The 57,671-nt window shown below is 50.3% G+C and carries 51 protein-coding genes and 1 tRNA gene (1 of these 52 running past the window's edge); 38 read left to right on the forward strand and 14 right to left on the reverse strand.

All coding sequences use genetic code 11. The features are described 5' to 3' along the window. Positions 1 to 42 precede the first annotated feature (42 nt). From JSQ97_RS06780 to flgF, 3 genes are all read right to left on the reverse strand, one after another. Positions 43 to 567, reverse strand: a complete 525-nt coding sequence (locus tag JSQ97_RS06780; protein WP_205075360.1) for a rod-binding protein — start codon at positions 565 to 567, stop codon at positions 43 to 45. 188 nt (positions 568 to 755) lie between these two features. Then, the gene (gene flgG / locus JSQ97_RS06785; RefSeq protein ID WP_205075361.1) at positions 756 to 1,550 is read right to left on the reverse strand and encodes a flagellar basal-body rod protein FlgG; all 795 of its coding nucleotides are present in this window, start codon (positions 1,548 to 1,550) and stop codon (positions 756 to 758) included. Between the two features lie 246 nt (positions 1,551 to 1,796). Next, the gene (gene flgF / locus JSQ97_RS06790) at positions 1,797 to 2,597 is read right to left on the reverse strand and encodes a flagellar basal-body rod protein FlgF (RefSeq protein WP_187383787.1); all 801 of its coding nucleotides are present in this window, start codon (positions 2,595 to 2,597) and stop codon (positions 1,797 to 1,799) included. A gap of 111 nt (positions 2,598 to 2,708) precedes the next feature. On the opposite strand from flgF, the gene JSQ97_RS06795 reads away from it, so the two are divergent. Both JSQ97_RS06795 and JSQ97_RS13135 read left to right on the forward strand, forming a co-directional pair. Continuing rightward, complete coding sequence (locus tag JSQ97_RS06795; RefSeq protein WP_205075362.1) at positions 2,709 to 3,998, forward strand: glucose-1-phosphate adenylyltransferase; 1,290 nt, start codon at positions 2,709 to 2,711, stop codon at positions 3,996 to 3,998. Positions 3,999 to 4,012: 14 nt separating this feature from the next. Continuing rightward, entirely contained in the window at positions 4,013 to 4,579 is a 567-nt protein-coding gene (locus JSQ97_RS13135; protein WP_205075363.1) for a DnaJ domain-containing protein, read from the forward strand. Positions 4,580 to 4,654: 75 nt separating this feature from the next. On the opposite strand, the gene JSQ97_RS06805 is transcribed toward JSQ97_RS13135, so the two are convergent. From JSQ97_RS06805 to JSQ97_RS06830, 6 genes are all read right to left on the reverse strand, one after another. Continuing rightward, positions 4,655 to 6,013, reverse strand: coding sequence for a sigma-54-dependent transcriptional regulator (locus JSQ97_RS06805; protein ID WP_205075364.1), 1,359 nt, complete (start codon positions 6,011 to 6,013; stop codon positions 4,655 to 4,657). After that, positions 6,010 to 7,296, reverse strand: a complete 1,287-nt coding sequence (locus JSQ97_RS06810) for a two-component system sensor histidine kinase NtrB (protein WP_205075365.1) — start codon at positions 7,294 to 7,296, stop codon at positions 6,010 to 6,012. Before JSQ97_RS06810 ends, JSQ97_RS06805 begins: the two co-directional genes overlap by 4 nt. Beyond that, positions 7,289 to 8,518, reverse strand: a complete 1,230-nt coding sequence (locus JSQ97_RS06815) for a DNA polymerase III (RefSeq protein ID WP_205075366.1) — start codon at positions 8,516 to 8,518, stop codon at positions 7,289 to 7,291. The genes JSQ97_RS06810 and JSQ97_RS06815 overlap by 8 nt, the downstream gene beginning before the upstream one ends. Continuing rightward, positions 8,518 to 9,006 carry a CvpA family protein gene (locus tag JSQ97_RS06820; RefSeq protein WP_205075367.1) on the reverse strand — a complete coding sequence of 163 codons (489 nt, stop codon included), beginning with the start codon at positions 9,004 to 9,006 and terminating at the stop codon, positions 8,518 to 8,520. The genes JSQ97_RS06815 and JSQ97_RS06820 overlap by 1 nt, the downstream gene beginning before the upstream one ends. Before the next feature lie 3 nt (positions 9,007 to 9,009). Then, a complete protein-coding gene (gene murG, locus JSQ97_RS06825) occupies positions 9,010 to 10,155 on the reverse strand; it encodes an undecaprenyldiphospho-muramoylpentapeptide beta-N-acetylglucosaminyltransferase (protein WP_205075368.1) in 1,146 nt (381 codons plus the stop codon). Positions 10,156 to 10,239: 84 nt separating this feature from the next. After that, a tRNA-Phe gene (locus JSQ97_RS06830) sits at positions 10,240 to 10,312 on the reverse strand. Positions 10,313 to 10,394: 82 nt separating this feature from the next. Between JSQ97_RS06830 and asnS the strand changes: the two genes are divergently transcribed. The 9 genes from asnS (at position 10,395) to JSQ97_RS06875 (ending at position 22,961) form a co-directional block, all read left to right on the forward strand. Continuing rightward, positions 10,395 to 11,846 (forward strand): asparagine--tRNA ligase, encoded by a 1,452-nt coding sequence (asnS, locus tag JSQ97_RS06835; protein ID WP_205075369.1) that lies wholly within the window; start codon positions 10,395 to 10,397, stop codon positions 11,844 to 11,846. Between the two features lie 26 nt (positions 11,847 to 11,872). Further along, a complete protein-coding gene (locus JSQ97_RS06840) occupies positions 11,873 to 13,168 on the forward strand; it encodes a YhjD/YihY/BrkB family envelope integrity protein (RefSeq protein WP_205075370.1) in 1,296 nt (431 codons plus the stop codon). Between the two features lie 8 nt (positions 13,169 to 13,176). Further along, positions 13,177 to 14,784, forward strand: a complete 1,608-nt coding sequence (pyrG, locus tag JSQ97_RS06845; protein WP_205075371.1) for a CTP synthase — start codon at positions 13,177 to 13,179, stop codon at positions 14,782 to 14,784. Between the two features lie 398 nt (positions 14,785 to 15,182). After that, positions 15,183 to 16,796, forward strand: a complete 1,614-nt coding sequence (locus JSQ97_RS06850) for a formylglycine-generating enzyme family protein (protein ID WP_205075372.1) — start codon at positions 15,183 to 15,185, stop codon at positions 16,794 to 16,796. Then, a complete protein-coding gene (locus JSQ97_RS06855) occupies positions 16,793 to 18,235 on the forward strand; it encodes a hypothetical protein (RefSeq protein WP_205075373.1) in 1,443 nt (480 codons plus the stop codon). Before JSQ97_RS06850 ends, JSQ97_RS06855 begins: the two co-directional genes overlap by 4 nt. After that, positions 18,235 to 19,827 (forward strand): ABC transporter substrate-binding protein, encoded by a 1,593-nt coding sequence (locus JSQ97_RS06860; RefSeq protein ID WP_205075374.1) that lies wholly within the window; start codon positions 18,235 to 18,237, stop codon positions 19,825 to 19,827. Before JSQ97_RS06855 ends, JSQ97_RS06860 begins: the two co-directional genes overlap by 1 nt. An 8-nt stretch (positions 19,828 to 19,835) precedes the next feature. Next, a complete protein-coding gene (locus JSQ97_RS06865; RefSeq protein ID WP_205075375.1) occupies positions 19,836 to 20,720 on the forward strand; it encodes an ABC transporter permease subunit in 885 nt (294 codons plus the stop codon). Next, complete coding sequence (locus JSQ97_RS06870; protein WP_205075376.1) at positions 20,704 to 21,510, forward strand: hypothetical protein; 807 nt, start codon at positions 20,704 to 20,706, stop codon at positions 21,508 to 21,510. The genes JSQ97_RS06865 and JSQ97_RS06870 overlap by 17 nt, the downstream gene beginning before the upstream one ends. Beyond that, positions 21,507 to 22,961 (forward strand): ATP-binding cassette domain-containing protein, encoded by a 1,455-nt coding sequence (locus tag JSQ97_RS06875; protein ID WP_205075377.1) that lies wholly within the window; start codon positions 21,507 to 21,509, stop codon positions 22,959 to 22,961. The genes JSQ97_RS06870 and JSQ97_RS06875 overlap by 4 nt, the downstream gene beginning before the upstream one ends. A 191-nt stretch (positions 22,962 to 23,152) precedes the next feature. Here JSQ97_RS06875 and JSQ97_RS06880 read toward each other — a convergent pair whose 3' ends face one another. Both JSQ97_RS06880 and JSQ97_RS06885 read right to left on the reverse strand, forming a co-directional pair. Continuing rightward, complete coding sequence (locus tag JSQ97_RS06880) at positions 23,153 to 23,416, reverse strand: type II toxin-antitoxin system RelE family toxin (RefSeq protein ID WP_205075378.1); 264 nt, start codon at positions 23,414 to 23,416, stop codon at positions 23,153 to 23,155. After that, positions 23,413 to 23,676 (reverse strand): hypothetical protein, encoded by a 264-nt coding sequence (locus tag JSQ97_RS06885; protein ID WP_205075379.1) that lies wholly within the window; start codon positions 23,674 to 23,676, stop codon positions 23,413 to 23,415. Before JSQ97_RS06885 ends, JSQ97_RS06880 begins: the two co-directional genes overlap by 4 nt. A gap of 446 nt (positions 23,677 to 24,122) precedes the next feature. Between JSQ97_RS06885 and guaA the strand changes: the two genes are divergently transcribed. The 3 genes from guaA (at position 24,123) to JSQ97_RS06900 (ending at position 28,593) form a co-directional block, all read left to right on the forward strand. Further along, complete coding sequence (gene guaA / locus JSQ97_RS06890; protein WP_205075380.1) at positions 24,123 to 25,979, forward strand: glutamine-hydrolyzing GMP synthase; 1,857 nt, start codon at positions 24,123 to 24,125, stop codon at positions 25,977 to 25,979. Between the two features lie 425 nt (positions 25,980 to 26,404). Next, positions 26,405 to 26,932, forward strand: coding sequence for a GNAT family N-acetyltransferase (locus JSQ97_RS06895; protein ID WP_205075381.1), 528 nt, complete (start codon positions 26,405 to 26,407; stop codon positions 26,930 to 26,932). A gap of 170 nt (positions 26,933 to 27,102) precedes the next feature. Continuing rightward, entirely contained in the window at positions 27,103 to 28,593 is a 1,491-nt protein-coding gene (locus JSQ97_RS06900; RefSeq protein ID WP_205075382.1) for a nicotinate phosphoribosyltransferase, read from the forward strand. A 135-nt stretch (positions 28,594 to 28,728) separates the two neighbouring features. Here the strand turns inward: JSQ97_RS06900 and JSQ97_RS06905 are convergent, their stop codons facing one another. Together JSQ97_RS06905 and JSQ97_RS06910 are read right to left on the reverse strand one after the other, a co-directional pair. After that, the gene (locus JSQ97_RS06905; RefSeq protein WP_205075383.1) at positions 28,729 to 29,997 is read right to left on the reverse strand and encodes a YeeE/YedE family protein; all 1,269 of its coding nucleotides are present in this window, start codon (positions 29,995 to 29,997) and stop codon (positions 28,729 to 28,731) included. A gap of 24 nt (positions 29,998 to 30,021) precedes the next feature. Continuing rightward, positions 30,022 to 31,719 carry an FAD-dependent oxidoreductase gene (locus JSQ97_RS06910; RefSeq protein ID WP_205075384.1) on the reverse strand — a complete coding sequence of 566 codons (1,698 nt, stop codon included), beginning with the start codon at positions 31,717 to 31,719 and terminating at the stop codon, positions 30,022 to 30,024. A gap of 250 nt (positions 31,720 to 31,969) precedes the next feature. Here JSQ97_RS06910 and JSQ97_RS06915 point away from each other — a divergent pair, with 250 nt between their 5' ends. From JSQ97_RS06915 to ulaA, 13 genes are all read left to right on the forward strand, one after another. After that, positions 31,970 to 33,517: a BglG family transcription antiterminator gene (locus tag JSQ97_RS06915; protein WP_205075385.1), complete on the forward strand. Its 1,548-nt coding sequence runs from the start codon at positions 31,970 to 31,972 to the stop codon at positions 33,515 to 33,517. Then, a complete protein-coding gene (locus JSQ97_RS06920; RefSeq protein ID WP_239447015.1) occupies positions 33,501 to 33,977 on the forward strand; it encodes a PTS sugar transporter subunit IIA in 477 nt (158 codons plus the stop codon). Before JSQ97_RS06915 ends, JSQ97_RS06920 begins: the two co-directional genes overlap by 17 nt. Before the next feature lie 227 nt (positions 33,978 to 34,204). After that, positions 34,205 to 34,465, forward strand: a complete 261-nt coding sequence (locus JSQ97_RS06925) for an HPr family phosphocarrier protein (protein WP_021329861.1) — start codon at positions 34,205 to 34,207, stop codon at positions 34,463 to 34,465. A 6-nt stretch (positions 34,466 to 34,471) separates the two neighbouring features. Continuing rightward, positions 34,472 to 36,115, forward strand: coding sequence for a phosphoenolpyruvate--protein phosphotransferase (gene ptsP / locus JSQ97_RS06930; RefSeq protein WP_205075386.1), 1,644 nt, complete (start codon positions 34,472 to 34,474; stop codon positions 36,113 to 36,115). Between the two features lie 4 nt (positions 36,116 to 36,119). Further along, complete coding sequence (locus tag JSQ97_RS06935; protein WP_205075387.1) at positions 36,120 to 36,479, forward strand: PRD domain-containing protein; 360 nt, start codon at positions 36,120 to 36,122, stop codon at positions 36,477 to 36,479. Between the two features lie 14 nt (positions 36,480 to 36,493). Next, positions 36,494 to 36,865, forward strand: a complete 372-nt coding sequence (locus tag JSQ97_RS06940) for a DUF2620 family protein (protein WP_205075388.1) — start codon at positions 36,494 to 36,496, stop codon at positions 36,863 to 36,865. A gap of 36 nt (positions 36,866 to 36,901) precedes the next feature. Beyond that, positions 36,902 to 38,224 (forward strand): YhfT family protein, encoded by a 1,323-nt coding sequence (locus JSQ97_RS06945; RefSeq protein WP_205075389.1) that lies wholly within the window; start codon positions 36,902 to 36,904, stop codon positions 38,222 to 38,224. A gap of 70 nt (positions 38,225 to 38,294) precedes the next feature. Next, positions 38,295 to 39,185, forward strand: coding sequence for a phosphotriesterase family protein (locus JSQ97_RS06950; protein WP_205075390.1), 891 nt, complete (start codon positions 38,295 to 38,297; stop codon positions 39,183 to 39,185). After that, positions 39,185 to 40,288: an aminotransferase class V-fold PLP-dependent enzyme gene (locus tag JSQ97_RS06955; protein WP_205075391.1), complete on the forward strand. Its 1,104-nt coding sequence runs from the start codon at positions 39,185 to 39,187 to the stop codon at positions 40,286 to 40,288. The genes JSQ97_RS06950 and JSQ97_RS06955 overlap by 1 nt, the downstream gene beginning before the upstream one ends. A gap of 16 nt (positions 40,289 to 40,304) precedes the next feature. After that, complete coding sequence (locus tag JSQ97_RS06960; RefSeq protein ID WP_205075392.1) at positions 40,305 to 41,471, forward strand: YhfX family PLP-dependent enzyme; 1,167 nt, start codon at positions 40,305 to 40,307, stop codon at positions 41,469 to 41,471. A gap of 2 nt (positions 41,472 to 41,473) precedes the next feature. Next, positions 41,474 to 42,682, forward strand: a complete 1,209-nt coding sequence (locus JSQ97_RS06965) for a phosphopentomutase (RefSeq protein WP_205075393.1) — start codon at positions 41,474 to 41,476, stop codon at positions 42,680 to 42,682. A gap of 127 nt (positions 42,683 to 42,809) precedes the next feature. Beyond that, on the forward strand, positions 42,810 to 43,094 hold the full coding sequence (locus tag JSQ97_RS06970; RefSeq protein ID WP_021495724.1) for a PTS sugar transporter subunit IIB: 285 nt from the start codon (positions 42,810 to 42,812) through the stop codon (positions 43,092 to 43,094). Positions 43,095 to 43,196: 102 nt separating this feature from the next. Continuing rightward, positions 43,197 to 44,465, forward strand: a complete 1,269-nt coding sequence (gene ulaA / locus JSQ97_RS06975) for a PTS ascorbate transporter subunit IIC (protein WP_205075394.1) — start codon at positions 43,197 to 43,199, stop codon at positions 44,463 to 44,465. A 207-nt stretch (positions 44,466 to 44,672) separates the two neighbouring features. On the opposite strand, the gene JSQ97_RS06980 is transcribed toward ulaA, so the two are convergent. After that, positions 44,673 to 46,028, reverse strand: coding sequence for an MATE family efflux transporter (locus tag JSQ97_RS06980; RefSeq protein WP_205075395.1), 1,356 nt, complete (start codon positions 46,026 to 46,028; stop codon positions 44,673 to 44,675). Positions 46,029 to 46,111: 83 nt separating this feature from the next. Between JSQ97_RS06980 and JSQ97_RS06985 the strand changes: the two genes are divergently transcribed. The 11 genes in view from JSQ97_RS06985 to JSQ97_RS07035 are tightly spaced (at most 60 nt apart) and all read left to right on the forward strand, a layout consistent with a single transcriptional unit that may run on beyond the window. Then, entirely contained in the window at positions 46,112 to 47,095 is a 984-nt protein-coding gene (locus tag JSQ97_RS06985; protein ID WP_205075396.1) for an extracellular solute-binding protein, read from the forward strand. Then, the gene (locus tag JSQ97_RS06990) at positions 47,083 to 47,859 is read left to right on the forward strand and encodes an ABC transporter ATP-binding protein (protein ID WP_205075397.1); all 777 of its coding nucleotides are present in this window, start codon (positions 47,083 to 47,085) and stop codon (positions 47,857 to 47,859) included. The genes JSQ97_RS06985 and JSQ97_RS06990 overlap by 13 nt, the downstream gene beginning before the upstream one ends. A gap of 1 nt (position 47,860) precedes the next feature. Then, positions 47,861 to 49,444, forward strand: coding sequence for an ABC transporter permease subunit (locus JSQ97_RS06995; protein ID WP_205075398.1), 1,584 nt, complete (start codon positions 47,861 to 47,863; stop codon positions 49,442 to 49,444). Further along, positions 49,441 to 50,331: a phosphocholine cytidylyltransferase family protein gene (locus JSQ97_RS07000; RefSeq protein WP_205075399.1), complete on the forward strand. Its 891-nt coding sequence runs from the start codon at positions 49,441 to 49,443 to the stop codon at positions 50,329 to 50,331. Before JSQ97_RS06995 ends, JSQ97_RS07000 begins: the two co-directional genes overlap by 4 nt. 28 nt (positions 50,332 to 50,359) lie before the next feature. Continuing rightward, complete coding sequence (gene aepX, locus JSQ97_RS07005; RefSeq protein WP_187383888.1) at positions 50,360 to 51,661, forward strand: phosphoenolpyruvate mutase; 1,302 nt, start codon at positions 50,360 to 50,362, stop codon at positions 51,659 to 51,661. A 15-nt stretch (positions 51,662 to 51,676) separates the two neighbouring features. Then, complete coding sequence (aepY, locus tag JSQ97_RS07010; protein ID WP_205075400.1) at positions 51,677 to 52,810, forward strand: phosphonopyruvate decarboxylase; 1,134 nt, start codon at positions 51,677 to 51,679, stop codon at positions 52,808 to 52,810. Then, positions 52,807 to 54,642, forward strand: coding sequence for a 2-aminoethylphosphonate aminotransferase (locus tag JSQ97_RS07015; RefSeq protein WP_205075401.1), 1,836 nt, complete (start codon positions 52,807 to 52,809; stop codon positions 54,640 to 54,642). The genes aepY and JSQ97_RS07015 overlap by 4 nt, the downstream gene beginning before the upstream one ends. A gap of 3 nt (positions 54,643 to 54,645) precedes the next feature. After that, positions 54,646 to 55,704 carry a glycosyltransferase family 4 protein gene (locus JSQ97_RS07020; protein WP_205075402.1) on the forward strand — a complete coding sequence of 353 codons (1,059 nt, stop codon included), beginning with the start codon at positions 54,646 to 54,648 and terminating at the stop codon, positions 55,702 to 55,704. 60 nt (positions 55,705 to 55,764) lie between these two features. Further along, on the forward strand, positions 55,765 to 56,400 hold the full coding sequence (locus tag JSQ97_RS07025) for a D-sedoheptulose-7-phosphate isomerase (RefSeq protein WP_205075403.1): 636 nt from the start codon (positions 55,765 to 55,767) through the stop codon (positions 56,398 to 56,400). A gap of 25 nt (positions 56,401 to 56,425) precedes the next feature. Then, positions 56,426 to 57,052 (forward strand): DUF2147 domain-containing protein, encoded by a 627-nt coding sequence (locus tag JSQ97_RS07030; RefSeq protein ID WP_205075404.1) that lies wholly within the window; start codon positions 56,426 to 56,428, stop codon positions 57,050 to 57,052. Between the two features lie 11 nt (positions 57,053 to 57,063). Further along, on the forward strand, positions 57,064 to 57,671 hold the 5' portion of the coding sequence (locus JSQ97_RS07035) for a glycosyltransferase (RefSeq protein WP_205075405.1). 520 nt of this gene lie beyond the right edge of the window; only the first 608 of its 1,128 coding nucleotides appear in the window; its start codon is at positions 57,064 to 57,066; its stop codon lies off the right edge, out of view.

Below are 57,671 nucleotides of genomic sequence, written 5' to 3' on the forward strand. Positions count from 1 at the left end.
CAACAGTATCTTATAATTAACTGTATGACAATTTAATTGCGCTTACGCCTGTACGTTGAGCTGTAAGTACACTTGATCCGCTAAACCGAAACCGGCGTTTTTTGTAAGCTGTGTCGCGTATTCGTCGTACATCATGTCTTCGTACATTTGCGAAGCGAAGCTGTCGCCGCCGAAAAGAGAAGTCTTCGTAACGGTGCTGCGCATCGACGACACCATGATTTTGACGATGTAGGATTCGAGTTCGAGCGATTTTTCGTAGAGTTTGCTCGTCCTGTCGATCGTCTCGCTTTTTGCGTGAACACCCGCGCCGTTTGCGGCAGCTCCTACGGGAAGCGCTTTTTTATCGCTTTCGTTCGTAAACGTATTTGCAAAACCTGAAGCGAAGTCTCCGTTCAACCGCCCGTCTTCGACAACTTTCTCGGATGCAACGGATGCGCTTTGAAAAGAAGCGGAGGAGCGTATGCGTTTTACCAAATCGGAAAAAGAAGCGCCCTCGCCCGCTTCCCGCGCTTTTTGCATCGTTTCCGTTCCGTTCAATAACGACGAGTTGACGCTGCTTATCTTCATCTTCCCTCCAAAAAACTTTTGCAGAAAACTTCAGTTTTCGAAAAAGTTTTTTGACGTGCGCATAAGCGCACACGTCGAATACTCGAGTTTGCCTTGCAAACTCGAGATAAAAAGCGGCGGCGATATTTTAGACACCGCTTTTTATCGTTCCTCCAAAAAACTTTTGCAGAAAACTTCAAGTGCACGGTTTAGCGCTTTAAGCTCACCGCAGTGCCGAGCATGGTGTCGGACGTTTGTATCGCTTTGCTGTTAAACTCGTATGCTCTCTGCGCGACGATCATCGCGACCATTTCGTTGACGACGGATACGTTGCTCATTTCAAGGAATTTATGTTCGAGTTTTCCCATGCCCTCAAAGCCCGGGCGGCTTGCGATCGGAGCGCCGGACGCGTTCGATACTTTAAAGAGGTTGTCGCCGTCGGCTTCAAGTCCGATTTCGTTCGGAAAGCGGTAGAGTTCGAGCTGTCCTACTTCCGTGGGTTCCGTCTCTCCGTTTATCTTTACGTCGACCCTTCCGTCCTGGCTGATGACGAGGGTCTGCACATCGTAGCCTTCCGGTAAAATGATTTCCGGCATAACGCGATTCCCGTCGGATGTGAGGAGCTGGCCGGTCGAATCGACTTGAAACGAACCGTCCCTCGTATAGGCGTAGCTGCCGTCGTATTTTTGCACGCGGAAAAATCCGTCTCCGACGATGGCGACGTCTGTGGAAACTCCGGTGTGCTGGAGCGAGCCCTGATGCATGATGCGCTGCGTCGCGCCGACTCTGACGCCGTGTCCCTGCTGGATGCCGACGGGTGTCACCGTGTCTTCGGTCGCGGGCGTACCTGCGAGCTTTGCGGTTTGATATATCAAATCTTCGAATTCGACGCGCTGCTGTTTGTAGCCGGTCGTATTGACGTTTGAAAGGTTGTGAGAAATCGCATCGATATTCGTCTGCTGACCGTTCATTCCCGTCGCAGCCGTCCATAAACTTCTGACCATATCGTCCTCGCTTTTTTTGCCCAAGGCTTTTACTTTTACACGCCGGAAACCTGCAGTACCGGCAAAATCGATATTTACGAACTTCTAAAAACAGTAGTTTTCAACAGAGCCTGACCAAAAACTTCAGTTTTTGGCCAGCTTCCTTGATGTACTATGCGACGTTTAAAATTAAGTCATTACAATATAAAGACTTAATTTTAAACTCGACAGGCTGTCGAAAAAGTAACCGACTTTTGAGACAGCCCTTTATCCGTGCTGATAGAGCGCGACGCGCGACCACAGCGTTTCCATCATCGAGTCTTCGCTTTGAATCGTCTTTTGATTCGCTTCGTACGCGCGGTTCACTTCGATCATCCGCACCATTTCGTTGACGACGTTTACGTTCGACGTTTCAACGTATTCCTGCAAAACGCGCGGGCGTTCGTTTCCTTCGGCGATATAGGCACGACCTGCGATATCGTTCGTGTTGTACAGGCTTTCTCCCATCTTTTTCAAATAGCGTTCGTTGTCGAAGCGCACGATTTTCAGTCTGTCGATTTCGTTGCCCTCTTCGTCGATTATCTTCCCGTCTTCCCGCACGGTAAACCGATCGTTTTCAAGCGTGATGATGCCTTTTTCGCCCATAACGGGATAGCCGTCTTTCGTTTCGAGGATGCGCTCTTTACCGATAAAAAAGTTTCCGTTCCGCGTATAACGCTCGCCGATCGGCGTCTGCACGGTAAAAAATCCCTTGCCGCCGAGCGCAAAATCGGTTTTCGTACCCGTCGTTTTAAATGAACCCTGTTCGAAATCGGTAAACTGTTCGTTCGTTTCGATACCGAGTCCGAGTTTTCCGATAATCGGAGCGGCGTCAGCGCTGCCGAAGGGCGTTTCGTAAACGCCGTCGGCGTTCGTCCGCCGTAAAAGAAGTTCCGAAAACGATTTGCTCACGCGGACGTCCCGTTTGTAGCCCGTCGTATCCACGTTTGCAAGATTGTTCGAAATCGCATCGAGTCTGTTCTGCTCGCCGTTCATGCCGCTTGCGCCTATATACCAACCGCGTATCATAAGTATCCTCTTTCTATTGTATCGGCGAAGAAAAAGGCCGTGTTTAGCAAAAATAATTTGCCAAATAGACATTCATGCTTTATACTGATAAAAAAGCAAAAGGGGAATACCATGTCGGATAACAAAAAAGATTTATGCGTTCTTTCAATCATTCTCGGAGGCGGAAAGGGAACGCGGCTTTTCCCGCTCACAAAAGTCCGCTCGAAGCCGGCCGTTCCGTTCGGCGGAAAATTCCGCATCGTCGACGTGCCGATTTCGAACTGCATCAATTCGGGTTATAAAAAAATATACCTGCTCACACAGTTCAATTCGTTTTCGCTGCACATGCACATAAGCAATTCGTACAACTTCGACCGCTTTTCGCACGGCTTTGTCGAAATATTGGCCGCCGAACAGACGCTCGAACACACCGGCTGGTACGAAGGAACCGCCGACGCGGTGCGGAAAAATTTCCCGCACTTTAAGCCGCAAAATCCGACGCACTATATCATCCTTTCAGGCGATCAGCTGTACCGCATGGACTTGCGCGCCTTTATGGCGTCTCACCTCGAAAGCGGTGCCGACGTGACGATTGCGACGACGGCGGTAAACAGGAGCGACGCGTCGGGCTTCGGCATTATGAAGATCGACGGCGAAAAGCGCATTACGGAATTTATGGAAAAGCCTGCACGGGACATGAATATCGACGATTGGAAAATTCCGGAAAACTCGCGCGGCAATCTGCCGCCGGAAAAAGAATACCTCGCGTCGATGGGTATCTATATCTTCAACGCTCCCGTCATGGATGAAATGCTCGACAACGATATGACCGATTTCGGAAAAGAGATAATTCCCGCAGCGATAAAAACAAAAAAAATCAATTCGTATATCTTCGACGGCTATTGGGAAGATATCGGAACGATCGGCAGCTTTTACGAAGCAAATATCAACTTGACCGAAAACACGCCTCTGTTCAACATCTACGACGAAAACGAGCCGATCTATACGCATACTCCGAACCTCCCGCCGTCGAAAATCAATAAAGCCGACATAAACGCTTCGATCACGGCCGAAGGATGTATCATCACCGAAAGCACTCTCAATCACTGCGTCATCGGCATCCGTTCGATCATCGAAAAAGGAAGCACGCTCGACGGAGTAGTCACGATGGGCGCAGATGCCTACGAAACCGAAGCGTCCAAACGTTACAACGCCGAACACAATATACCGGATCTCGGCATCGGAAAAAATTGCCGCATCGCGCGCACTATAATCGATAAAGACGTACACATCGGCGACAACTGCTCCATCAACGTCAGCGGAAATCAGTACGAAGAAGGCGACCACGGACTCTTTTATTGTGCAGACGGCATCATCGTCATCAGAAAGGGCGCGGTCATCCCTTCGGGTACGGTGATTTAAGGCGGCTCGTTTTCGTGACGGATTCGATGTACGATAAGCTCGGCGATTTGCTCAAAGCCGCGCTCGAAAAGGGGGATATCCCGAAAAGCGGTGAAAAAAAAGCCGAAACGAATGTAGGCACGGACGAGCGTTCGTACGCTTTCAAAACGAGGAGCAAAGCCGGAGAAGCGGATATGTTTCGTGCGTCAAACGGCAGCGCGCAGACAAAAAACAAAACGGAAGCGCGACGTAAGACAATGCGCGGCGGGCAAAGAGGCGGCACAAAGGTCAAGCTCGAAAATATTTTACGTACAAAAGATAAAAAAAATATCGGCGAAGTGTTCAAAAGCGGAAACGGAGCCGAGAGGGCGCGTCCGTTCGAAGTGCTGCCGGATCGAATCAAAAAAGCCTGTGAAACGCTCGGCGTAAAAGCGGGTGCCGATGAAAGCGAAATACGGAGCGCGTACCGTAAAAAGCTCAAACGCTTCCATCCGGATTCGAATGCCGAAAACGAAACGGTGCAGCGCGTCGCGCACAAAAAGACCGAAGAAATCGTCGAAGCGTATAAAGCGATACTCGCGTATAAAGATTCGATCCGTTAAAAAAGCATGTCTTAAAAGCACTCGGTTTTTCGACAGCCGCGTCCCGTTAAACGCACCGCACGAACAACGAGCCGCTTAGATTTCGCTTTCCCCTATGCCGTATTCCTGCAATTTGCGATGGAGCGTTTTCCGTCCTATGCCGAGTATGTCGGCCGTTTTGCTTTTGTTTCCCTTGTTCGCCGCGAGGTTTTCGCAGATGATCGCTTTTTCCGCATCGTCGAGCGTCGTGCCGACCGGTATCGTAATCGAAGGCGCGGCGATCGATGCGCTCACCGTCGGCGGTAAATCTTCCGGAGTGATTTCGTTTCCGCCGCACATAACGACAGCGCTTTCGATACAGTTGCGAAGCTCTCTGATATTGCCCGGCCAATCGTATTTGTACAAAAGCGCTCGGGCACGGTTGTCGATGCCCGTGACGTTTTTGCCGTTTTCCTTCGCGTATTCTTTTAAAAACGCATTCAATAAAAGCGGAATATCGTCACGTCGTTCGCGAAGCGGCGGCACGGCGATGTGTACGACGTTGAGCCGGTAATACAAATCTTCACGGAATCTTCCCTCTTTTACTTCTTTTTCCATATCGCGGTTCGTCGCGGCGATGACGCGCACGTCGATGTCGATCGTCTTTTCTCCGCCGACACGGATGATTTTATGATCCTGCAGAACGCGCAAAAGTTTTACCTGCACGCTCGCGTTGACTTCGCCGATTTCGTCGAGAAAGATCGTGCTTTCGTGCGCGAGTTCGAAACGCCCCTTTTGCATTTTTTCGGCTCCGGTGTACGCGCCTTTTTCGTGACCGAACAGTTCGCTTTCGAGCAGCGTTTCGCTCAAAGCCGCGCAGTGCACTTTTATCATTTCGTGAGCGCTTCTCGGAGAAAGATTGTGGATCGCGTCTGCGACAAGCTCTTTTCCCACGCCGCTTTCGCCGGTTATCAAAACGGACGCTTTCGTCGGTGCGACTTTTTTGATAAGCGTAAACACTTTTTGCATCTCAGCACTTTTGCCGATCATATTGTCGAGCGTATGAGCGCTTGAAACTTCGGCTTTCAGCTGTGTGTGCTGCAGCGAAAGCTCTCTGCGTTCGAGCGCGCGCTTGACGAGCATCGAAAGCCGATCGAGGTTGAGCGGCTTTGTCAAAAAATCGTAAGCGCCGTTTCTCATCGCATCGACAGCCGCATCGATACTTCCGTGTCCCGTAAGCACGATGACCGGTATGCCGGGCGTTTCCGTCGTCACGCGCCGGAGCACTTCTTCGCCTGAAATACCGTCCATGCGGAGATCGGTGATGACCAAATCGATGTCGCCCTTTGCGATACAGTCGAGCCCTTCTTTTCCGTTTGCCGCAAGGCGCACTTCATAGCCTTCCATTTCGAAAGCGGCGCCGAGTCCTTCGCGGATATTTTTTTCATCGTCGATGATAAGGATCGTGAATTTCATTTTTTCGCCATCTTGTCCGCAATCTTTGCCGAATCGTCTTCGATCCGCTGCGTTTTATGTTCGCCGAGCAATTTTCTGTCCGTCTGCGGTACGGGAAGCGTTATCGTAAAAACGGTACCTTCGCCCGCGACGGATGAAACTTGAATATCGCCTGAAAATTCCTTAATAATTTTATACGCGATCGTCATGCCGAGCCCCGTCCCCTTCGCTTTCGTCGTAAAATACGGTTCAAAGATGTGAGAAGCGGTTTCTTCGCTCATGCCGATCCCGTTGTCCGAAATCGTTATGATGTAAGCGTCGTCCTTTACAAAGGTTTCGACGGCGAAGAGTCCCGGACACCAAGCATCCGATCTTGCCGCCGTGCAGTCGGAATATTTTTCCCGTATCGCCGAAAGAGCGTTTTGCGCCATATTGATAAACACGTCTTTAAAAAGTTTTTCGTCGATAAGTAGGCGCACCGTTTTTTCGCTTACGCGCACACTTACCGTAATGCAGCTGTCGTGAAATTCCGGCGCGATAAAAGCGGCCGTCTCTTTAATAAGCTTTCCGATATCGACGAGTTCGAGCTTTGCGTTCACCGGACGGACGGCCATGAGGAAGTCCGTCACTTTTTTATTGAGGTTGTCGATTTCTTCGTTTACGGTATCGAGGTGCGCTTCGAGGAATTTTTTATCGGGCAGCATGCCGCTTCCCTCTCTTGCTTTTTTTACCGCTTTTTGCACGAGCTGTACGTGAATGCCGATGGCGCCGAGCGGATTTTTGATTTCATGCGCCATGCCCGCCGCGAGGTTCGTCAAGCCCGCAAGATTTTCCATGCGGCGAAGCAGTATTTCCCGATTGCGTTTTTCGGTGATATCGCGCACGGTAACGATGGAGCCGGACACTTCTCTCTTTTTAACAAGAGGCAAAACCGTGAGCGTTATAAAGCGCACACTGCCGCCTGCCGTCTCGGTCGTAAATTCGTCGGAAACGTTCGATCGGTTGTGTTCTCTGCAGTCATTTAAAAAATCGGCGATCTCGGCATTGTCGACGAGGCGCGGGAGCGGAATGCTTTCCGCTTTCGGATCGTCGGGACGGATCGAAAAGGGCACATAGCGTTCGGCCGCTTTATTCGTCAAAATCAATTTCCAATCTTTATCGACGATGACGAGTCCCGTCGAAAGAGACTCCAAGACCGAATCGAAAATTTCGTTTTCGCTGCATACGTCTTCGAGGAATTCTTTTACCTGCTCGGAAGGAAGCTTTGCGATCTTTTCGCTGACGCGCCTGAAATAATCACTCATAGGCGGCCTTGAAGACGAAATCGTGCGTTTTGTTGATTTTAAAAAACGTCCGCGTAAGGTTTTCCAATGCGGCAAGGGGAGACTCGTTGTAGACGGAAACGGCGAGCCAACACTCCCTGAGAGACGCCATACATTCGGCCGAACTTTCCGCACCCGAAGCGCTTTTTGCAAGCGGTCTTTGCGCCCGCGCGATGCCGTCGAGGAAGATGCGGAACATGATACGCGGTTCGAAAGAAGCGCAGTCTTTTAATATCTTTGCGCAGTCGGGGATCGCGTTCGATGCGACACTTTTAAAAAAAGACGCCGCGCAGTCTCTGATTTTTTCGGGAGCGACGGGAAGAAAGGTTTCAAAGTATTCGCCGAGAGTTCCGTCCCTCGCATCGTCGTGAAAAATACGGCGCACGACTTCAAGCTGTTCGGCTTCCGTCCGCTCGCGGAATCGATACGGCCTTACGCGCGAAAGGATCGTCGGCATAACGGACGAACGTTTTTCCGTCGTCAAAATAAAAACCGCGTCTTCCGGCGGCTCTTCGAGAATTTTCAACAGCGCGTTCCGCGCACTTTCGTTCATGCGCTCGGCATTTTCCAAAACGACCGTCTTTTTTCCTGCGGACGATTTTATATGCGCCCATGCGGAAACGGCGCGTATGTGTTTGATCGGAATCGCGTCCGGCAAAAAATCGGATTCGAGTTTTCGGCACAGTTTTTGTATTTCTCCGCACGTCTTTTCAAGCGTTTCGGTATCCGGCAATTCGTGCGGAAAATCGATCGTTTCCATATATTCGTCTATGGAAGCGATGAGGGGCGCGATCTTCGAAAGCTTGTCGTCGTCCTGCAACACGACGGGATTAAAGCGCATCGTCAATTTTCTCACGCTGCGCAAAAAAAGATAGCGGGCGCTCCGTTCATAGGACGCGCTCTTTTTGTGCGCCGAAAGAAAAACCGCAAGACACGAAGCGATTTCAAGCGTGCAGTCGCGCGGGCCTGCAAGTATCGTATTTTGATGAACGAGGGCTTTATGACGGAGACACGAAGGACAAGTACATTGCCACGCGCCTTTTTCTTCTCCCGTGCACGAAAGAACGCGGGCACACTCAAGCGCGCACGAAAGTTTTCCCGAAGAGGCGGGACCGTAAAAAAGAAGGGCGCCCGGAAGGGACGATGAACGTATGTCGTTTTCAAGAAGCGAAGATGCTTCCTGTCGGATAATGTTTTCAAACATCAGGCAGGCAGCTCCTGAAGCTTCGTTTCCGAAACTCTGATAACGCCGTCGAGCAGACGGTAAAAAATGCTCGAATCGAAGAGCGGGCGGGTATCGAACCACGGCTGCACTTTGAGTGCGACGATGACGAGGGAAACGACGGCAAGCCCTTCGACGATGCCGAACACGAATCCGAGCGCGCGGTCGAGTCCCTGCAAAATCTCTCCCGAAAAGATGCGGCTGACGATTTCCTGAACGATCTTTACGACGAGGAATGCGATGATAAAAATCAATAAAAACGAAACGACTTTTGCCAAAAGCGCGTTACGGATGCCGTCGCGGACAAAGGGTTCAAGAAGCGGCGTACACAAAACAGCAGCGACGATGCCTGCGACAAAGGCGGCTTTGCCGAAAAATTCTTTTATCAAACCGCGGGAAGCCGCCGTTATGACGAAAAAAAGCAAAATCAATAAAAAAACGATATCGACCGGCGCATAGGAATACGGCATCGCTCACGATCCTCCGAACATCGCAGTATACACGATTTCGGCAATCTTTTCACCAGGCTTTCCGCATCCGACAAGAGCGGCGCAATTTTCGCTCATGAGACGCCGTTCTTCGCTCGACAAAAGTTTTTCAAGAGCACGCAAAAGTTCTTCCGAATTCGCTTTTTCCCGCGAAAGCACGACCGCCGCTCCCCTCTCCGCAAAATAGCGCGCGTTGTCTTCCTGATCGCCTCTCGTACCGGAACCCGTAAGCGGGATGAGCACGAGCGGCTTTTTTAAAACGGCGCATTCCCAAATCGAATTCGCTCCCGCGCGCGAAAGCACGATATCGCTTGCAGCGATGACGTCGCTCATTTCGGAATACAAAAACGGATACTGCGCGTAATCCGTGTGCCGGACAGTGTCGGCGTTTTTTACTCCCGTTTGATGTACGACGAAAAATGACGCACACAAGCGGTCGAGATTTTCTCTGACAAGTTCGTTTATCTGTACGGCTCCTAAGCTTCCGCCGAGTACGAGGAGAACGGGTTTTGTATTGCCGGAACTATTTAAAAACGCGCGGCCGCGTTCGGGAGAGGCGCGGTAAAAAGCTTCCCGGACGGGATTCCCCGTTACGATTATCTTTTTGCGGTAAGATGCCTTAAAAAAACTTTCGGTTTCTTTATACGACACGAGGATGCGCTTTGCCGCGATGCTGTTGATTTTCGTCGCAAGTCCCGGCGTAAAATCGCATTCGTGCGTATACACGGGAATGCCGAGCAGCTTTGCAGCCGCGCACGGCGGGACGCTCACAAAACCGCCTTTGGAAAAGAGGACGGCGGGTTTTAATTTTATTAAAATCGCAAGAGATGCAAAAAATCCTCCGACGACTTTAAACATATCGGAAAGGGTTTTCAGAGAAAAATAGCGGCGAAGTTTTCCCGCAGGAATTCCGTAAAATGCGTCCGCAGTTTTCCTTCCCGATTCGTCGACGTTTTTTTCGACGATGCTTCGGTCCATGCCGGAAGAAGAGCCGATCCAGCAGATAGTAAGGGCAGCTCCTCGCGCCGCAGCCTTTTTGCGAAGTTCGTCAGCGACTGCAAGTCCCGGATAGATGTGGCCGCCCGTACCGCCGCCCGTAAATACCGCTGTAATCGATTTATCGTTTTTCATATAGTTCTAAGTGAGCGTATGCGTAAGATCGCGAGATAACCCTCCGCACGAATAAAAAAAACGGCAGCCGTGCTGCCGTTCGTATGCCACCAGTTGGAATCGGACCAACGACACATGGATTTTCAGTCCATTGCTCTACCAACTGAGCTATAGCGGCATATCAGCTACTCTATACGATTTGCACTTTTATGTCAAGCGGCACATTGCTCAAACGGCATAAAATCGCTACAATCGTACGCATGAAACCGACGCTTATAAAAGATCTGCTCGCATCGAAACCCGACGGAAAAGCCGTCACCGTATGTGGCTGGGTGAGAACCGTACGCGATTCGAAAAATCTCGTATTCATTCAAGTAAACGACGGCAGCTGTTTCGCATCGATCCAGCTGACCTTCGACCGTACGTCCCCTTCCGACGGAGCCGACGTGAAATCAATAGAAGAAAACCTCGCAAAAGCGAATACCGGCGCTTCGGTGCGCGCCGAGGGGCTCCTCGTTCCCTCCCCCGCGTCGGGACAGGCCGTCGAAGTAACGCTCGAAAAGCTCACCGTCCTCGGAGAATGTCCGAGCGACGCCTATCCGCTCCAAAAAAATAAAATGTCTATGGAATATCTCCGCGAAAACGCTCACCTCAGAGCGCGGACAAATACCTTCGGTGCGGTATTCCGTATGCGCAATCAGATGGCTTTCGCCGTTCACTCATTTTTTCAGGAAAACGGCTTCCAATATATCAACGCACCGATCATCACGTGCAGCGACGCCGAAGGCGCGGGCGAAATGTTTCAAGTGACGACGCTGTCTCTCGAAAAGATCGCGGAGATCGGTGTGAAAGCGGGGAATGCCGGCAAAAAGGTCGAAAGCGCTTCATCCCTCGTCGACTATTCGAAAGACTTTTTCGGCAAAAAAGCGAGCCTCACGGTGAGCGGACAGCTCGAAGCGGAAACGCTCGCGACCGCCCTTTCGCGCGTATACACATTCGGACCGACGTTCCGCGCCGAAAATTCGAACACGCCGCGGCACTTGTCCGAATTCTGGATGATAGAACCCGAAATGGCCTTTTTCGATTTGGACGACGATATGGATTTGGCCGAAAGCTTTATCCAATACCTTTTACGCTGGGCGCTCGAAAAGTGCCGGAGCGATTTGGAATTCTTCGACAAACGTATTCAAAACGGTCTCATCGCAATGCTCGAACACGTCGCCGAAACGCCGTTTAAGCGGATTTCGTACACCGAAGCGATCGAAGCGCTCGAAAAACACGAGGGCAAATTCGAATACAAGCCGTTTTGGGGCTGCGATATTCAAACCGAACATGAACGCTACCTCACCGAGCAAATCTACAAATGCCCCGTCATGGTCTACAATTATCCGAAAGCGATCAAAGCGTTTTATATGAAGCAAAACGACGACGGCAAAACGGTCAAAGCCCTCGACGTCCTCGTTCCGGGCATCGGCGAAATAATCGGCGGAAGCGAGCGCGAAGAAAACTACGACAAACTGCTGGCTGCATGTAACGAGCGCAATATGGACATGTCGAATTATACGTGGTACCTCGACTTGCGCAGGTTCGGCACGGTACCGCATTCTGGTTTCGGTCTCGGATTCGAGCGCCTCCTCCGCTATGTTACCGGTATGTCGAACCTCCGCGACGTTATCCCCTATCCGCGCGCGCCGAAGCTGGCGGATTTTTAAAAAGCGCGCTATAATTATACGCGTTGATGAAACGGCGGCATAAAAAACGCTCGGCAAAAAATACGGTCGGTCAGCTCATCTATTTGACGGCATCGTTTTACGCGCGGAACAATCTCTACACGTGCGCGGCCTCTTGCGCGTTCGGTTTTCTCTTTTCGTTTATCCCGATCGTCATGACGGTACTCGCCGTCCTCGTGCGCATCATCCATGCGTCGCCGGAAATCATCGATTCGGTTTTATCGCGTGTTTCCGAATACAAAACGATGTTCGACGCCGAATCCTTTATCAACGGTATACTGAAAGTAAAAACCTTCGGTCGGATCGAATTCGTACTCGCCCTTTTTATCGTGCTGATGGCAAGAAAATCATTTGCAGCGGTCATGCAGGGCATGCGCCGCATTTTTCACAAAAAAATAAAAACCCGCGCGATTTTCAACCATGCGCTCATCTTCATCGGAGAGCTCGCTCTCGTCGTCATCGCAACGCTCATCATATTGATAATCTTTGCGCTTCGAAATCTTTTTACCTTGTTTCCGGCCGCTTTACAGCCACTCGAGCATCCGCCGCGCCTCGCGCTTTCGCCCGCCGTCATCACCCTATCCGAGTTCGCGCTCATCTTTATCATCGTGCTGCTCGCCTACCGCTATGCGTCGGAGACGAAGCCCGACGCAAAACTCTGTGCGGCTTGTTCCGCGCTGTGCACGCTTTCGTTTTTTACAGCGGCAAAATTGACGAATGAATTTTTAAACATAGCGAATTACAATATCATTTACGGTGTTTTGAGCGGGGTTATGATTTTTTTATTTCAAACGTATATTTTCTTTACGCTGTTTTTTATCTTCGCGCAAACGGTATATATAGTACAATTTTTCGATCCGCTGCTTTTAAGCGAATTATATCTTCTGCCCGACCGCGACGACACGAAACTCAATTCGATCGTAAAGCGCACCCTCTTTATCACGCCGTCGGCGATTATGAACAAGAACAACGTCGAAAATTATAAAGCGGGTTCGATCATCTATGCAAAGAACGACCGCTCCGACGATTCGTATTACGTCGTCAGCGGCGCGGTACGAATCAACAGAAACGGAAACCTTTCCTACTGCGACAGGGGCGCATTTTTCGGTGAAGAGACTTGTATACTCGAGCAAGTGCGCACGTCGGAAGCGAAAGCGGAAACCGACTGCAAACTGATGAAGATTTCGGCCGAAGAGTTTCGGAGCCTTCTCGAAATAAATCACAAAACGGCCGAAAAAGCATTGTCGCACATATCCGAATATGTTTCGCACGTTTATGGACGAACGGAAACTTTCCTGCTATAATAACAAAAATGGCTAAGTATATATTCATCACCGGCGGAGTCGTTTCGGGACTCGGCAAAGGCATCGCTGCGGCATCTATCGGGCTCATCTTAAAAAGCCGAGGATACAAAGTCGTCAATCAAAAATTCGACCCGTACTTGAACATCGATCCGGGAACGATGAATCCCTACCAGCACGGCGAAGTTTTCGTCACCGACGACGGAGCCGAAACCGACCTGGACTTGGGGCATTACGAGCGCTTTACCGACGCTTCTCTTTCCCAATCGTCGAATACGACCGCAGGCCGCGTCTACCTCGCCGTTTTAAACAAAGAGAGGGAAGGCGGATTTCACGGCGGCACGGTGCAAGTCATTCCGAATATCACCGAAGAGATCCTCCGCCGTATGCTGCTTTCGACTGAAGAGACGAAAGCGGACGTCATCATCACGGAAATAGGCGGTACCGTCGGCGACATAGAATCGCTGCCTTTTATGGAAGCGATCCGCCAGATGAAATATAAAGTCGGCGAAGAAAACTGTTGCTACATTCACTTGACGCTCGTGCCCTACATGAAAAAATCGCAAGAACTCAAAACGAAGCCGACGCAGCATTCGGTAAAAGAGCTGCAGGAGCTCGGCATCCAGCCGGATATCATCATGCTGCGCACCGAAGAGCCGATCGATACGGCGACCCGCGAACGGCTCGCATCTTTTTGCAACGTCGACACGAATCACGTCATACAAAATCTTACCGCGCGATCCATCTACGAAGTGCCGCTCCAAATGGAAAACGAAGGACTCGGCAAAGCGGTATGCGAAGCGCTCTCCCTGAAAAACCCGGTACCCGATCTCGCCGATTGGCAAAAGATGGTCGACAAATTCAACAACCCGAAACGCAAAGTGACGATAGCGCTCGTCGGAAAATACGTCGAACTCCACGACGCATACCTTTCGGTTGCCGAATCGCTCGTGCACGGCGGCATCCACAATGAAGCGGACGTAACGATCGATTGGATCGGATCCGAAACGCTCCCCGACGATAAAGCCGCCCTCGCGCGTTTAAAGGCCGCCGACGGCATCATCCTTCCGGGCGGTTTCGGCGATCGCGGTATCGAAGGTATGGTCTACGCCGCGAAGTACGCGAGAACTCACAAAGTGCCCTACTTCGGCATATGCCTCGGTATGCAGATCCAAGTCATCGAATACGCGAGAAACGTGCTCGGCTTAAAAGACGCGAACTCTTCGGAGATGGATAAATCGACGAGCGATCCCGTCATCGATTTGATGCCCGACCAAAGCGGAAAAATCCTCGGAGGTACGCTGCGTCTCGGAAAATACGAATGTAAAGTAATGCAGGGTACGCTCGCCGAAAAAGCGTACGGTGCCGAAACGATTTGGGAGCGCCACCGCCATCGCTACGAATTCAACAATGCCTACCGTGACAGATTGATACAAGCGGGTCTCGTCGTTTCGGGCGTAAATCCCGAGCGCGATTTAGTGGAAATATGCGAAGCTCCCGATCACCCGTGGATGGTCGGAGTGCAGTTTCATCCGGAATTCAAAAGCCGCCCGAACCGCGCGGGTCCGCTCTTTCGCGAATTCATTAAAGCCGCGTGCGAGTATTCGGTAAAAAAATAGATCGTAAAAACAAGTCCGGTCGAATGTTCATTTCATAAAAAAAATCCGTTCTCACATCGGAGGCGCTATCCGTGCTGTGTATGGCATATGTATAAGCGGTGACGATCGTGCAAACAGCTTATTAATAATAAACAATGAAAAACAATTTTAAAATCAGTACGATATTGTATATAACCTTCGCGATCAAATGTTGTTATAAAACGTACGGAGTTTTGTAACCTATACTGCGAAAATAGAATTTTGCAAATATTGACTTACTTAAAACCGTATGTTATGCTTTATACGATTTGTCCGTAATGACATCGCATTTCAAACGATGGCTGTGAGCGGACAAAACGGGATTTTATTTGTTATTAAATTTATTACGATGACTGATAATAAATTTTAGGAGATCAAGTATGAGTACAATGAAACGAAATCGCCTTGCGATCCTTTTGGTTTCCGTTTTTTTTGTTTTAACAAACTGGTCGGCTTTTGCCAAAAAGGCGGAACCCGAGCTGGTAAAACAGGAAGAAGGTTATTACTACGGCTACGGTAAAGGAGCTACTGCAGCGGAAGCGGAATTCGCGGGAAAACGAGATCTCGTCGAAAGCGCGCTGACCGCCGCAGTCCGCTCCGTAAATCCGAAAGCGCCGCGGGTACAGGTAAGCGATGCATCGGTCAAAGCCCGCATCAACGATATCAAACCCTATTCTCAATCAAAAAAGAATGAGCCGCCTGCTGTCACCTATCGGATGAAAATAGTCGATTGGGACAAAAAAGAAAAGCTCTATACCGATGCGCTTCGCACCGATTTGACCGCCCGCTTCGCTGCGAGCAAGAACAAGAAAAATCCCGCCGATCAGCTTGCAGGCGCGATCGCGATCCTTGCAAAACTGGTCGATGAAGGCGAAAAGGAATTGCTTTCGGCCGTGCCCGACGGCACGGAACTGCTTTCGCGCAGAGCGGAAACGCTGTGTACCGATGTCGCCAAAAATCTCGGCTTTACGTTTTCGGTAAAAGACGGCATCGTGAACGCATCCACGAAATTTTCGGTAAAAGTCGCCGATGCTTCCGGCAACGCGGCAGGAGGACTTCCGGTCACCGTCACGTGGGAAGCTGCAGACCTTCCGACGGATGCAGGGGAAGTCGCAGACGTTCGCGTGCTGACCAAAGCAGACGCGCTCGGAAATATTGCGATCGATTTCCCTTCCGATGAAAATTTCCGGAGCCGTCCGGTAACGCTTACGGTACAGACCGCATTGGCAAAGTCCGTCCCGTCATCGGTCGTTTTGAAAAAGCTCGACTCGCAGATAACCGCCGACGCGCGCTATGTGCGAGTCGACGACATCGACGCGGCATTTCCGTCGGTCGTCGTTCCCGAAGGCGAGTTCAATGCGGGAGCCGTTCCTCAGGACACCCGCGCACAGAAAACAGAAGCCGCTCACACGGCTTCGACCCTTTCATTCGCCATATGCTTAACACCAGTGACGAATGCCCAGTATGCCTATTTTATTCACACGACGAGAGCCGAAAACGCCCCCGATTATTTCGACAATTCCGATTACAATCAGGGAAAACAGCCGGTCGTCGCCGTCAGCTACAGCGATGCCGAAGCATACGCCGCATGGCTTTCAGAACAGACGGGTTCGACCTATCGCCTTCCGACCGAAGAAGAGTGGGAAAAAGCCGCCCGCGCGGGTGCCGATATCATCTATCCGTGGGGTGATGAAAATCCGACGGACGGAAAGCGGGCGAATTACAAAGGCAACGGTAAATTTACAAAGACTTCTCCCGTAGGTTCGTTTGAAAACGGCAACAACGCATGGGGTCTTGTCGATATGTCCGGCAACGTCGCCGAATGGACATCGTCGAATCACGGTATCGAAGGCGAAACGAATCTTCGCACCGTCAAAGGCGGATCATGGATGGACGGTCCGACGGAATTACGCATTTCCAATTACCGCAATATCAACAGCAAAAACGGATATGCCGACGTCGGCTTCCGTTTAGTTAAGGAGGTTTCAGAATGAAAAAATACGCTCTTATCGTTTCGGCAATTTTAGCCGTTATGCTCGTCTCCTGCGCCACGGGAAGTAAAGAAAATCCCGATGACAGGGCTATCGCTGCCGGTGTCAAAGCGTGGAACGATCGCGAGCCCGAAGCGGCAGCTCCGTATTGGAACGAAATTAAAGACGAAAAAGTAAAAAAGCAATATCAGAACTATGTCGCCGCATACAAAGCCGGATCGGATGCTCTTGAAAGTACCGATTCGACGAAAAACGAAGCGAAACTGCTTGCAGCCTGCAATACGGCTCTCGACAAATTCGGCTCTCTCGATCCCGCGCTGAAACTTCCGTCGGACGTCGCCGAAAAAGGCGCTTCGCTTTCGGCAAAACGTATCGACGGTTTGGTTGCAGCGGGAAAAGTCACTCAGGCGAAAAAACTCTATGCGTCCGCAGTAAAAGTATACGGCGATACCGACGAGCTCACGCTTGCGAACAAAGAAACGGACGTCGTAAGCTCTCTGTTTACAAAGAAATCCGCGCTCAACAGTGAAATCGAAAAGGTCCGTGCTATTCCGACTTTTGAAGAAAAAGTTGCGGCTTACGATTCCGTACTCGCTTCTTATGCGAGTGCCGAAAAAGAAATCGACGCTGCGGCGAACAATGCGGGCGTCGCAAAAACACAAGGCGTTTCCGCAAACGTTCGCTCTTTCAAAAAGACGCGCCAGGATTTGGCGATCGAACGCGCTTCGGTCATCCGCGATCGCGCATACGAATACAAAACGCAAATCAACGAAGAATTCGCGCGCACTCCCGAAAACGCGGGCGAAAACGGCAAGATGCCGCTCGAAGCGATCCTCGCTCACTATCAGTCGGTTCAAAAAAATATCGACGGTATATATCAAAACCTGCTCGGCTTCGCCGCAAAATATCCGAACGATATCGGACAGGATATTCTTGACGATATAAACGCGCAGAAAAAAGACCTCGAAGCGAAGATCGCACAGGTCAACTCGGAAATCCGCACCGCACAGGAAATCGCAAGCCGCGGCAAAGTCGTCTTCCCGCTCATGATCGGTCTGTTCAACCCCGATCCGCGTTCGACGGCGGAAAGCAAAAGGAGCCGCCCTGCGAAATTCAGCGCGAAGAACGCAAAAGGTAACGAATACTGGTGGGGTATGGTTTCCATTCCGAGAGGACAGATGAACGACCTCGTCGTCACGCTGAAGGATAACCGCACCGTCCGCGTTTTCGCCGAAAACACGAAGAGCGGAAAACTCATCGAAAAAAACAATATGAAAGACCTCGTCAACCGCAGCGCCAAAATCGGAAACTCATGGCCGGTTCTCAACGCGGGCGGACAGCTGACGAGCAACAAATATTTCTTTGAAATACAAAAGGGCAAAACGCCCGACTATGAAGGCGAAGTGGTCGTCTACAGTTCATTCATTGTGAGGATGCGTTAATGAAGGTCAACAAAAAAGGCATTATTGCTATTATTATCATCGCGCTTATCGTACTCATATCGGCGGGCGCGTTTATCGTGTGGAGAGCTCAGCCGAAGGGCGCGGTCATCGCCGTGTCTACGCTGCCGGATTCTTTGAACCCCGTGCTTGAGCAGAATACGTCGGGATTGAACGCCGCCGAACTCCTGTTCGACGGTTTGGTCAACTTTGAAGTCGACAAAGCCAGCGGTTCGCTTTACTCCGATCTCGCGCTTGCCGAAAGCATCGTGCAGAATCCGGGAGACAAAAAAACGTATACGGTTACGCTCAACGATGTAAAATGGCACGACGGGAATCCCGTCACGTCGGACGACGTCGTGTATTCGTTTGAAGCGTATACGGACGAAGCGAACAATTCTCCGAAGCGCGACTACCTCATGTCGTTTATCAAAAGCGTTACCGCCGAAGACGACAGAACGGTAAAGATCGAATTTGTCAATCCGATACCGGAATTCCGCGCTTATCCCGTACTCACATTCAAGATCGTTCCGTCGAAATACAACGGACAGAAAATGCAGGTCAATATGCGTTCGGGCGAAAACGAGCGCAAATTCGCGACTGCACCTGTCGGAACGGGTCCCTTTAAACTCGCTTCGTGGGAAATCGGCAAATGGGTCACCTTCGATGCGAACGGCACTTATTTCAAATCGAAGCCCCAGACATCGAGCCTCGTCATGAAGCGCATCATCGACCCGATCATCCGCATGAACGAAATGCGCAAAGGTCGCGTCAACGTCATCCTCGAAACGAACCCGATGGACAGAGCCGAAGTTGCAAAGATCCCGAACGTCGACATCAATTCGTACATTCCGTACGCATTCTATGAAGTCGCGATCAATACGAAGTTGTTTCCGAATGCCGAAGGACGCCAGGCTATGGCAATGGCGCTCGACCGCGAAGTGCTCATTCCGTCGATCACCGATCAAAAATCGGGCGTCATTTTAAACTACGGTCCGTTCCCGTCGAATCTCTTTTCGGCGAATATCCCCGAATATGTCGACAAACCCATGCCGACATTCCTTGCATACGATATTAAAAAGGCAAAGAGCCTCGCTTCTTCGGGCGGTATTTCCGGACAAAACGCGATCCTCCTCTACCCCGACTCCATGGGCGAATTCGGTACCAAAATGGCGGAAGGCATCGTCAAACAGCTTGCGGAAATCGGCTTGAACGTTGAAGCCAAACGCACCGGCGACAGGGTTTTCGACCGCATGGTACATACCGAAAAATCGTTCGAACTCGCGCTCATGTATTGCGAAGGCTTCGACAACCTCTATTCGAGCTTGGGCGATTGGTACCGATCGAACGGTTCGAAAAATGTCACCGGGATCGCGGACAGCAAATTGAACAGCCTCTTCGACGCATGGGAAAAAGAGATCGTCACCGCAAATTGGATCGATCTCACGCTCCAAATCGATAAGCGCATCTGCGAACTTTCGCCCGCGCTGTATCTGTGTTCTCTGGAAAAAGACGTTTACTCCCGCAGTTTGGAAAACGTTGCGATAGCTACGGACAATCCGTTCCTTTCGGCTGAAAATTGGAAAATTAAATAGGGAGTGCTATGCGTTTTCTGCGCTTTTTGATTCGAGAATTCATCATCCACGGCATCGTATTTGCCGTGGCGGGAACACTCGTGCTTTCGGCATTTTATCTGCTTTCGATCGGTGCGCCGGCTGAAAGCTATGCCGAAGCGGCACGGTCGTTTTTGCTGCTTATTTCGGGGTCGGAAGATTTTTCGATCGCGCATCCGGGCTTCAGCTCGGGTCAAATCATCGCGTCGGGGGCCGCCGTCACCTTACCGCTGACGTTGCTCTCGCTCTTTATTTTGACCGTCATCGCCCTCGCCTCTTCCGCGTATGCCGTAACGGGACAGTACATGGCCGAGCACCACGAATATGCCGGAGCCGAACGCTTCGGCGGATTTTTGGGCTTGGTAACGTCCGTTCTCGCGGCGGTACCGCTGTTCGTCGGCTTTTGGGTTTTGGCGAATGCTTTCGGAAGCGACGCCCCGTTTATCATCATCGCGCTTATCACCGTAGTGCTCGGCGGGCTTTCATGGGATGCAACGAACTTCCTCAAAGCCGACATGCTTAGGCAGGTCAATTCCACGCACGCGGTCGTATTTTCAACGCTCGGCCGCAATTTGGGACGATTTTTTCCGCTGCCGGAAACCTATTCGGGTTACCTCTTCTCTTCGAGTCTGCCGCGTTTTATCCCCTACCTTGCGGGTAAAGTGCCGGCGATCATCGGAGGAGTTACGATCGCGGAAATCGTATTTTCATTCCCGGGACTCGGCAGTACGCTGCTCGACGCGCTGCTCGCGACGAATACCGATTTGCTCGTAGCGTCGGTGTTTATCCTTTTGTGCGTCAACGCGGTCGTAGCCTTTTTGGTAAAGACCGTTCTATTCCTGATTTATCCGAGGTGGTATGAAAAAGCTATTTAATATCCTCAAAATACTGTGCATCGTTGTTTTGATATCGCCTCTCGCACTTTCATGGCTTCCGTCGTCTTCTTTTGCAGGTCTCGCGCCCCAAAGGATCGTCGACTCCGGTTATTTTACGTCTCTCGTCTCGTCGTTCAAAGAGCTTTCGATTACCCTTGCGGCGACCGTGCTTTTCGCGATGTTGCTGAGCTTTATACTCGGCTACATAAGCGTGCTTAATATGCACGTCGGACGAAGTTTTGCAAATATCCTCAATGCGGTGGAATCGATTCCGGCGATCCTCGTAGCGCTCTTTTGCTACGCTCCGGTATCGGGCTACCTCGCGCGGCACACGAGCGCGGCATCGACGATGATGTCGCTCGTCGTATTCGTGCTCGCCGCCACGGTGACGACGCTGCCGGAAGCCGTGCGGAGCATCGCGATCCCGCTCATCGATCTGTACAACCGAAAATACAGCTTGTCGTTCCGCTCGTACGGATTTCCGAAGATGCGTATTCTCGCCATTTTGATGACGACCGATCTGATGCGCAGTACGTTCCGCCGCGTTGCGGCGGGCATTTTGCTGAAAACGCTCGTCCTCGACTGTTCGTTCGGTTTTATCATTCAGCTCGGCTTCGGCAGCTACGGCACCCCTGCTCACTTGAGCCCGGGCGCTCTGATCGCCGCGCACCGAGATGCGCTATTTGAAGGAGGCGACCCGATCCTCTTTTGGATCCCGTCCGTCGTGCTCATCGCGATCAGCGTCGCCTTTTTGATCGTGCTGAACGAAAAAGAGGGAGGAAACGCATGACACCCATCTCGCTTGATAATTTTTCGATCCGTCTCGGTGAGCGCGTGCTCCTCAAAAATTGCAACTTTTCACTTGAAGCGCATGCTTCGGCCGTCATCATGGGACCGACGGGCACCGGTAAATCGGTATTTTTGAAATCCGTTGCGGGCATTCTCTCTACGAAGATTTTTACGTTCGAAGGAGGCATGAAAGTAAACGGGATCCCCGCGTATTTCAACCACAAGCTCGGCTTCGGCGAATGGTCGCAGATCGCACAGTCGGGGCTGATGTTCATACCCGCGGAAACCGCACAGGTTATGAACCCTGCTTTGACGCTTGATCAAAACCTCGCCCTGCTCGCTCCCGGTCAGCGGCCGGTCATCGTCGAGCGCCTGACAAAATATTTTTCACTCGATTTTGAAGCGTTTGCGCGCCTCTACCCCGACGAAATTTCGGGCGGCGAAATGCAGCGCATCACGCTCATGATCCTCCTGTCGAGAAAAGGAAATCTCATCCTTTTGGACGAGCCGACCGTAAACCTCGACCGGAATCTCAGAAAGCATTTCGTAACGTTTTTGAATAACGAAATACTCGGTCCGAAAGATAAAACCTTTCTCATGGTCAGCCACGACCTCGACTTCATAAAGCGCCTGACGCTCGATAAAGCCTTTATGCTCAAAGACGGCGTTATCGAACAGATGAAAGAACTTCCCGAAATGGAAGGGTACGAAAAACCCGAAGCGAAAAAAGGTGCGTCGGGGACTGCGATCGAATTGAAAAACGTGTCACAAACGTATTTCAAGCGCGGTATCTTCGGAGAACGCACTTTCACCGCATTCAAAGGATTGAATCTCAAATTCGAACGCTCGACCGTATACGGACTCACCGGTCCTTCAGGCTGCGGAAAGTCCACGACGATCAAAGCGATCCTCCGTCTGCTCGACAGCACCAAGGGACAGATCCTCATGGAAGGTTCCGATTTGGTCGCCTTAAAGCCGAAAGAAACGGGAAGAGATCCGAAAGCATTTAAGCCGTTCCGCCGCCGCATGACGGTCGTACAGCAGGACTCGCGCTTTTCGTTTTTCCCCGACTTGAGCATCCGCGATTCGTTCAAACAGATTTCCGCGTCAAGTGAAGGCGGCACGATCGAAGAGCTTGAAAAGAACCTCGAAAAGGTCGGCCTTACGAGTGCAAACCTCGACGAGCGGCCTCAGCAGCTGTCGTCAGGAGAGATGAAGCGCATGGACATCGCGCGCGCGCTGACCGCAAAGCCGGATATCCTCCTGCTTGACGAACCCTTCGCGCACATCGATTTCGAAACGCGCTTGAAAGTCATGCAGGCGATTTCCGAATACCTCGCCGAACATGCGACGATTTTGGTCATCGTCACGCACGAGGATTTCGACCTCCGCTACTTTGTAGAAAAGAGCTTCGATTTCCCCGAACTGGTCGGCCAGTTTACCGGAAATTGAGCAATTCGTACGCGTTCCGCGCTTTGATAAAAACGCGGGCGCGTTAAGCGTTGCAGTAAAACGTCCCGCTTCCCGCGGGACGTTTTTTTATCGGAGATATCGGAAAGCAGGCAAGTTTTGAAACGGCTCATCTTTTATTGCCGGACGGAAAATATGCGTACGTAAATTTCTTTCTAAAAGGTTCAGGCATATTACTTGTATTCATAAACATCGCGCCTATGCCCGACGTCTACAACGAGAATACAAAGCTCGTCATTTTTTATATCACAAAGGATTCTGTAATCTCCAACACGATAGCGCCATAAGCCGATATAATTTCCGACCAAAGCCTTACCTCTGGCTCTCGGATCATCGAGCTTCGAAACTTCGTCCATATAGTCAAGAATCCTTACCTTGACCGAGTTATCTAATTTTTTTAACTGCTTTCTCGCATCTTCCGAATATACAACTCTCACAATCCGAATTCCTTACGGAGTTCATCACTTGTATATGTCTTTCCATTACTCTTTTTAAATCTTTCCAAAGCGGCGATGGCGACATCATAATCCGCCTTATTTTCCAAACAGTCTTTCATAAAGCTGCTGACAGCCTTATTGATAAACCAACTGCGCGAACAACCGCGCTCTTTACAATAAGCATCCACTTCATCAAATACGGTACCGGTAATGCTGAAACTCATGATTTTGGTCTTAGTTTTCTTTCGAACATTCTGCATAAAAACCTCCCGTAAAACATCAAGGCTCTCTAAAAACTGCAGTTTTTAGAGATAACTTTAAAATACCTAAAAGCTTGATCCGATACGATAGTACAAGCATTTTTAATAATATTATCAACACTATTAGTATTTGTCAAGCACTCTCCAAAAACATAAAAATGCCGTCCTAATGCTCTTACAATGCGTGTGCGCCGTCTTACAAAAAAGCGATAGTGTGATATAATAAGCGAACGGTTGGCGCATTTTTGAAAAATCGATATTTTTTGCAATGCCGTATTTTAAACAATAGGGCACCACTAAAAACTGCAGTTTTTAGTGGTAACTTTGAAAGTGCGATGTTGTAACTCGCGATACTACCAGCGAGTTACAACTCGTCAGCATCTCGAAAAAATCGCTAAAGGTGACTTTTTCGAGATGCCCAATATTTTTTACAGACAGGAAATACTATGCCGCTCTCAAAAATCATCGTTCTCGATTTCGGAAGTCAATATGCGCACTTGATCGCAAAGCGTTTCCGCGCTCTCGGTTATTATTCGGAAATCGCCCTCCCCTCCGCTCCTCTTTCGGAAATCGAAGGGGCAAAGGGGATCGTTTTAAGCGGGGGACCCGCTTCGGTGTACGACGCGAATGTCCCCGTCTTCAACAAATCGATTTTGGATTCCGACATTCCGATTTTGGGGCTTTGCTACGGACACCAGCTCATGGCGCAGCATTACGGCGGAAAAGTGGAAAAAGGCGAGGCGGGAGAATTCGGAATCGCTCATCTCACGATCGACCCAAACACCGCGTCCCCGCTTTTTTCCGGCATCGCTTCCCCTATGCAAGTGTGGATGAGCCATCAGGATGAAGTGACGAAGATCGCGGAAGGATTTGAAAAAACGGGCAGCACGGAAAACTGTAAATACGCAGCTTTGCAAAACCTTGCAAAAAAGCGTTTCAGTCTGCAGTTCCACTGCGAAGTTGCCGACACACCGTGCGGCAACGAAGTGTTCGAAAACTTCGCTCGATTTTGCGGTATGGAAAAAAATTGGGATGAACAAGCGGTTTTGGAAATGATAACCCGCGACATACAACGGGAAGCTCAAGATAAAAACGTGCTGCTTTTTTTAAGCGGAGGCGTCGACAGCAGCGTCACCTTTGCGCTTTTAAATAAAGCGCTCGGACAGGATCGCGTGCTTGGACTGCATATCGATAACGGCTTTATGCGTAAAGGTGAAAGCAAAGCCGTCGCCGAACACTATCGCAAAGCGGGTTTTACCAATTTTATCGTTGAAGACGCGAGCAAGCGCTTTTTGAAAGCCGTGAGCGGCCTTGTCGATCCGCAAAAAAAACGTATCGCGGTCGGAGAAACCTTTATCGCCGTTCGAGACGCCATCGTCGCCGAAAGGCACTTGGACGGGGAATCATGGATGCTCGCACAAGGCACGCTCTACCCCGACATCATCGAATCGGGCGGCACGAAAAATTCGAAGGTCATCAAAACGCACCACAACCGCGTCGAAGGAATCCAATCGCTCATAGAAAAGGGTTTGATAATCGAACCGCTGAAAAATCTTTACAAAGACGAAGTGCGGAACATAGGAAAAAAGCTCGGTCTCGCCCCTTCCCTCATCCGCCGCCATCCTTTCCCCGGCCCGGGCCTTTCGATCAACGTGTTGTGTTCGGACGGTACGATGAGCGAAAAAGACAAAACTGATTTTAAAAACGCTGAAAAAGAAATAGAGGCGATGCGCATTCCGCTTTCACAAACCGTAACGAATCGATATGCGCTTCCGGTGCGTTCGGTCGGCGTGCAGGGAGATTTCCGTACCTACCGCTTTCCGGCAGTGCTTTCATTCGAAACGCTTGCAGACGGTTTTTACCGTACACCCGAAGATTGGGACGCACTTGAAGCGGCATCGTCTCACATCACGAATAAGGCTTCTTTTATAAACCGCACGCTCATCCGCCTCTACCGAAAGCCGGGCGTAAAGCTTTCGCTGCAAAAAGGCTATTGCGATAAAGGGCGGCTCGACAGGCTTCGCGAAGCGGACGCCATCGCGCTCGAAGCGCTTTACGAATCGGGATGGTACGATAAAGTGTTCCAACATTTGACGATCGACTTGCCCTATGCGTCCTCGCCCGACCGCGCAAGCTTCGTGCTCCGCCCCGTATGCAGCGAAGACGTGATGACCGCGCGCTTTGCACACTTGCCGCAGGATGTACTTGAGCGCATCGTACAAAAAATCGCCGCCCTCCCCTTTGTCGATGCGGTCTACTACGACGCGACGAATAAGCCGCCTGCGACGTTCGGTTGGGAATGATCGGTACACGTATACCCTCTTACAACTTGTTAATTTTTTTTATGCAAAATTGATTTCCGTGCAGGAATTATTTTCTACTTGACTTTTCGCTTCATCGATTGTATATTTGTAATAATCCTTGCAGGTTTTTTTCCTGCTTCGATACGCGATGCCGTACGGGATACATCTTTTTGCTGTACATTCCGTATCGTAAGGTTTTTCCGAAGGCAGTCGCGTCATTGGCAACCCGGCAAAAGTAAAGCCGGAAGAGGGATTCGCTATGCGGAGCCGGACCGCAAATCCGGAATTGCGGGAAAGAGCAAGTAGGCGTTTTGCCGAACATCTTTCCCTCTTGTTTTTTTTAAGCGCAAAGCCGCGCGACGTAAACCGTGATAAAAGCGTATGCACGACTGTACACGCGGCATAAAATCGCTTACAATAATAGTATGATATTCCGTGCAGCCCTACCGTCGGATATCCGCGCGATTATGGATATCGAAGGCGCATCCTTTGACGCCGCTACGCGTGAAAGCGAAGAGGTGTTTTTATCGCGCATCGAAATCTGCAAAAACTGTTTTATCGTCTTCGAAGATGCACCTTCACATACAATTTGCGGCTATTTCAGTGCGGAAAAATGGGAGCACATTCCCGACGGCGACAAAGCCTTTTCGCTCGAACACGACCCCGCCTCTTCACATCGCCCTACAGGCAGCGTACTCTATTTGAGTTCCTTTGCCATCCTCCCTTCATACCGCTCAAAAGGCATCGGAAAAAAGCTTTTCGCCCAATCGGTCGACCGGTTTTCGTCACAGAATCCGGAAGTAAAAACCGCACTTCTCCTCGTAAACGAAGCGTGGCGGGGTGCACTGCACATCTACAAAAAAAACGGATTTTCGGAATTTCGCCGCATCGAAAATTTTTTTACCGAAGACGGCGTAAAAACGGCCGGTATCGTCATGACGAAAGCGCTGTAAAGCGGCATCACATACGCACTCGATTTTGATTTTGACTAAATACGGTAAATCAATTACAATACGGCTTGTCAGGGAATGCAGCGTAAGACGGATGCCGGCAAAGCGCGCAAAAAACCTCTCTGAAAAATCGCGGATGCGCGATTATCGATTTTTATCAATGAGGTATTTGTATGAAAGAATCCGAAGCGAAATCTTCCCCGACGGAAAGTTGCGGCATCACGAGCGCGCTCTTTACCGACTTTTACGAACTCACGATGGCGCAGGGCTATTGGAAAGAAAAGATGAACCGCCCCGTCGTCTTCGATATGTTTTTCAGGCGCCAGCCGTGGGCGGGAGGTTTTTCCGTCCTCGCGGGAAACGAAACGCTTCTCGACGTTCTCACGTCATTCCGATTTGAAGAGACCGACATCGCTTACCTCGCCGAACAAAAGATATTCGATAAAGGTTTTCTCGATTATTTAAAGGATTTTTCGTTCGGCGGAGACGTCTACATGATGGACGAAGGTTCGGTGATTTTTCCGCAGGAACCGCTTATCCGAATCCACGCAAATCTCATCGAAGCGCAGATCGTCGAAGGATTGATTTTAAATTACGTAAACTTTCAAAGCCTCATCGCAACGAAAACAGCCCGCGTATGGCTCGCGTCGAACAAGGGGAGCCTCATGGAATTCGGTTTGCGCCGTGCGCAGGGCCCCGACGGAGCGATGAGCGCATCGCGCGCAGCCTTCATCGGAGGAGCTGCGGGAACGTCGAACACGCTTGCGGGAAAGCGATACGGCATCCCGGTTATGGGAACGATGGCGCATTCGTGGATCATGTCGTTTTCGTCCGAACTCGAAGCCTTCCGTGCGTACGCGAAAATCTACCCCGAGCATTCTGTCTTTTTGATCGATACCTACGATACGTTGAAATCGGGGATCAAAAACGCGATCATCGCGGGCAAAGAGCTCGCCGAAAAAGGATATAATTTCGGTGTACGCCTCGATTCGGGCGATATCTCCTATCTGTCGACGGAAGTGCGGAAAGAACTCGATGCGGCGGGCCTGCCGAACGCGAAGATTTCCGTTTCAAACGAGCTCACCGAAGACATCATTTCAACGCTCGTCGCCGAGCATGTTCCGATCGACAGCTGGGGCGTCGGCACGCACATGGTGACGGGCGGAAAAGAATCGTCGTTTACGGGCGTGTATAAGCTTGCCGCCCGGCACGATGAAAAAACGGACGCCCTCATCCCCGCGATGAAGTTTTCGGACAATCCGGCAAAGACGACGAACCCAGGCATAAAAAACGTATTCCGCCTCTACGACGAGTGCGGTATGGCGAAAGCCGACATCCTCGCCCTCGACGGAGAAAAAATCGAAGGAGGAAAAGAATACCGATACTATCACCCGATGATCGACTATCGCCAATTCGCGTTTACGGCATCCCGTGTCGAACCGCTTTTAAAAAAGCGAGTCGAAGGCGGGAAACGAACGACGGCGCGCATTCCCGACAGCGAACAGCTTACGATAAGCCGGAAGACGATGCGGGAACAGCTCGAAACGCTCGACGAATCGTATAAGCGCTTATTGAATCCTCACATCTATAAAGTGTCCATAACGGAAAAACTGAAAGATTTGAAGCTGCACTTTATCAAAGACAATATCGCGCGCGGCGAATAAAAAAAGCCGCCGGAAGAACCGCGCAGTACCGCACTTTACAAATGCAAAATCCGGTACTGCGCACCAAGCGAAAGCGAACGAAGTTTTCGCCGAAAGCATATTAAAAAATACTTTCAAAACTCGCTATTTAGGATATTACTTTCTGCCGCAAGCGCGGTACAGTTTTTTGAGGATCGCATTTCCGAAAATGCCGCCCGCGACGAGCGCAATGAAAAAGATCCAGCCGGAAAGCGAAAAGTTTGCAATCGGCGTATAGAGCGCTCCGACGTTGCAGCCGTTCGAAAGTCGCGTACCGAATCCCATCGCAAAGCCGCCGACTGCATAAATGAGGGCGTCGATGGGCGTAATTTTAAGACCGCTCGTAAAGACCTTCGTAAACATGCCGGCCATAAGCAGATAGATAAGCGTACCGACAACGATGCCGATATTTTGCATATTCATCGGATTTTCGGTAAAGGGCACCGTAAAGGGGCCTGCGGGCTTATTAGCAAACGATGTAATCGCATCGGTTGAGACACCGAAAACTCTCAGGAGTCTTCCGAACCAAAAGCCGAACGGCGTCGACGCGCCCCAGCCTTCTTTCGTAACGCCCATGAGCAGCGTAAACAAAACCGACAGAATCACCGCGCCTTCGACAAGTGTCCACGGTTTTACAAAAAGACGGTCATAGGTAGCGCCGCTCAAAATTGTATAGTGCGCGCTGTCGAGATCTGAAAGTTTTTCCTGCACTGTTTCCGTATCGACGCCGGTGTACGTATTCGATTGCTTGCGCTTTTTTTCATAGAGATACGAGAGTGCGATAACGATACCGGCAAAGACCATCGTTACGGCTATCGCTCCGATGTACTCGATACGCTTGTTGCCGCCGAACCAGTCGGGAATAAATACACCGCTCGGGAAGGTTGCCGTCGAAACGAGGGATTTTTTTACCCAGTCCGCTTTCGCCTGGATCGGAAAGCCGACGAATACGCCGATGCCGAAAAAGAGGAGCGTAATGAGCGCGCGCGGTAAACCGGTTACCAAATCGGTGAGCGTGCCGGTCGCACAGCACGACGAACAGCTCATACCGAAACCGAACAAGACGCCGCCGATGACAAGTCCCGCATTGATCGGGTTGACCCAGAGATCGTACTTTGTCGCGTCGCCGAAAATCAAAAACGATGCGGTGAGGATCGCCGAAAGAACAAACATGAGCATGAGAGCGCGCATGAGCTTTGTAGAACCTGCGCGATAGGCGCGGTTGATACTGCCGGCGAATCCGAAAAACGAACGCGAAAGCACATAGCCGAGCGCGAGCCCCATGACCCAGCGGAAAAAAACCATATCCGTTTTTAATAAAGCGGATCCCGACGCGATGCACAAAATAAGCAGCGCGACTCCGATAATCTTTTCAATCGTTTTCATATTATCTCCCTTAATAATTAATATTTAATTGAAATTATAAGCTGTGACGATGGGCTTTCTGTTTTGCACTTTATCGGTAAAGTATTCGTATTCGCTCACGCCGAGAAAAGAGCCCATGATATTGTACACGTTTTTCCAGCCGCTGCCCTGCAGCGCGCAGATTGCGTTATAGCTTCTCTGGCTCGAACGGCAGTGCAAGTACACGGGTTTGTCTTTCGGTATTTCGTTCATGCGCTCTCGCAGTGCGCTGAGGGGGATGTTGACCGCGTTTACGATGTGTCCCGCTGCATATTCTTTCGGCTCTCGCACATCGACGATGTACGCATTCGCTTCAACGAGTTCGCGCACTTTCGTAACGGGTACTTGTTTAAACACTCCGTTCAATATGTTGAGACCGACAAGCGCCGCGTGATTGACGATGTCTTTTGCGGTGCCGAACATCGGCGAGTAACACAATTCGAGCTCTTTCAAATCTTCGAGCGTTCCGTGCAGCATAATGCAAGTCGCGATGACATCGATGCGCTTATCGACCGCACCTTTTCCGATCGCCTGTGCGCCGATGATCGCTCCCGACGGTTTTTCGAAAATCAATTTGAAAAAGAGCGGATTCGCATTCGGCATAAGAGAGACTTTATCGCCGGGGATGACGTACACGTAATCGTAATCGATTCCCGCATCTTTACACGCCTTTTCGTTTAAGCCGGTGCACGCCGCATTGAAATCGAAGCAGCGGATAACCGACGAACCGATGACGCCGGTGTTGCGGTGCGGAATGCGGTACATATCGTCGGCGGCCGCTCTCGCTTCTCTTTGGGCGGGACCTGCGAGCGTGAGGCGCGTTTTTTTATTTGTGATAAAGTGCGTCACTTCGACCGCATCGCCTACGGCGTAGATGTCGGGGACGTTCGTGCGGTAATTGTGATCGACGAGGATGCCGCCCGTCGCACCGAGCGCGACGCCTGCAGATTTTGCAAGTTCGGTTTCAGGCCGTACGCCGAGCGCCATGATGACCGCCCCTGCAGCGATCTTTTTGCCGCTTTCGGTCGTAATGTCTTTTTCGCCGATTTCTTTGATGCCGTCGCCGAGGACGAGAGCAACGCCCTTATCGTACATTTCTTTGTGCAAAATCTGTGCCATATCGTGATCGAATGGCGCGAGCACTTGGTCGAGTTTTTCGACGATCGTGACGTTTTTTCCGGCAAGCTTAAAGTTTTCGGCGACTTCAATGCCGATAAAACCGCCGCCGACTACGACGATATCGCTTACCGAATGCTCCGTAACGTAATCGTCGATCTTTTTGATATCGACGACGTTGCGTACCGAAAATACGTGGCCTCGATCGATGCCGGGGATCGATCGAGGCATGACGGGAGACGCGCCCGGAGAAAGGACGAGCGTATCGTAGCTTTCGTCGAATTCTTTTCCGCTCGTCAAATCCTTGACGCTAAGGGTTTTTTGCTCGGCGTTTACTTTGAGCACTTCGTGCGACGTTTTCGCGACGATATTGTATTGTTTTTTAAATTGTTCGGGCGACATAAGCACGAGATCGTCACTCTTTTTTACGATCCGGCTCAAAAAAAAGGGCAGCGAACAGTTCGAAAACGAAACGTTCGGCCCCTTTTCAAACATAATCACTTCAGCACTTTCATCGAGCCTTCGGGCACGGGCAGCAACGGAAGCACCTCCTGCGACTCCGCCGACGATTACGATCTTTTTTGCCATTTTTTTCAATTACCTCCTGTTTTAGTATGTTATTGAGTATACATCCCATAATTAAAAACTGTCAAGATTGATATAAATATTTGTTTTATAATTGTTACATATCTCAAAAATAAAGGCATACATCGGCAAGTTCGGTAGTGAAAATACGGGTATCGAAAACGGTAAAGATGACGCCAAACCTTCCTGTCAACAAAAATTTAATTTTCCTTTACAAGACTGGAAAAGTCGAGTTATGATAGACTATTACGGTATGGATATTCGAATAGCCTCCATCATCAATATCTTATTCGACGCGAACGATTATATCTCTTCCATCGTTATCGCGGAAAAATTGGGTATCAGTGAAAGCACGCTGTTCCGACTGTTGCCGCAGCTGGAGGAGTGCACGGCGTCCTACGGTTTGTCCCTTTCCAAACTGCGCGGCAGAGGTTTTATGCTGAGCGGCAGCGAAAAGGCGAAAAAAAACCTCATTGCAGATTTTGCGCAAAAAAATTACAAGCCCGAATTTTCACCGGCGGAAAAAAGCTTTTTAGCCTTTCTCCATCTGCTCAATGAAAAAGACGCGGTAAAGCTCGCCTCCCTTGCAAACGTTTTAAAAATATCGGAAAGCGGAGCTGCAAAGATCGTATCCGAACTTGAAACACGTCTTACCGGCTCGGGCTGCGAAATCATCCGCAAAAGAGGTTTCGGCACCTGTATCGGCGGAAGCGAAATCGCAGTCCGCCTCGCAGCTCTAAACAGCGCCTGCCTCTATGTAAATTTCAACGAATTGATGAGCCTGCTCTACGCCTACATTCATCGCTCGGCATCGGAGCGGAACATATTGAAACTGTATTCATTTACATCCGCCGTCTTTGAATTTTTCGATGCCGAAACGACGATAAAAAATAATTTCGATATCGTCGAAACTATCGAACGCAGTACCGGCGTTTCTTTTTCCGATATCGATTTTATCCTCATGTTTTTGTACATCGGCATAACGGAACTGCGACGCAAAAACGGTTTTTTTATAGAGCCGTCTGCGGACGAACGAACCGAAAAGGATGAAAGCGAAGCGAAGATTGTGCAAGCCGTTTCCGATGCGGATTTTTTTATCGGCGGCAATCCTCAGTGCGACAACGAAATACGGGTTTTGACGGAAGTATTTCAAAGCACGGAAGCGTACAACAATATCCTGCCGAATCAAAAAGAATACGAACGTATCGCCGAAGATTTTATAACGTTTATCGAAGGCGCTTTGGACGGCCGCGTCGCGGAACAGAAAAGAACGGCATATATCGTTTACCTGCAGATACTGCACTTGATAAAAAGGCACAAGGGACTTTTTTCCATTCAGCAAAATACATCACGCCTTGCCGAAAATATCGTTCTCAAAAACAACGGTATGCAAAAAATCGTCAAACCTGCGGCCGAATACCTGCAAAAGCGTTTACACATTCCCGTTTCCGAAGAAGACGGAAGCGTTATGCTCGGCTTTATCTCTCCTTTTTTCGAGCGCAATACGCGGAAAATTTCCGCCGGACTCGTATGCGCTTCGGGTCTCGTCTTCAGCAGCATATTGAAAGAAAAGCTCGGCAAAGCATTCCCCGAATTGGATCCGATCGAAACGATTTCCATCCGAAAATTAACCGATGCATACGTAAAAGAAAACAATATCGATTTTATTATTTCGTTTATCGAAACCGCGCCTCTTGCAGTCCCTGTTGCTCACATTTCGGTCAGGCTCGAAGATTCGGACATCGAACAGGTAAAATCGATACTGCAAAATATACGACGGGGGTATGAAAATGCTGGCTGATTTTATTTTACAACACAAAACGTTCGCGCTCAAAGCGCAGTTTGCGACATGGCAGGATGCCGTAAAAAAAAGCGTCGATCTGCTCATCGACTGCGGATGCGCCTCTCCATCGTACTACGAGGCCATACTGCAGTCGGTACGGGATTTCGGTCCCTACTTCGTGATCGCCCCCGGCATCGCGATGCCGCACGCAAGGCCTGAAAACGGCGCTCTGAAACTCGGCTACAGCTTGGTGTGTTTGCACGAGCCGATCGTCTTCGGACACAAAACGAACGATCCCGTCGACATTCTGCTGTGCATTACGGCGCCCGACAAACAATCCTTAAATGAAAAAGCGATCATCGAAGTGATGACGCTGTTCGACAACGACGACGCATTGGCGGCTCTACGCAAAGCGGAAACGGAAGCCGATTTGGAAAAAATATTCGGTCAAATGTCGAGTTTGGAAAATATCAGCTGATAACACTGTGTTTACGGCGAGAACCCGTCCGCTTAGCCGAGGTCGAGCTTTTTAAGACAGGCTTCCGTAAGCCTAACGCTCGAAACGGCACGCAGCCGGAACCTCACCGTAAGCATAATTTTATTTATTTTCCAAACTCGCCATTCATTGATACATGAGACAGTTGGAAAATTTCGAGTTTTAAAAAACTCGAAATTGAACCTATTGAAAACTGCGGAGGCGCATACATGATTGCACAAGAGATAACGATTCAAAATCCGACGGGATTACACACGAGACCGGCAAACGATTTTATCACGCTGGCAAACACTTTCGGCTGCGCGATTACGATTCGCAAAGGCGATAAAAGCGCAAATGCGAAAAGCATTATCAAACTGCTGCGTATCGGAATTTCGCAAAACGACGTCATCACGCTGGAAACCGACGGCGACGACGAAAAAGAAGCGATGGACGCTTTGACGAAATTTCTGGCCGAACTGAAGGAGTAGCGCGGCATGTATAAAGAATTGCACGGAACGGTATTATCCGACGGCTTGTGTATCGGACGGATCGTAAAATCGGCGCACCGAAAAAAACGGGATACGGAGCAAAAGATAGGCGCTGATGCGATCGACGCCGAATGTGCCCAATTTCAAAACGTAAAAAATACCGTCCGGCAAAAACTCGAAGCGCTCATGCACAAAGCCGATGCGGATTCGGACAAGGCGCAGGTCGATATTTTAAAAAGCTATATCGCGATTTTGGACGATCCCGAACTCGAAAACGACGTCATCGAAAAAATAAAAAACGATTTCGATACGCTGCAAGCCTCCCTCGCCCATACCGCAGACGAATATGTCGAAGCTATGAGCGCTTTGGAAGACGAATACCTGCGCGCACGGGCGGACGACTTCAACGAATTGTTTTCGATGCTGCTCTTTTGCACGGATCCCGAAACGGCACAAGCACCGCTCTTGACGGAACCGTCCGTTTTGGCAGCCTATGCGGTCACGCCGGTCGATATGGCCGAATTGGATAAAACGCTCCTTTTGGGGATCGTCTGCGAAACGGGCAACAGAACATCTCACGCGGCCATCATCGCGCGCGCAAACGGCATTCCGATGCTTTCGAATATCCCCTACGACACAGCGGAAAACGGCGATACCGTCATCATCGACGGAAAAGCGCTGTTCGTAAACCCGGACGAAGAAAAGATACGGTCGTACGAAAAAAAATACGCCGAAGTGCAGGCGGAAAAGCGCTTGCTGCAGACGCTCACGGAAAAGAGAGCCGTAACGCTCGACGGTACGGTTATAGAACTCGAAGCGAATATCGGTTCGGAAGCGGAAGCGGAAAAGGCTTTGCAGGAACGCGCGGACGGCATCGGTTTGTTCCGCACCGAATTTATTTTAAATGAAAATCCGGATCGCATTCCGTCGGAAGAGCGTCAATACAAAATCTATGCGGCCGTTTTGAAAGCGATGCACGGAAAGCCCGTGACGATCAGAACCTTCGATATCGGCGGAGATAAACAGTACCCGTGCCTGGCGATGCCGAAAGAGGAAAATCCGTTTTTAGGCTGGCGCGGCATACGCTTTTGTTTGGACAATAAAGATTTTTTTTACACGCAGCTGCGCGCGCTTTTTCGCTCAAGCACGGAAGGAAAACTGCACATCATGTTTCCGATGATCACGGAAGAAGAGGAAGTGCGGCGGATTTGCGAAATCGTTTCGGAAATAAAAAGCGATTTGGACGCCCGGCACATTCCCTACAGTAAAGACGTGCAAATCGGCATCATGATCGAAACGCCGGCTGCCGCTCTCATCGCGGAACGGCTCGCTCCCCTCGTCGATTTTTTCAGCATCGGTTCGAACGATTTGACCCAGTACACGCTCGCCGCGGACAGGGGCAACGACAAGATAAGCGCCCTCTACCGAGAATCGCATCCTGCCGTATTGCGTCTTATACAAAACGTCATCGAGGCGGGCAAAAAATACGGCAAACACGTTTCCGTCTGCGGAGAGATGGCGGGAGACGTTTCTTTTACAAAAAAATTGCTCGATATGGGATTGCGCTGCTTCAGCATGTCGCCGGCAAACATACAAAAAGTCAAAAGAGCGATCCTTTCGGCAACAATAGAGGAATACACAGAGGAATGATCACATGGAAGATCTGATATACAGATTATCGCTGCTGACCGAAAACAAAGTCATCGCGGAGACGACAAAAGAAAAAATCGTTACAATGATTTCTCATTTGGATTCCAAATACGGGATTTCGCTGAACGAAGAAAACGGCAGCCGCTTCGTCACGCATTTGGCGATGGCGCTCACAAGAATCGAAAAAGGAGAAGGCATCACCGAAGTTTCCGATACGATGATAAAAGAAATCGAACGGGAAAAGAATTTCGATGCGGCTAAAGCGCTCGCCGAAGAACTCGAACGCGATATCTTCAAAACGGAATTCCCGATGCAGGAGCGGTATTTTATTATCACCAATTTATTAATACTTATGGACGAATAAGGAGGCATACTGAGATGGCAAAGAAGATCGCCGTCGGCGGACAGATGGATAAACAGCTGATCGCAAAGCTCGTCGCGCAGTACGGAGGCGAAGAGGTTGCGGTCGATATAAAGGGCGATATCGAAGCTGCTATGGGTGTCAAAACAAATGCGTACGATTACTATGTCGGCGCATGCGCTACCGGAGCCGGAGCGGCGCTCGCTATGGCCATAGGTTTGCTCGGAGCGGGACAGTGCGTTTCGCTCAGCATTCCGGGTAAAATTTTAAGCGACGAAGAGATAGCGCAAGCGGTCAACGACGGGAAAAAAGCATTCGGTTTCGTCAATACCGACGCGGAACGGGTACTGCCGGTTTTGGTACAAGCGATACTGAAAAAAGAAAACTAGAAAAACTTAATAAAATCTTTCAGGAGGAAAAAGAAAATGATTTTTCACATCAATGTATTGACCGTTTTGGTCATGGCGGCTTTGGGAGGACTTTCGTCCCTCTTGGCAAATCAAAGCATCGCCGTCTTTCACGACGGACTGAGACCGCTCTTGCCCCAGTACTTGAACAAAGCGATGGACAGACGAAGTCTCTTTGCGACAAGTTTTGCACTGTCGTTCGGTCTCGTTATCGGATTCGGTTTGCCGACATCGATTACGGGAAAAATCATCATCGTGCATACGATTCTGCTCGCCTGCGATATCATCGGTACGGCGTTCAACGATACGAAACGCGGTATGATTTTGTCGGCGGCGGTCGGCTGCGCATACGGCATACTCCTGCTCTTCGGTATGCAGGCGATCATGGATCTGTTTGCAAAAATGCCCATCAACTTTACAAGCAATTTAAGCAGCGTCGGAAATTTGATCATCATTTCGTTTTGCGTGTTTCCCGCAATCGCCGTCGCTTACCAAAAGGGCGTCAAAACGGCAGCCGTCGTCCTCGTATTGACGATGCTCATCAAGCACGTTACCTCTCTCTACGGAAAGTTTACGGTCAACGGAGTAAAGGTCGCGCTCAACGCGGACGGTATGGCTCTCCTCTTCGGTATCTGTGCGATGCTTGTCGTCGCCGCCCGCGTCAAATCCGATAAAACGGGAGAAGCGACGAAAGTGTTTTCGCTGTTTGAAGACAATATCGCGCGCATACGTAAAAACGTCGTTTTGCTTGCGATAAGCGGAGGCGTCGTAGCGCTTGCGACGACGCTGCTCTTGATTTCCGAAGGCCCCGCGTCGCTGACTTTGACCGCAGAGGGAAATTACACGGAAGCCGCTATGGTAGCGCTCGGAAGGATGCTCGGCTTTATCCCGCTCGTCATGACGACCGCTATCATGTCGGGCGTCTATTCGCCTGCCGGAACGAAAGCCGTGCACGTCCCCGCCCTCCTGCTCATCAACTTCGGCATACTCGGTTTGGTCGGATCCTTCTTTATCGGCGCGCTGATCATGGTCATCGAAATCCTCTTGCTCAACGTTATCGCAAAAGGTATGGATAAATCGCCCGGATTAAAGGATTTGGGAGACAATACGCGGACGGCCATGTCGAAAGTGTTGGATTTGGCGCTCCTCGTCGGCGGTATGATCGCCGCAAACGCCATAGCACCGACGATGGGATACATCCTCGTCATCGGTTTGTATTTCTTAAATCAGAATTCGAAAAAGCCGATACCGACGATGGCGGTGGGACCTGTCGGCGCGATATGCACGGGTATTTTGGTAAACATTCTGCACGTGATAGGATTGTTCCCCGTCGCAAAATAATTTAATAATTTTATCGGCGAGTTTTATGCGTATCCGATGCGCCGTAAGACTTGCCGTGTCAGGAGTTTTTATGCTTGCAGACGGTTACACGCTGATGCACGAACACATTCATATCGATCTGTCGAAGGTAAAAAACAATGTGGACTGCCGGCTCGACTGCAGGGAAGAGACGGTCGCCGAATTAAAAAAGCTCTATGCAAAAGGCGTACGAAATATAACCGAAGTTACGAATATCGGCATGGGAAGAGACGTACGCTATGTCGCTTCCGTCGCCTGTGAAACGGGCATCAATATCCTCTGCGCTACCGGCTTTTATAAAGAGCCTTTTTTGCCCGAGTATATCTATGAAAAAAGCGAACGCGACATCGCCGGTATCATGATCAAAGAAATCACGGAGGGTATCGACGATACGGAAATCAAAGCGAGCATCATCGGCGAAATCGGCTCAAGCGAAAATGCGATAAGCGATATCGAAAAAAAAGTGTTCAATGCTGCGATCATCGCGCACAAAGAGACGGGCACCCCGATAACGACGCACACGACACTCGGAAAACTCGGAGCGGAACAGATCGCTCTTTTTAAAAAGCAAAACGTCGATCTCGGCCGCATTTGCATCGGACACCTCGATTTAAGCGGCGATATGGACTATATACTCAAAATACTCGAATCGGGAGCATACGTCGAATTCGATACGATCGGAAAAAACAATTATATGCCGGACGACGTCCGCATCTCCATGCTGCTGGAAATCGAAAAAAGAAATTTAATAGACCGCATGTTTTTTTCGATGGACATCACGCGGAAGTCGAATATGGAACACAAAGGCGGCATAGGCTATTGCTATCTTTTCGACACGTTTATTAAAAATCTGCTCGGTGCGGGATTCAAAACGAGTTCGATAGAAAAAATATTAAAAGAAAATCCGAAAAAATTTTACGGACAGACAGAGGACAAACACTGATGCGCGCATATCCGCTCGAATCCGTCAGCCTGCGCGGCGCGATGGAAAAACAATTTGCATTGGTCGATATCATCACAAAACATTTCAGCGGTTCAGAATTTCTTTCTACAGGGGATTTGGGACTCAATACCGCCGTACATAAACCCGTGTGTACCGAAACTGCGGAAAAAGTGTTGGCCGAATTTTTCCATGCGGAAGCATGTATGTTGACGCGGGGAGCGGGCACGCAGGCGATCCGCTGGGGACTCATGTCCGCGCTGCACCCGTCGGACTGCATCCTCGTACACAGCGCACCGATGTACCCGACGACGGAAGTGAGCGTCGCATCGATGGGACTCCGCGTCGTACGCGCAGACTTCAACGACGATGAAAGCATCGTTCGCGCACTCCGGGAAAACGATATCGCGCTCTGTCTCGTGCAGCATACACGCCAAACGCTCGACGATGCCTACGATCTGCAGCACGTAATCGATTTGATAAAAAACGCAAAACAAAAGACGGTCGTACTGGTAGACGATAATTATGCGGTTATGAAAACCGAAAAAATAGGCTGCGAATGCGGTGCCGATCTGTCCGCGTTTTCGCTTTTCAAATTATTGGGGCCCGTCGGCATAGGCTGCCTCGTCGGAAAAAAATCGCTCATCGACACGGTGTGCGCGTACAACTATTCGGGCGGCGGACAAGTGCAGGGGTTCGAAAGCATGGAAGCGCTGCGTTCGTTGGTATATGCTCCGGTCGCCCTTGCGATTCAGGCGGAACAAAACGACAGGCTCTTGCGTGAACTGAACGACCGCGAAAAATTTCCGTACGTACGGCAGTGTCTTTTAGCAAACGCGCAGTCAAAGGTACTGCTCGTCGAATTTGACAAACCCGTCGCGCAAAAGGTATTGGCCGCCGCCGAAAGATTGGGTGCACTGCCCTATCCCGTGGGTGCGGAATCGAAATTCGAAGTGCCGCCGCTGTTTTATCGGGTATCGGGAACATTTTTGAAAAAAAATCCCGAACTGCGCAATACGATGATCAGGATAAATCCGAACCGCAGCGGAGCGCAAACGATCATTCGGATTTTAGACGAAGCGTATAAAGCTGCGACGGCGGATTAAAGGTTTTTATAAGGCTATGTTTTTACAAACACTCATACGGCGAAATCAAAAACTCGTACGCGCGGCATACAAGCTGCATAAAGATTGCAGAATTTTGCCCGATTCGTATGTCATCGATGTCGATATGCTTTTGCAAAATGCGCGCCGTATTGCGGATGAAGCGAAGCGATGCGGCGTACGCCTCTACTATATGACAAAGCAGATCGGGCGAAATCCGTATATAGCGCAAAAACTGGAAGCGCTGGGCTACGACGGCTGCGTCACAGTCGATTTTAAAGAAGCGGAAACGATGATGAAGTACGGCGTAAAACTCGGACACGTCGGTCACCTCGTGCAGATACCGAAAGCTGCGGTAAACGATATCGTAAACTATGCCCCGGAAGCGATTACGGTCTATTCCGCAGAAAAAGCGAAAGAAATTTCCGATGCCGCGCTTCAAGCGCATCGAATACAAAATATCATGCTCCGCATCGTCGGAAAAAGATCGAATATATACGCTGGACAGGAAGCGGGATGTACTGTGAGCGAACTGGAAGAATTAATAAAAAAAATACAAACGTACAAAGGGGTAAAGCTCTCAGGCTTAACGTCGTTTCCGTGTTTTTTATACGATGAGCGGACGCAAAGCGTCGAACGGACGAAAAACATCGAAGATTTGACGGAAGCAAAAACCTATATCGAATCGCGATTCGGCATACCGATCGAACAGATGAATATGCCGTCCGTGACGAGCGTGCGAACCGTACCGCTGATAAAAGAATCGGGCGGTACGCACGGAGAGCCGGGACACGCGCTGACGGGTACGACGCCGTTTAACGTGTACGACGATTCGGCGGAAATACCGGCATACGTATACGTATCGGAAATCTCCCATACATTTAAAAACAAATCGTATTTTTACGGCGGCGGGTTTTATCCGCGCGGGCACTTTGAGCATGCGCTCATCGAAGACGGAGACGGCACACTCGCCCTACAAAACGTATCGGCATTTCCCGCAGGAAACATCGATTACTATTTGGAAACGCCTTCGCGGCAAAGTATCGGAAAGACGGTGCTCGCGTGTTTTCGCACGCAGATGTTCGTCACGAGATCGGATATCGTTTTGGTTGAGGGCATTCAAAGCGATGCTCCGTCGATTATCGGCGTGTATACGGGACAGGGTATAAAAAAAGAAGGTGATTGATAATGGCGCGATTTATCGTTTTAGTGATAGACAGTTACGGGGTCGGCTATATGGACGACGTGCTGCAAGTGCGGCCGCGCGATTACGGGGCTAATACGTGCCGTCATATTTTGGACAGCGTTCCCGATCTGTACTTACCGCATTTCGAGCGGCTCGGTTTAATGAATGCGCTCGGCTGCGATTACAAAAAGATGAAGATGAATGGAGAGGCGGTATTCGGGAAATCGAGACTGCAGCATTACGGCGGCGATACCTTTTTGGGACATCAGGAGATCATGGGTACGCGCACGCAAAAACCGCTTATGAAGCCGTTTTCGTTTTACATCGATCAAGTGGAAGCGGCTTTAAAAGCTGCAGGGCATTCGGTTGTACGCCGAAAACAAAATGCCGAATATTTATGGGTAGACGACTGCGTCGCCGTCGCCGATAACCTCGAAACGGATCCCGGACAAGTATACAATGTGACGACGAGCTTCCGAAATATATCGTTTGAAAAAGAATTGGAAATCGCACAGATCGTGCGGAGCGTCGTCGAAGTCGAACGGGTTATCGTGTTCGGCGGAACGAAGGCGACGACGGAATCGATCCTCGCTGCGGAAACGGAACGGGAAGGAAAGTATATCGGCATCGATGCGCCGAAATCGCTCGTGTACGAAGAAGGCTATATGGTGCGCCATTTGGGGTACGGCGTCGTGCCGGAAGTGCAGCTGCCGTTTTTGCTCGGCAAAAAAAATATTCCGTGCATACTCATCGGTAAAGTTGCCGATATCGTAGCCAACGCTTCGGGAAAAAGTTTTTTGAACCTCGTCGACACGAAAACGATTTTGGATGTAACGATGGAGCGGATATCCTTATGCGATCACGGTTTTATCTGCGTCAACGTGCAGGAAACCGACCTCGCAGGACACGCGCAAAATCCCGAACGCTACGCCGAAGTTCTCGGTATCGTCGACGGCTATATCGGAAAAATCATCCGCCTGTTGAACGAAGACGATATACTCGTCGTAACGGCAGACCACGGAAACGACCCGACGATCGGACATTCGCAGCACACGCGGGAATACGTCCCGCTTTTGATATACAAGCAAGGTGTGCGCGCGGTCAATATCGGCGTCAGAAAAACGATGGCGGATACCGCCGCGACGGCAGCGGAATTCTTTTCGGCAGAAAAGCCCGAAGCGGGAGAAAGCTATCTGTCGTATCTCGTATAGAAAAAGATTGCGAAATTTGCAATTCCGGTGTATCGTATATATGATAATAATATGAGGATGATAAAAAACGGCAAAAAGACTGCCGGCGTTTTTATCTCGCCGTTTAATTGGCTTTATGGGAGGAAGAATGAAAATTCTCGTGGTATGCGGAAGCGGTTTGGGCAGCAGCTTTATGATGGAAATCAACATAAAAAATATTTTGAAAGAATTGGGGCTTTCGGATATTGAAGTTGAGCACACCGATTTAAGCTCCGCAAAAGGTATGCAGGCGGATATCTATATGGGTACCCGCGATATCACCAATCAATTTATCGGATTTAAAGGCGAGATAATCTCTTTGGACAATATGATCGACAAAGAATATATGAAAAGCAAACTCGTCGAAAAGCTCAAAGAGATGAAGGTTATCTGAATTGCCGATCGGAAGAGTTATAATCGGCGATACGGCGCCGCCGCCGGTTATAACTCCCGCTCATTGCAGTGCCGCCGTAAAATCTCTCCGTAGGAGGAAAAGATGGGATTTTTTCGTTTTTTGATGAATGACGTATTGAGCGTTCCCGCCGTGCTCGTCGGATTGGTAGCTTTGATCGGCTTATTGATCCAAAAAAAAGATGCGTCGGAATGCGTAAAAGGCTTTATCAAAAGTATTTTGGGATTTTTGGTGCTTGGAGCCGGTGCATCGGTGATTGTCGGCGCCTTAGGCCATTTTTCGGGTATGTTTCAGTACGGCTTCCATATACAAGGAATCGTTCCGAACAATGAAGCCATCGTGTCCATCGCGCAAAAGTCGATGGGTTCCGAAATGGCGCTCATCATGTTTTTCGGCATGGTGGTAAATATTCTCATCGCCCGCTTTACGCCGCTGAAATACATATTCTTAACGGGACATCATACCATTTACATGGCCATCCTGATCGCCGTCATCCTTTCCGTCGGCGGATTAAGCGGCTGGCTGCTTATCTTAGTCGGCTCGTTGATTTTGGGTTTTGTCATGGCCGTTTTCCCCGCGTGGGCGCAGCCCGTTATGCGGAAAATCACCGGAACGAACGATATCGCATTCGGACACTTCGGTATCTTCGGCTATATGACGTCCGCATATATCGGCAAACTCGTCGGTAAAGGTTCGAAATCGACCGAAGAAATTCAATTTCCCAAATGGCTCGGATTTTTCCGCGATACGCCCGTTGCGATTTCCGTAACGATGGGACTTATCTTCATCATCTCGGCCATCGTCGCAGGCCCCGAATACGTACAGACCAATGAAAGCGGAGGACAAAACTTTATCGTATTTTCGATTTTGCAATCCATCACTTTTGCAGGCGGCGTATATATCGTTTTGTCGGGCGTCCGCTTAATACTCGGAGAAATCGTTCCGGCATTTACCGGTATTTCGCAAAAACTCGTACCGAATGCAAAACCTGCTCTGGACTGCCCCGTCGTATTCCCCTATGCACCGAACGCGGTCCTCATCGGATTTTTGTCGAGCTTTTTGGGCGGTGTTTTGGGAATGCTGTTGTGCATCGTGTTTAAACTGCCGATCATCATCCCGGGCGTCGTTCCCCACTTTTTCTGCGGCGCTTCGGCCGGCGTTTTCGGCAACGCGACCGGCGGACGCAGGGGCTGCTTTTTTGGTTCGTTCATTCACGGCCTGTTGATCACATTCCTGCCGATCATACTCATGCCGCTGCTCGGAAATCTCGGCTTTGTCAGTACGACGTTCAGCGACGCGGACTTCTGTCTGGTCGGTATCGTCTTAGGCGGAATTATCAATATTTTCCACTGATCATAACTTGAGCGGCAAGTAAAACGGATGGAAAATTTCGGGTAAAAAAACTCGAATCGAATCTTAATAATGGGGCTGTCGAAAAAGTAAGCGATTTTTGAGACAGCCCCGCTTGGTTTTATCGGCGCACGGTAACAACGCCTGCCGCATTTTTACATCTTGCTCTCATTCGCCTGCACCGATACATTTCGGTTCGCTTGCGTTCTCTTACTCCTCATCTTCGGGAAGTCGTTTTAAAAACCGTACGATAACCGGAAGCGATAAAAAACACGCAAGCACGTTCGCCGCGCTCTGCGATATTTCAAGACCGAACAATTCCATCGTCCAGGAGCAAACGATAACGATCGGAACGAAGAGGACGCCGCTTCGAAGCGAAGATATAAGGAGTGCTTTTCCCGCAAAGCCCGTCGACTGAAAAAGCATTTCACCGACGATCGACAGAGGCACAAACGGAAGAGAAGCGCATGCGGCACGGAGCGCAAAGGCGCCGATCGAAACGACTTTTTCATCGTCCCGCATAGCGCGAACAAGCTCGGGTGCGAATATAAAAGCTGCAAGGCCGAACGCGGACAAAAAAATCGTTCCCATAACGGCGGCGGTAAAAAAGGCAGTGCGCACGCGGCTGTATTTTCCGGCTCCGTAGTTGAACGCGGATACGGGCTGAAATCCCTGCCCGATGCCGACGGCTACACAAAATAAAAAATTGGAAAGTTTTCCGACGATCGCCATAGCGGCGACCGCCGCATCTCCCCACACGGCCGCGCAGTTGTTGAGTACCATAGCGGAAACGCTGTGCAGTCCCTGCCGCGTCAAACTCGGAGAGCCGACTCTCCAAATGTCGAAACAGATTTCGCGCGACGTTTTCAAAAGCGCTTTTATCGAAAGGCGGCTCTGCGTCTTTCCGCTCAAAAACATGGATAGCAAAATAACGACGGAGATATATTGACTTATCATCGTCGCAAAACCCGCACCCGAAACGCCTCTGTGAAATACGCACACCATAAGCCAGTCGAGAAAGATGTTGATAATCCCGCCGCTGACAAGACCGATCATCGCAAGAGCCGCCCTGCCCTCATAACGCAAAATATTGTTCGTCACACAGCCGACCGTCATCGCGGGAGCCGCAAGGAAAATCCAAAATGCGTATTCGCGCGCATAGGGCAAAATCGTATCGGTACTTCCGAAAAGGCGGCACAGCGGATCGATGCACAAAAAACCGAGGGCGATAAAAAGCAGTCCCGCCGCCAGTGCGAGAAAAAAACTCGTAGAGGCATAGACGGAAGCTTCGTCGACTTCCTTTTTTCCGAGGTGCCGCGCGATATTGCTGCCCGCGCCGTGACCGTGCATAAAACCGACCGCTTGAAAGATAGCCTGCAAACCGAATACGACGCCGACCGCGGCGGATGCGCTCGTACCGACGAGGCCTACGAAAAACGTATCGGCCACGTTGTAGATATTGGTGACGAGCATGCTGACCGTCGTCGGAAAACCGAGCGAAAGCACAAGACGCGACGCGGGCGTTGCAGTCATTTTTTCATAGTAGCGGTTCCGGTCGATGTTCATAAAAATCAGTATAATCCGCTTTCGGAAAATGCACAATGCGCTTCCCTTGACTTTGTTCATATTTTCTATTAGGATATTGAAATATGAACAAGCGTTTTACTTTTATCCGGTACGTTTTATGCGCAGCTTTTTTGATCGCATCGTTTACAGGCTGCAGCAAAAGCGCTCAAAAGATCACCGTTTTTTCGAGCGCCGAAGAATACCGCAACGCGTATATCGCAGGTGCGCTCCGCGAAAAGTTTCCGCAGTATGTTATCGACGTGCAGTATATGCCGAGCGGCAATCAGATGGCAAAACTCATCGCCGAAGGAAGCAGTACCGCATGCGATATCAGTTACGACATCGATTACGGCTATGCGGAAAAAGCGTGGGACTGCTTTGCGGAAATCGCATACGATACGTCGAAATACCTTCCCGATACGCTCTTTCGCGACGGGAGCAGGATCGAGCCGGACTACCGCAACGGCGGCTGCATTATATTGAACAATAAACTCATCGCCGAAAAAAAACTTTCCGTGCCGAAAGCCTACGGCGATCTGCTCGCACCCGAGTTTAAGGGATTCATATCGATGCCGAATCCGAAAAGTTCGGGAACGGGCTATATGTTTTTAAAAAGTCTCGTCAACGCGTGGGGTGAAGAAAAGGCTTTCGCATACTTCGACGATCTTGCCGAAAACATTCTCCAGTTTACGTCTTCCGGTTCCGGCCCGGTAAACGCGCTCGTACAGGGAGAAGCCGCCGTCGGACTCGGCATGATCGCACAGGCGGTCGAAGAGATCAACAAGGGAGCCGATCTCAGCATCGTGTTTTTTGACGAAGGCGCTCCGTACTGCCTCTACGGTATGGGCGTCATCAAGGGCAAAGAAACGAAACCGGCCGTCATGGAAGTGTACCGCTATATCGAAGATACCGTAAGCCCGAAAGACAAAGAACGATTTGTTCCGGAAAAGATCTATACGAACAGGGATTTTACCGTAAAAAATTTCCCGGAGCGTATTCCCTATGCCGATATGAGCGGCAATACGCAGGAAGAAAAGGAGCGTCTGCTCGCAAAATGGCAGCATTGACAAAAACCAAACTCGAAATACAAAACCTTTCGAAAGCGTTTTCGTCGGAAACGCCCGTCCTCCACCACATCGATTTTACCGTGCGCGACGGAGAATTTTTATCGATACTCGGCCCCTCAGGCTGCGGCAAAACGACGCTGCTGCGCATTATCACAGGGCTTGTCGCTTCCGATACCGGTTCGATTTTAAAAGACGGAGAAGACATAACGAATTTTCCGCCGGCAAAGCGCAAAATGGGAATCGTTTTCCAAAACTACGCGCTTTTTGAAAATATGAACGCGCTCGACAACGTGAGCTATGCGCTCAAAATTCGAAAGAGTACGAAAAGCGGCGCGGAAGAAAAAGCGCGAACGCTTTTGTGCCGCTTCGGGCTTGAAAACGAATTGTACAAAAAGCCGAACAAACTCTCCGGCGGACAGCAGCAGCGGATCGCCATCGCACGCACGCTCGCGCTGAACCCCGATGTCATACTCTTCGACGAACCGATGTCGGCGCTCGATGTCGACACAAGGCTTTCGCTCCGCGCCGATTTGAAAAGTATTCAAAGCGAATTCGGCTCGACGATGATCTACGTGACGCACGATCAGGAAGAAGCCTTTGCTATGAGCGACCGCATTATGGTTATGTATCAAGGCTCGATCCAACAGCTCGATACGCCCGAAGCGATCATACGAAATCCGGCGAACGACTACGTCGAACGCTTTGTCAAGCGCAATATCCAAATAAAAATCCATTCGCTTTTGCCGTTTGCGACGAGGAACTGACATGCGCGTGCAAAAGCTTACGGCGGCGAAACTGCTGCTCATCGTGTTTTTTCTGTTCGCCGTTTTTTTTCCGCTTTCCCGTATGTTCGCGTGTATGGCGGGAACCGACGTCCTCTCCGTCGTCCGTTCGGGACGCTTTTTATCCGCGGTGCGCAATTCGCTCTCCGCTTCTCTCGCCGCAACGTGTATCTCCGTCGTTTTGGGTATCGTACTCGCGTTTTGTACGGAGCGCATAAACGGTAAAGGCCGGCACGTGTGGACTTTTTTGTTTCTCATCCCGATGCTCATCCCGTCGATCAGCACGGGTATGGGGCTCGTCATTTTGCTCGGCCGGAACGGTATTCTCACGAATCTTTTGCGCCTTCCGCATCCGATCTACGGCTTCGGCGGTATCGTCGCGGGATCCGTGCTGTATTCGTTTCCCGTAGCGTATATTATGACGGCGGATATCATACGCTACGAAGACTCGCGCCCCTACGAAGCCGCGGACATACTCGGCATCCCGAAAGCGAAACAGTTTACCGCGCTCTTTGTACCGTATATCAGAAAGCCGCTCATCTCGGTCGTATTTACGGTTTTTACGCTCATCGTTACCGATTACGGCGTACCGCTCATGATCGGAGGCAGGTGCATTACCCTGCCCGTGATGATGTATGAAGACGTCATCGGCCTCCTCGATTTCGGCAAAGGCAGCGTCATCGGCGCGGTCCTGCTCGTTCCCGCCGTCATCGCTTTTATCCTCGATACGATAAACCGCGACAAAGCGTCGTCGTCGTTCGGTATCCGTCCCTTTAAACGCATCGACAATCCGATCGCCGAAACCGTTGCGTTCGCGTTGTGTGCCCTTACGGGAGCCGTCATCGTTTTGCCTGCCGCGTCGTTTTTACTCATCAGCATCGTTCAAAAATATCCGATCGCGATGCAGCCGACTTTCGATAATTTCAAACGCGCGTTTTCGATGAACACCGGAACCTATCTCGCCAATTCACTGCTCATATCGTCTTTCGTTTCGCTTCTCGGCTCCCTTAGTGCGTGCATCCTCGCGTATTTGACGGTCAGAACGCGATCGAAGATTTCAAAGCCGCTGCATTTGTGCGCCATACTCACGCTTGCGATACCGGGTCTCGTCCTCGGTCTTTCATACGTTCTCTTTTTTAAGGGAAGCTTTTTATACGGTACCTTTGCGATCCTCATCATGGTCAATATGATTCACTTTTTTTCTTCTCCGTACCTCATGATGTATAATACGCTCGGAAAGCTGAATCCGAATTTGGAAATCATCGGAAGTACGATGGATATTCCGCGTACAAAAATCATCGTCGACGTCATTTTGCCGCAGGCGAAAAGCACCGTTGCCGAAATGGCGATGTATTTTTTCGTCAATTCGATGATGACGATAAGTGCGGTTTCCTTTCTCGCGACGACGGCGAATCAGCCGCTATCGCTTATGATCCCGTCGTTTGAAAGCCAAATGCTTTTCGAATGCGCGGGCGTCGTTTCGCTGTGTATCCTCGCGGTAAATCTTTTAATAAAAGCGCTTGTCATACGATACAAAAAAATCGTCGCGCAAAGAGATGCGGCATGAGTCTCACTAAAAATCAATTCGACGTCCTTTCGTTTTTTGCCCGAGCAAAAGGGCATCCGACACAGCGCGACACTGCGCACGCGCTCGGAAAGTCGCTCGGACTGGTCAATAAAACCGTTGCGGAATTGAAAGCGTTCGGCTGTATCGACGAAAAAGGTGAGCCGACCGAAAAAGGAAATCTCGCGCTCGAACCGTACCGCGTCAAGCGCGCCGTCATCATAGCCGCAGGATTCAGCTCGCGCCTCGCACCGGTCACGCTCAGCACGCCGAAACCGCTCGTGCGCGTACACGGCAAGCGCATCATCGATTCGCTGCTCGACGCGCTTACCGCCGCCGGCATCACCGAAATATACGTCATACGCGGCTACCGCGGAGAGCAGTTCGAAGAACTCAAACAAAGCTATCCGTCGATCCGCTTTATCGAAAATCCGCGCTACAACGAAGAAAACAATATTTCGTCGATGGTCGCCGCCTCAGGGCATTTTGAAAACGCCTATGTCTGCGAAGCCGATTTGATTTTGCAAAAGCCCGGCCTCATTTCAAAGTACCAATACCACACGAATTATCTCGCCTTTCAAACCGACAAAACCGACGATTGGTGTTTTTACGAGCGGAACGGCTGCATTTCGCGCCTTTCGGTCGGCGGCGTACGCTGCTGGCAGATGATAGGTATTTCATATTGGAACGAAGAAGACGGAAAACGACTTTCGCGCGACATCCGAGCCGTCTACGATATGCCGGGCGGCAAAGAGCGCTATTGGGATCAAGTGCCGCTCGAATATCGTCTCAAAGACTATAACGTGCGCATCCGCGAATGTGTCAAAAACGATATAATCGAAATCGACACGTTTCCGGAACTCAAATCGATCGATGCGGCGTATTGTTAAAAATTATTAAGAAAAGCAAGGAGCGTATATGAGTAAAACGGTATATCTGGGCATAACGGGCGACATCATCCATCCCGGCATCATCAATATCATCAACGAAGGCGCAAAGAGAGGAGAGCTCATCGTCGGATTGCTCACCGATTCGGCTATCGTCTCGCACAAGCGCCTGCCCTATTTAACGTACGAACAGCGCAAAGCGGTCGTCGAAAGCATCAAAGGCGTTTCGCGCGTCGTGCCGCAGGAAGCGTGGAGCTACGTGCCGAATTTAATAAAATACAAACCGGACTATATAATTCACGGCGACGATTGGAAATCGAATTACTTAAGCAAAATACGAGATGAAGTGTTCGAAGCGATGAAAGCGTGGGGCGGCGAAGTGATCGAAATCCCGTATACGCAAGGAATCAATTCGACCGCTCTCGTCGAAGGTGCAAAGACGATCGGAACGACGCCCGATATCCGCTTAAAAAGCCTCCGCCGCCTCATCGCCGCAAAGCCCGTCGTGCGCATCATGGAAGCGCATTCGGGTTTGAGCGGACTCATCGTCGAAAACGCCGAAGTGACGAAAGACGACGGCATCCACCGCTTCGACGGCATGTGGTCGTCGAGCCTCACCGATTCGACGGACAAAGGCAAACCCGACATAGAAGCGGTCGATTTGACGACGCGGCTGCAGAGTCTCACCGACATCCTCGAATGCACGACAAAGCCGATCATCTACGACGGGGACACGGGCGGCATCACGGAGCACTTCGTGTTTACGGTGCGCACGCTCGAACGGAACGGCGTTTCGGCGGTCATCATCGAAGACAAAGTCGGTCTCAAAAAAAATTCGCTGTTCGGGACGGACGTAAAGCAAGAGCTCGCGACGGAAGAAGAGTTCTGCCATAAAATCAGCGAAGGAAAAAAAGCACAGGTGACAAAGGATTTTATGATCATCGCGCGCATCGAAGAGATCATCGCAGGCCGTTCGGTCGACGAAGCGCTTGCAAAAGCCTTTGCGAGCGTTGCAGCCGGAGCCGACGGCATTATGATCCACAGCAAAGATAAATCGGGAGAAGACATTCGAACATTTTGCGAAAAGTTTCGGAAAGAATACAAGAGCATTCCGCTCGTGCTCGTTCCGACGACGTACAATCAGTTTACCGAAACCGAACTCGCCTCTTGGGGTGCAAATATCGTCATCTATGCAAACCACATGCTGCGTGCGGCTTACCCCGCGATGAAAAAATGCGCGGAAACGATTTTGCTCTCGGAGCGTTCCCTCGAAGCGAACGAACTGTGCATGCCGATCAAGCAGATACTCGAACTCATCCCCGGAACAAAATAACTTAAGGCGGTACCTATGATTCGACCGGAATATTTTTACGATCTTTTGCAAAAGCGCGGCTCCGATTTTTTTACCGGAGTACCCGATTCGCTTTTAAAAAATTTTTGCGCCTATGTGACGGACACGGCTCCCGAAGACAAGCACATCATCGCGGCAAACGAAGGCTGTGCGCTTGCGCTCGCATCGGGCTATCACTTGGCGACGGGAAAGACGCCCGTCGTCTATATGCAGAATTCGGGACTCGGCAACGCGGTGAACCCGCTTTTATCCCTCGCGGACAGCGACGTCTATTCCGTACCGCTCGTCCTCCTCATCGGATGGAGGGGTATGCCGGCCGTCCACGACGAGCCCCAACATATAAAACAGGGCAAAGTGACGCTCGCCCTGCTCGATGCCATGCGCATCCCCTACGTCGTCACGGCGGAAAGCGAAGACGAACTTAATAAGCAAATCGATTACTGTTACGCATGTACGGAAAAAGCGTCGGCGCCCTTTGCCTTTGTCGTAAAAAAAGATACGTTTGCGCCTTACGCGCTCAAAAATAAAACTTCTTCCGATGCGGAGATGACACGGGAAGACGCAATAGAGCGTATCGTGCTGCATTCTCCGAAAGATGCGGTCTTCGTTTCTACGACGGGCATGGCGTCGCGCGAACTCTTCGAGCTCCGCGTTAAACACGGCATGAGCGGCGCGAACGATTTTCTCACCGTCGGCAGCATGGGGCACGCGTCGCAAATCGCGCTTTCGATCGCCATGCAAAAAAAGGATCGGCTCGTCATCTGTCTCGACGGCGACGGAGCGGCTATCATGCAGATGGGCGGACTTGCGACGATCGGCGTGCGAAAGCCGGATAATATGATACACGTCGTCCTCAACAACGGCGCCCACGATTCGGTCGGAGGTCAACCGACGGTCGGTTTAAAAATCGATCTTCCCGGAATTGCAAAAGCCTGCGGCTACGCGCATACGTATTCGGTAGAGGATGCCGCTTCGCTCGAAGCCGCCCTCAAAAACGCGCTCTCCGAAAAAAAGACGGCGTTTATCGAAGTAAAGATACGAAAAGGTGCGAGAGCGGATTTGGGACGGCCGACGACATCGCCTCGGGAAAATAAAAAAGCGTTTATGGAAGTGCTGAGGAGGAATGTATGATCAAAGAAGCGGTTATCGTTGCGGGAGGATTGGGCTCGCGCTTCGGCGGACGGACGGAAGCGATGCCGAAAGGGTTTATAGAAATCGAAGGAGAGGCGATCGTCGAGCGTTCGGTGCGGAAACTCATCGCAAACGGCGTCGAACGCATCATCATCGGTACGGGACATTGCAGCGAATGGTACGACCGGCTCGCAAAAAAATACCCGTGCATAGTGACGGTACGGAACGACGATTACGCGAAGACGAGCAGCATGGGAACGCTCGCGGTATGCGCACCGCTCGTCACCGGAGATTTTTTTCTGCTCGAAAGCGATCTCATCTACGACGCCGTCGGATTAAAAGTGCTCGCTAACGATGCGCGCGAAAACGTCATCCTCGCATCAGGCCCGACGAACAGCAAAGATGAAGTTTACCTCGAAACCGACGAAAACGACGTACTCAAAAACGTGAGCAAAAACCGAAGCGAAATTTCCTCCGTCGCAGGCGAACTCGTCGGCATCACCAAGCTCGGCAAAAAAACGCTCGATGAAATGACGGCGTACTACCGAAAAGATTTTCCCGCACATATAAAAATCGATTACGAACAGGTGCTTAAAGCCGTCGCACAGCAAACGCCGGTCTATGTGCGCACCGTGCAGTATTATGCGTGGACGGAGATCGACGACGAAGCGATGTTCACCCGCGCGATCGAAACGATATGGCCGCGCATCGCCGAAAACGAAGAGCTGCAAAATATCCGGCGCGAAGTGCTCTTGAACCCGGGGCCTTCGACGACGACCGACAGCGTAAAATACGCGCAAGTCGTAAGCGATATCTGCCCGCGCGAGAGCGAATTCGGAGAACTCATGGAGTGGTGCTCGAAAGAGCTCACGAGATTTGTCGCAAAAGAAGACTCTTACGCGACCGTCATGTTCGGCTGTTCCGGCACCGGAGCCGACGAAGCGATGATCTCTTCGTGCGTGCCGCCTGAAGGCAAACTGCTCGTCGTCGACAACGGCTCTTACGGAGAGCGACTGGCGAAGATAGCAAAAATATACGATATCGATATGACGGTGTTTAAAAGTTCGACGTACGAAGCCCTCGATGCGCAAAAACTCGAAAACGCTTTTCAATCGGAAAACTATGCGGCGCTCGCGATCGTCTACCACGAAACGACGACGGGATTGTTAAATCGACTCGACATTTTGTGTCCACTCGCAAAAAAATACGGTATGATCACCCTCGTCGATGCGGTAAGCGCATACGGCGGTATGCCGATGGATCTCGAAAAGCTCGGAATCGATTTTATGACGTGCACGTCGAACAAACACATTCAGGGTATGGCGGGCATCGGTTTTGTCGTCGCAAAAAAATCGGAACTCGAAAAGCAAAAAGACTGGCCGATGCGGAATTATTATTTCAACCTCTACGATCAGTACCGCTATTTTCTCGAAACGAAGCAGACGCGCTTTACGCCTCCGGTACAGACTTTTTACGCGCTGCGCCAAGCGATCATCGAAACGAAACAGGAAACGATCGAAAAGCGCTTCGAGCGCTATACTGCGTGTTGGAACATACTGACGAAAGCGCTTGAAGAAATCGGTTTAAAGATGCTCGTAAAAGCGGAACTGCAGTCGCATTTTATCACCGCTATCCTTATCCCCGAAACGAGCGAGTACAGTTTTACCGCCCTGCACGATCACGCGAAAAAAGCCGGTTTTACGATCTATCCCGGAAAACTCGGAAACATCGATACGTTCCGCATCGCAAATATGGGCGACATACGGCCCGAAGAGATGGAGCGATTTACCGTCCTGCTGCGTGAATACATGCATTCCATAGGAGTTTGCTGATCGATGAAAATCGCCGTCGATGCGCGCATGCTCGGTTCGGGAGGGATCGGCACCTATATCGCATCTCTTTTGCCGTATTTTTTGGAAAAAAACGAATGCTTTATTTTCGGAGATACCGAAGCGATCGCTCCGTTCGCAAAATACGAAAACGCGGAAACCGCCGAATGCCGCGTCAAAACGTTTTCGCTTGCCGAACGCTTTGCCTTTCCGTGCGAATTGCGCAAGAAAATCAATTCGTGCGACGTGTACTATACGCCCTATTGCAATATTCCGTCCGGTATCGAAATCCCCGTTTTTTCGACGATCCACGACGTCGTCTTTCTCGACGTTCCCGGCCTTGCCTCGAAAGCGGGAGTCGCCGCACGGAAATACTTTTATCAGCGTGCAATCGACAGATCCCGCGCAGTCTTTACCGTTTCGGAATTCTCGAAAGATCGCATCAGAGCGACGCTCGACTGTAAAAAATGCTCGATCGTCGTCACATACAGCGCGCTTCCGGAATGGCTTTCTTTGAAACCTTCTGAAATCGTATACAAAATCAGACAGTTGCTCTTTGTCGGTAATATAAAAAAGCACAAGGGGCTTTCCGTTTTGCTTGACGCACTGAAAAAAGCGAGAGAAAAAGGCTTCGATATGCCGCTCGTCATCGCCGGAAACGCCGAAAACTTTCGAACACGCGATGCGGAAATCGCCCGCAATATCTCATCGCTTCCCGAAGGCACCGTCCGTTTTACGGGACGCATTTCAGATACCGAACTTTCGGAACTCTATCGAACGTCGACGCTTCTCGTTCAGCCTTCGCTTTACGAGGGCTTCGGACTCCCGCCGCTTGAAGCGCTTTCGCTCGGAACGAAAGCGCTCATATCGGATATTCCGGTGTTCAAAGAGATATACGACGGATTTCCCGTGACCTTTTTCAGATCAGGCGATTCGGACGATTTGGCCGAAAAGCTCGCGTTTTGTGCAAACGACGCAAGCCCGATCCCGTCCTTTCCCGATCGCTATTCGTTTAAAAAATCCGCCGACATCATATTGGCCGCCCTCGATTTTTACCGCGCATAGCTGCCGATGCGTGCAATGCGGTGATTGTTTTTTCGCGTACGATGCGCTACAATCAATAGTATGACAGATTATATTTCCGTTTTATTGTCGCGATACCCTTCTCTTTCGGTATGCGAAAAAGACATACGCCTCGCATACGAACTCATCAAAACCTCCTATGAAAACGGCGGGAAACTCATCATCGCGGGAAACGGCGGAAGCGCCGCGGACAGCGATCATATCTGCGGAGAGCTCTTAAAAAGTTTTGTTAAAAAACGTCGGATGAAAAAATCGTTTATCGACGCACTTACCGCGATCGACGCCGATGCGGGTTCATATCTTTCGGATAAACTCGAAGGCTCTCTTCCCGCGATTTCCCTCGCAAATCAAAGCGCCGTTATGACGGCAAGCTTAAACGACGTCGACGGTAACGCGCTCTTTGCGCAGCAGCTTAACGGCTACGGAAAAGCGGGTGACGTTTTTTTAGGCATTTCGACGAGCGGAAATGCAAAAAACGTCGTCTATGCGGCAGTCGTCGCAAAGGCGAAAGGGATGAAAACGATCGCTCTTTCCGGCAAAACCGGCGGAAAACTTGCGTCCCTCGCCGACACCGCGATCGTTGTGCCTGAAAACGAAACGTATAAAATTCAGGAACTGCACTTACCCATATATCACGCGCTCTGCCTGCAGCTCGAAGAGCATTTTTTTGCCGACTAATTTTTTCATCGCTGCCGGAGATCGTATGTACGCAAAAAAAATTGCCGCCGTCCTTGTCATGGTACTCTGTGCGGGATTCGCATACACGGCTTCTCCCGAACCGTACGATTACTACGAATCGGCGCCCGGTTATGCCGAACCTTTCGATTCGGATGACGATGCGCCCGCCTTTGACCGAAATATTCCGATCGACAGAGAATATGAAGGAAGCGATCCCGTCGAAGGCTATTGGATCGCGACAAACCAGCGAACGGGAGAAGCGCTGTGCGGCTGGCACATGTTCGTAAAGGACGGCATATTGTACGGCGTCATCCTTTCGGCAAAAGACGCGACGAACAAAAGCATCGCTTTCCGAGCACGAGGTCCCTATCCCGATTTTCCCGAAAAAGGCAAACTCGACAAAAAGCCGATGTTCGGTCCGACGTGGATTTACGGTCTTAAAAATGCGGGAACGGGTCGATGGAAGAAAGGCTATATCATAAACCCCGACGACGGAAACTGTTTTCGCTGTAAAATCACGTTTTGTAAAGCGGACGGCAAACGGTATAAACGCGATTATATTAAAATGCGCGGTTCGCTTCGCGGCATCGGCATCGGCATAACACAGCTGTGGCCGGCGGCGACAAAGGCCGAAGCGTCAAGCATACGTTAAGGAGAAAAAGCGTGAAAGTTGCGATCGTGCACGACTGGCTTGTCAATTACGGAGGAGCGGAATCGGTCGTCGAATCGATTTTAAAAATTTACCCCGATGCCGATATCTTTACGCTCGTATACGACAAACGCAAAATCGGAAAGCGTTTTCAAAATAATACCGTCGTCACAAGTGCACTTCAAAAATTTCCGTTTGCGACGAAGCTGTACACAAAACTTTTAAAATTTATGCCGAAAGCTTTCGAATCGTTTGACTTTTCAAACTACGATCTGGTCATCTGCTCGTCCTCATCGTGCGCAAAAGGCGTCATCACGCCGCCGGACGTTCCTCATATCGCATACGTGCACACGCCGATGCGCTACGCGTGGGATCTCTTTTTCGATTATCGAAAGCGAAGCGGCCGCCTCACCCGCTTTTTTATGGACAAGTGGATGCACGAAATCCGAGAGTGGGATTATATTTCGAGCCAGCGGATCGACACGCTGATCGCCAATTCGAAATACATCGCGCGGCGAATCGAAAAATTTTGGAAGCGGGATTCCGAAGTCATCTATCCGCCCGTGCATCTCGAAAAATTTACGCCCGTAAAAAATCCGTCTCTCGATTATTACGTCGCATT

This window comes from Treponema sp. Marseille-Q4523, assembly GCF_016901105.1.
Taxonomy (GTDB): domain Bacteria; phylum Spirochaetota; class Spirochaetia; order Treponematales; family Treponemataceae; genus Treponema_D.

Coding starts and splice junctions, on each gene's coding strand:
- JSQ97_RS06780 (WP_205075360.1), bottom strand. CDS start 567: ATGAAGATAAGCAGCGTCAACTCGTCGTTATTGAACGGAACGGAAACG.
- flgG (WP_205075361.1), bottom strand. CDS start 1,550: ATGGTCAGAAGTTTATGGACGGCTGCGACGGGAATGAACGGTCAGCAG.
- flgF (WP_187383787.1), bottom strand. CDS start 2,597: ATGATACGCGGTTGGTATATAGGCGCAAGCGGCATGAACGGCGAGCAG.
- JSQ97_RS06795 (WP_205075362.1), top strand. CDS start 2,709: ATGTCGGATAACAAAAAAGATTTATGCGTTCTTTCAATCATTCTCGGA.
- JSQ97_RS06805 (WP_205075364.1), bottom strand. CDS start 6,013: ATGAAATTCACGATCCTTATCATCGACGATGAAAAAAATATCCGCGAA.
- JSQ97_RS06810 (WP_205075365.1), bottom strand. CDS start 7,296: ATGAGTGATTATTTCAGGCGCGTCAGCGAAAAGATCGCAAAGCTTCCT.
- JSQ97_RS06815 (WP_205075366.1), bottom strand. CDS start 8,518: ATGTTTGAAAACATTATCCGACAGGAAGCATCTTCGCTTCTTGAAAAC.
- JSQ97_RS06820 (WP_205075367.1), bottom strand. CDS start 9,006: ATGCCGTATTCCTATGCGCCGGTCGATATCGTTTTTTTATTGATTTTG.
- murG (WP_205075368.1), bottom strand. CDS start 10,155: ATGAAAAACGATAAATCGATTACAGCGGTATTTACGGGCGGCGGTACG.
- asnS (WP_205075369.1), top strand. CDS start 10,395: ATGAAACCGACGCTTATAAAAGATCTGCTCGCATCGAAACCCGACGGA.
- JSQ97_RS06840 (WP_205075370.1), top strand. CDS start 11,873: ATGAAACGGCGGCATAAAAAACGCTCGGCAAAAAATACGGTCGGTCAG.
- pyrG (WP_205075371.1), top strand. CDS start 13,177: ATGGCTAAGTATATATTCATCACCGGCGGAGTCGTTTCGGGACTCGGC.
- JSQ97_RS06850 (WP_205075372.1), top strand. CDS start 15,183: ATGAGTACAATGAAACGAAATCGCCTTGCGATCCTTTTGGTTTCCGTT.
- JSQ97_RS06855 (WP_205075373.1), top strand. CDS start 16,793: ATGAAAAAATACGCTCTTATCGTTTCGGCAATTTTAGCCGTTATGCTC.
- JSQ97_RS06860 (WP_205075374.1), top strand. CDS start 18,235: ATGAAGGTCAACAAAAAAGGCATTATTGCTATTATTATCATCGCGCTT.
- JSQ97_RS06865 (WP_205075375.1), top strand. CDS start 19,836: ATGCGTTTTCTGCGCTTTTTGATTCGAGAATTCATCATCCACGGCATC.
- JSQ97_RS06870 (WP_205075376.1), top strand. CDS start 20,704: ATGAAAAAGCTATTTAATATCCTCAAAATACTGTGCATCGTTGTTTTG.
- JSQ97_RS06875 (WP_205075377.1), top strand. CDS start 21,507: ATGACACCCATCTCGCTTGATAATTTTTCGATCCGTCTCGGTGAGCGC.
- JSQ97_RS06885 (WP_205075379.1), bottom strand. CDS start 23,676: ATGCAGAATGTTCGAAAGAAAACTAAGACCAAAATCATGAGTTTCAGC.
- guaA (WP_205075380.1), top strand. CDS start 24,123: ATGCCGCTCTCAAAAATCATCGTTCTCGATTTCGGAAGTCAATATGCG.
- JSQ97_RS06895 (WP_205075381.1), top strand. CDS start 26,405: ATGATATTCCGTGCAGCCCTACCGTCGGATATCCGCGCGATTATGGAT.
- JSQ97_RS06900 (WP_205075382.1), top strand. CDS start 27,103: ATGAAAGAATCCGAAGCGAAATCTTCCCCGACGGAAAGTTGCGGCATC.
- JSQ97_RS06905 (WP_205075383.1), bottom strand. CDS start 29,997: ATGAAAACGATTGAAAAGATTATCGGAGTCGCGCTGCTTATTTTGTGC.
- JSQ97_RS06910 (WP_205075384.1), bottom strand. CDS start 31,719: ATGGCAAAAAAGATCGTAATCGTCGGCGGAGTCGCAGGAGGTGCTTCC.
- JSQ97_RS06915 (WP_205075385.1), top strand. CDS start 31,970: ATGGATATTCGAATAGCCTCCATCATCAATATCTTATTCGACGCGAAC.
- JSQ97_RS06920 (WP_239447015.1), top strand. CDS start 33,501: ATGAAAATGCTGGCTGATTTTATTTTACAACACAAAACGTTCGCGCTC.
- JSQ97_RS06925 (WP_021329861.1), top strand. CDS start 34,205: ATGATTGCACAAGAGATAACGATTCAAAATCCGACGGGATTACACACG.
- ptsP (WP_205075386.1), top strand. CDS start 34,472: ATGTATAAAGAATTGCACGGAACGGTATTATCCGACGGCTTGTGTATC.
- JSQ97_RS06935 (WP_205075387.1), top strand. CDS start 36,120: ATGGAAGATCTGATATACAGATTATCGCTGCTGACCGAAAACAAAGTC.
- JSQ97_RS06940 (WP_205075388.1), top strand. CDS start 36,494: ATGGCAAAGAAGATCGCCGTCGGCGGACAGATGGATAAACAGCTGATC.
- JSQ97_RS06945 (WP_205075389.1), top strand. CDS start 36,902: ATGATTTTTCACATCAATGTATTGACCGTTTTGGTCATGGCGGCTTTG.
- JSQ97_RS06950 (WP_205075390.1), top strand. CDS start 38,295: ATGCTTGCAGACGGTTACACGCTGATGCACGAACACATTCATATCGAT.
- JSQ97_RS06955 (WP_205075391.1), top strand. CDS start 39,185: ATGCGCGCATATCCGCTCGAATCCGTCAGCCTGCGCGGCGCGATGGAA.
- JSQ97_RS06960 (WP_205075392.1), top strand. CDS start 40,305: ATGTTTTTACAAACACTCATACGGCGAAATCAAAAACTCGTACGCGCG.
- JSQ97_RS06965 (WP_205075393.1), top strand. CDS start 41,474: ATGGCGCGATTTATCGTTTTAGTGATAGACAGTTACGGGGTCGGCTAT.
- JSQ97_RS06970 (WP_021495724.1), top strand. CDS start 42,810: ATGAAAATTCTCGTGGTATGCGGAAGCGGTTTGGGCAGCAGCTTTATG.
- ulaA (WP_205075394.1), top strand. CDS start 43,197: ATGGGATTTTTTCGTTTTTTGATGAATGACGTATTGAGCGTTCCCGCC.
- JSQ97_RS06980 (WP_205075395.1), bottom strand. CDS start 46,028: ATGAACATCGACCGGAACCGCTACTATGAAAAAATGACTGCAACGCCC.
- JSQ97_RS06985 (WP_205075396.1), top strand. CDS start 46,112: ATGAACAAGCGTTTTACTTTTATCCGGTACGTTTTATGCGCAGCTTTT.
- JSQ97_RS06990 (WP_205075397.1), top strand. CDS start 47,083: ATGGCAGCATTGACAAAAACCAAACTCGAAATACAAAACCTTTCGAAA.
- JSQ97_RS06995 (WP_205075398.1), top strand. CDS start 47,861: ATGCGCGTGCAAAAGCTTACGGCGGCGAAACTGCTGCTCATCGTGTTT.
- JSQ97_RS07000 (WP_205075399.1), top strand. CDS start 49,441: ATGAGTCTCACTAAAAATCAATTCGACGTCCTTTCGTTTTTTGCCCGA.
- aepX (WP_187383888.1), top strand. CDS start 50,360: ATGAGTAAAACGGTATATCTGGGCATAACGGGCGACATCATCCATCCC.
- aepY (WP_205075400.1), top strand. CDS start 51,677: ATGATTCGACCGGAATATTTTTACGATCTTTTGCAAAAGCGCGGCTCC.
- JSQ97_RS07015 (WP_205075401.1), top strand. CDS start 52,807: ATGATCAAAGAAGCGGTTATCGTTGCGGGAGGATTGGGCTCGCGCTTC.
- JSQ97_RS07020 (WP_205075402.1), top strand. CDS start 54,646: ATGAAAATCGCCGTCGATGCGCGCATGCTCGGTTCGGGAGGGATCGGC.
- JSQ97_RS07025 (WP_205075403.1), top strand. CDS start 55,765: ATGACAGATTATATTTCCGTTTTATTGTCGCGATACCCTTCTCTTTCG.
- JSQ97_RS07030 (WP_205075404.1), top strand. CDS start 56,426: ATGTACGCAAAAAAAATTGCCGCCGTCCTTGTCATGGTACTCTGTGCG.